Source organism: Rhizocola hellebori (assembly GCF_016862955.1).
In the GTDB taxonomy this organism is placed as follows: Bacteria; Actinomycetota; Actinomycetes; order Mycobacteriales; family Micromonosporaceae; genus Rhizocola; species Rhizocola hellebori.
Genome location: NZ_BONY01000005.1, coordinates 57,448 through 113,353, shown reverse-complemented (window position 1 = coordinate 113,353; position 55,906 = coordinate 57,448). Strand labels below are relative to the sequence as shown.

Below are 55,906 nucleotides of genomic sequence, written 5' to 3'. Positions count from 1 at the left end.
GAACCCGACCTGCTGCTGCCGTCGATGATCAATGACGGCGGGCAGACCCTTGCCGCGGTGAGGCAGTTCGTCGCCGGGCAGCTGCGGGCCGAGCAGCGAGCCGGCAACATGGCCAAGGATCTGGATCCCAATCTGGTGGCAGAGCTGATGGTTCGGGTGTCCGCGTCCTTCCTGACCATCCCCAGCCAGATCATCGACCTCGACGACGACGAGCAGCTGGCTGCGGTGGCACGCCAGTTTCTGGTGCCGATGCTGAGGTCGGCCCCTTAGCCCGTATTCACAGGGCGTGTCCAGACTTTTTTCGCGCTGGAACAGCTCCTCTTCCTAATAAGTTAACCGGGAGTTACATTCGACGCACATGCGTCCGATCGGTGGAGGAGGCCGTTTTCGTGGAGGGCAGTATGGATCTGGCTCAGCGTTGTGCGGATAAGGCCGCAGGCATGACGATTCCCGAGCTTCTGCACCGCAACGCCGTGAGCTACCCCGATCTCCCGGCCTTGAGCACCTTCGGCGGCGAGACCTCGCTGACGTGGCGGGAGATGCGCGACGGCGTCGCCGTCCTGGCCCGTGGCCTGGCCGAGCTCGGGGTCGGCTGGGGCGATCGGGTCATCATGATGATGCCGGGCCGGGTCGAGCACTGGCTCGTCGACCTGGCCGCCGTGCACCTGGGGGCGATCCCGTGCACGGCCTATGCGACATTGAGCCCCACCCAGTTGCGCTATCTGGCCGAACACAGCGGGGCGAAACTGCTTGTCCTCAACGGCGAAGCCGAATGGCAGAAGTGGCAGAGCGCGCTTGAGGGCCTGCCGCACCCGCCGCACATCGTCATCGTCGACGAGGAGGCCGAGATCCCGGGAACCACGTCGCTGGGCGCGGTCATGGCCCGTGGCGGCATCGCCCACGCCAACGATCCGTCCGCCTTCGAGACACAGTGGCGGCAGGTGCGCGCCGACCACCCGGTCACGCTGCTCTACACCTCGGGCACCACCGGCGACCCCAAAGGGGTGCTGCTGAGCCATCACAACGTCATTTACCAGTGTGTGGTACTGGAAGCGACGGTGAACATGCCGGCCCACCCGCGCACTCTGGCCTATCTACCGCTGGCGCACATCGCCGAGAGGGTGCTCGGCATCTACAACCTCATCTACCGCACCGGGCACGCCACCATCCTCGCCGACCCGGCTCAGCTGGTGGCAGCGCTGCGCGCGGTGAAGCCGAATTCGTTCTTCGGCGTGCCCCGGGTGTGGGAGAAGATGGCCGCCGGGGTGCAGGCCCAGCTCGGCAACGTCGAGCCGGCCGTGCGCGAGGCTTTCGCCACCGCCTCGGCGCTGGCGCGCGACAGCTACCTCGCCCGATCGGAAGGCAAGACCCTTACCGAGGAACAAGCCGCGGCTCTGGCCACATTGGACGCCGCTGTGCTGCGCCCGATGCGCGCCATGCTCGGGCTCGACGAGATGGTGTGGGCCGGCAGCGGCGCCGCGCCGATTCCCGTGGAGGTGCTGCTGTTCCTGGCCGGCATGGGCGTCGACGTGCTGGAGGTGTGGGGCATGACCGAAACCACCGGCACCGCCACCATCAACACGCCGTCGGCGTTTCGGCCCGGCTCGGTGGGGCGTATCAACGCCGGCATGGCACTGCGCCTGCTCGACGATGGCGAGATTCAGGTCCGCGGGCCGTTGGTGTGCATGGGCTATCTGCGCGCCGACGGCGGCATCGAGCCCATCGTCGACGCGGAGGGCTGGCTGTCCACCGGCGATGTGGGCGCGCTCGACGACGAGGGCTACCTCACCATCACCGACCGCAAGAAGGAACTCATCATCAACTCCAGCGGGAAGAACATCTCCCCCGCCCAGATCGAGAACCTGCTGCGTGCCTACCCGCTGATCGGGCAGGCAGTCGCGATCGGCGACCGGCGGCCTTACCTGACGGCGCTGATCGTGCTCGACGAGGAGGTCGCCCCGCTGTGGGCCGCCTCGCAGGGCCTCGCCGAGCGAAGCCTGCCCGGCCTGGCCGCACATCCCGCGCTGCACGCGGCCATCACCTCGGCGGTGGCCGAGGTGAACGAGAAGCTGTCACGCCCCGAGCAGATCAAGCGGTTCCGCATCATGCCTGCGGCGTGGACGCCGGAAACCGGTGAGCTGACACCGACGCTCAAGCTACGCCGGCGTGCCATCTCCCAGCAGCACGAGACACTGATCGACGAGATGTACGCCGACTGAGCATCCACATAGGGGTGTTGGCCGGGCTGGAATTCCAGCCCGGCCAACGCTTTGCTGTTTGGACTACTTGACGTAGCAGGGTTTGGTGGGCGTGAACGCCTTCGCTGTCGGCCCGGTGAACATCTCCTTGACCAGCGTGATGCCGGTGGCGGCGGACTTGTCCGGCTTGCTGATGCCGGTGTTCTTCGGCGCGGTGGCGGGCCCGCCCGCGTAGTTGCCGGACTCGGGCGGCAACATGTCCTCGAAGTCGACCCGGGTCAGCGACTTGGCCGCCGCGGCGAACCCGGCGCGGGTCAGGTCACCGTTGGCCACCGCCTTCTCCAGCGCCGCCTTCAGCGGATAGGAGGAGGCCCAGCCGGTGGTGAGCCCGTCGTTGATGGAAGCCGGTTTGCCCAGCGTCTCGCGCATCGCCTGGTGGCCGGGGCTGTTGGCGTTCCACGGTGCCAGGCCGCCCGACTGCAGGTACAGCGCGGCCAGCGCGGGCGCGGCGGGGCTCGCGTTGAGCTGCGCCACCCAGGTCGGGCCCAGGCCGATGAACCTGCCCTTGAAGCCTTGCGCGGCAGCGCCTCCGACGATGGCCGCGTTCTCGGTAGGCCCGACGGCGAGGATGACGACATCGGGCTTGCCCGCGACGATGGCCGCCACGGCCGCGGCCTGCTTGTCCTGGCCCTGCCCGGTGACCACATCGGTGAAGGTCAAGCCCGCCTTCTCGGCGGCAAACTTTACGCCGAAGGCGGAGTCGTCGCCGTAGTCGCCCGGCCAGTGCACGGCCATCGCGCTCTTCGCAGACCAGGTTTCCTTAGCGTAGTCCACGTCGTTCATGGACTCGACGCAGTAGTTGGCCGCAGTCTCCAGCATCACGTCCTCGAAGAGGAAGCCGGAGGAGAACGCGCCCGGCACCGCGATGACGTTGTTGGACTTCATGTCCGGCAGGATGGCCGCGGTGGTGGGTGAGCCGAAGGTGAGGCCCAGCGCCAGCACCTTGGATTTGATTTCCTGGTAGGCCTGATTGTGGGTCTGCGGGTCGTACTTGCTGTCCTTGACGTAGCTGGTGGCATCGACCTCATATTTCCCGGCGATGCCGCCGTTGGCGTTGACCCGCTTCCAGAACCCTTTGACGCCCTCGGCGGCCGTGACGCCAAGGGCGGCGACCGGGCCGGTGAGGTCGGAGAGCACGCCGAGATAGATGCAGCCCTTCTTCGGGTCGACCGCAGCGGGACAGGCCTGCGACGTCACCCCGACATCGGACTTGATGGTGGTATCGGACGGGGCCGGACTCTGTGTCCGGCATCCCGCCAGAGCAGCGACGGCGACAAGTAACGCGGCCACTCTTCTCATGGGATGGTCCTTTCTGGTCGGGTAGCGGCATCAGTAAGAGAAGGGCCAGGCTTTCCAATAGCTGCGCAGCCGGACCCAGAGCCCGTAGAGCCCACGCGGCTCGAAGACGAGGAACACGACGATCAATGCGCCGTAGGCCACGGTTTCGAGCTGGAAGATGTTGGGGGTACGGGTCGCGTCATCGGTCACCGCGGGCACGAGCGACGGCAAGGCCTTCGTCAGCGGGCTGAGCAAGGTGAAGAAGAACGCGCCCAGGACTGCGCCCGATATGGTGCCGGCGCCGCCGACAAGCACCATGGCGATGGCGACCACGGACAGCGCCAGGTTGAAGTTGTCCGGCGTCAGATATCCGGTGATGCAGAACAGCAGGCCCCCGGCGCACCCGGCGTAGAACGACGACAGCGCGAAGGCGATCGTCTTGTAGCGGGCCAGGTTGATGCCCATGATGCCGGCAGCAATGTCGCGGTCGCGGATAGCGTTGAATGCTCGCCCTACCCGCGAGCGGGCCACATTGCGGGCGGCCAGGGCGAAGAGCACCAGCAGCGTCAGCATCAGCCAATACAGCTGCTGGTCGCGGGTGAACAGCGCGGTGGACCGGTCGAGCCGCACGCCGAACAGTTCGGGCACCGCGGCGGGCCGGCCGATACCTGAGCCGCCGGTCAGTTCCCGCCACTCGCCGAAGACGTACCCGCCGACGAAAACCAGTCCGAGTGTCACGATGGCGAGGTAGAGCCCGCGCAGCCTTACCGCCAGCGGGGCCACCAGCGCGCCGACGGCCGCCGCCACCAGCCCGGCCGCCGGAAGCCAGACCAGGATGCTGGTGATGCCCAGGCCTATGGTGCGGCCGTGGGGGTCGCCGCTGATCGCGGCGGCGGTATAGGCGCCGATGGCAAGGAAGAACGCGTGCCCTAGCGACACCTGGCCCGCGTACCCAGTGGCCAGGTTCAAGCCGATGATGCCGATGGCCGTGGCCGCCCCGGTGGCCAGCAGCTGGAGGTAGTCGTCGGTCAGCAGCAGCGCAAGCAGCGCCGCGACGGCCAGTAACGCCAGCATGGCAACCTTTTTGGCCCTCGTGTTCAGCAGCGCCATGTCGGAGCTGTAGCGGTGATGCATGAGCGGCCGGTTCATACTCGCTCCACCTCACGGGTGCCGAAGAGGCCGTAGGGCCGCACCAGCAGGACGATCATCATGACCGCGAACGGGGTCAGCGTGGCGACGTTGCCGCCGAGCCAGTTCGGGAACGTGTGCTGATAGGTGGCAAGGGTTTCCTGCACCACGCCGACGACAAGCCCGGCCACCACCGCGCCGGGCAGCGAGTCCAGGCCGCCCAGAATGATCACGGGCAGCGCCACCAGCGCGGTGAGCCACAGGTTGGCGTCCACGCTGCCACCGACGGCCGCCATCGCGCCGCCCAGCGCGGCAAGCGCCCCGGCGATGGCCCAGGAGAAGGCGAAAACCGCCCCCACCGAAATGCCGTGGGCCAGAGCGGTTTCCTGGTCGACAGCCACTGCCCGCATCGCCAAACCCATGCGGCTGAAACGAAAGAACACGTAGAGGATCGTCCCGGCCAACGCGGTGGCCGCCACGATGACCAGCGACCGCTGCTGCACCTCGACCCCGAACACGGTGGTCTCCGAGAGTCCCCAGGGATCGCCCAGCTGCAGCAGGCCCACGCCGATGACGCTGTTGGCGAAGACCCGGATCACCGCGTCCACGCCGAGGGTGATGATGGCGACGGTGAAGACGGGCCGGCCGACCATGGGCCGCACCGCCACCCGCTCCACCGCCAGCGCCAGCGTCGCGGTCAGCGCCATGCCCGCGGCGAGCGCGCCGTAGAAGCCGACCTCGGGTGCCAGCCGCGACACGATGACCGCACCGGCGAGCATCAGGGCCGGCTGGGCGAAGCTGATGACCCGCGAGGCCCGGTAGATGATGACGAAACCCAGTGACAGCAAGGCGTAGATGCCGCCCGCGCCCAGGCCCCGGCTGAGGATCTGGATGGCTTCGGTCACCGGGCACCGCCATACATCTGATTGACCAGATCGGCGAACCGGGTCGCGACGGCGGCCCGCTTCACCTTCTGGGTGGCGGTGAGCTCGCCGTCGTTCTCGTCGAGTTCCTTGGGCAGCAGGCGGAACTTCTTGATTTGAGCCACGGTGGCCTGATGGGTGTTGGCCTGCCGGATGATGTCCTGCACCAGTTCCACCACTTCCGGTTTCTCGGTCAGATCGCGGTAGGTGGTGAAGGCGAGCCCTCGGCGCTGCGCCCAATCGGCCACGGTGTCCGCCTCGATGCCGATGAGGGCCACCAGGTATGGCTTCCGGTCGCCCAGCACGACGGCCTCTTTGAGGTAAGGCGACGCCTTGAGCCCGTTCTCGATTTCGCTTGGGGCGACGTTCTTGCCGCCCGCGGTGATGAGGATGTCCTTGACCCGGTCGGTGATGCGCAGGTAACCGTCGACGCTGAACTCGCCGACATCGCCGGTGCGCAACCATCCGTCGGCGGTGAACGCGCGTGCCGTCGCCTCCGGATCGCGGAAATATCCGGCAAACACGGCCGCGTGCCGGGTCTGGATCTCACCCGTGTCGGCGTCGACGCGGACCTCGGCGCCGTCCAGCCGCACCCCAACCGTGCCGAGGCGCACCTTCCTGGGCCGGTTGGCGGTGGCGATGGCGGTGTTCTCGGTCATGCCGTACACCTCGTGCATCGCGATCCCGATACCCATGAAGAAGCGCAACACCTCCGGCGCGATGGGGGCCGCCCCGGACAGCGCGTGGCGGACCCACCGCATGCCGATGCGCTCGCGTAGGGCGCGGTAGTAGCACACCCAGCCGATCGCGTAGGCAAGGCGGGTGCGGGCGGTGTGGCGGCCACCGGTGGCGGCCAGCCGATGCCCGATGCGGTCGGCCAGGCCCAGCCACAGCCGCCCGTTGAGACGCTTGAACATCGTGGCGTTCTGCACCCCGATGGTCACCGTGGCGAGCACCTTCTCCCAGATGCGCGGCACTCCGAACAGGATGGTGGGCTGGACCTCGCGCAGGTTGGGCTGCACGGTCGAGATCGACTCGGCGAAGTTCACCTGCACCCCCGCACCCGCGTTGTACCAGGTGGTCAGCAGCCGCTCGGCAACGTGACACAGCGGCAGGTAGGACAAAATCAGATCCTTGCCGCCCGGCGTGATGCCGTAGCTGCCGCCGCCGAGCGACGCCTCGATGGCAAAGTCCACATTGGAGTTGGTGAGCATCGCCCCCTTGGGCGGGCCGGTGGTGCCCGACGTGTACACCAGCGTGGCGATGTCCTCCTGCGCCGCGGCGGCGATCCGCTCGTCGACCGCACCGGGATGCGCGGCGCGGTGCTCAGCGCCGCGTTGCAATAGTTCCTGCCAGGACATCAATTTTTTGTGGTGGTACCGGGACCGGATGCCCCGTGGTTCCAAATAGACGATCCATTCCAGCTCGGGGCACGACTCCAGCACGGCAAGCGCCTTGTCGACCTGTTCCTGGTCCTCGGCCACCAGCAGCCTCGAACCCGAATGCGACAACAGATATCCGACCTCGGAAGCCGGGTTGGTCGGATAGAGGCCGACAGTCGTGGCCCTGATAGAGACCGTGGCGATGTCGGTGTAGAGCCACTCAGGCCGGTTCTCGGCGTGCACGGCCACCCGATCGCCCGGCTCGATTCCCAGTGACAGCAGCGCGTGCGCGACGGTGAGCGAACTGTCCCAATAGGACTGCCACTCGATCTCACGCCACAGCCCGAGATGCTTCTCGCGCATGGCGACGCGGTGCGGTGTGGCCCGCGCCCTGTCCCTCACCCGGGTGGCGACTGTTCTCATACCGCGGCCGCCTCTCCCAGGTAGGCCCGCACAACCTCGGGATGGCCCTGCACGTGCGCGGGCGGGCCGGTGGTGATGGGGACGCCGAAGTTGAGCACCATGACCCGGTCGGCCAGGTCCATCACCAGACCCATGTCGTGCTCGACCAGGATGATCGCCAGGCCGAGCTCCTCGCGGATGTCGAGGATGTAGCGGGCCATGTCGGCCGTCTCCTCCAGGTTCATGCCCGCAACCGGCTCGTCGAGGAGCAGCAGTTTGGGCTGCATGGCCAGGGCCCGTCCCAGCTCGATGCGTTTCTGCACGCCATAGGGCAGCAGCCCGACCGGGATCCGCCGGTAGGGCGCCAGGTCGAGGAAGTCCACGATCTCCTCCACCGACGCACGGGCGGCCACCTCTTCACGCCTGGCCCGCCCCAGCCAGGCGACCGCGGCCAGCGTGCCGTAGCGCAGATGCGTGTGCCGGCCGAGCATCAGGTTGTCCAGCAGGGTCAGATTGCCGAACAGCTCCACGTTCTGGAAGGTGCGGGCCAGGCCCGCCGCCGCGATGCGGTGCGGCGGCCGTCCGGTGATGTCGAGGCCGCCGAAGGTGACCCGGCCTCGCTGCGGCCGGTAGGCTCCGGACAGAACGTTGAAGATGGAGGTTTTGCCGGCCCCGTTGGGCCCGATGATGGCAAACAGCTCCCCGGGCGCCACCGTGAACGACACCCCGGCGATCGCGTTCACCCCGGCGAAGGACAGGTGCACGTCGTCGAAGTCGACCAGACTCATGAGAGCCACCGCTTTCGGCGCTTGTAGTGTTTGACGTCGCGGAAGGATTGGCCCGCCCGGTGCCCGAGGTAGAACTCGCGCACATCGGCGTCGGCCATCAGCTCGGCGGCCGGTTTGTCCAGCACGATCCGGCCGGTCTCGATGACGTACCCGTGCGAGGCGATCGACAGCGCCATCGTCGCGTTTTGCTCCACCAGCAGAATGGCGGTGCCCTGCCGGTTGATTTCGACGACCAGATCGCGGATCTGGTCCACCAGCTTGGGTGCCAGGCCAAGGCTGGGCTCGTCGAGCAGCAGGTAGCGCGGCTGCGCCATCAGGGCGCGGGCCATCGCCAGCATTTGCTGCTCGCCACCGGACAGGTAGCCGGCCGTGTCGCGGCGGCGCTTGGCCAGCACCGGAAACAGCGTGTAGGCCCGCTCGAGCCCGGCTGCTTTGTGCCGCGGCCTGGGGTGGGCGCCGACGCGCAGGTTGTCCTCGACGCTGAGCTCGCCGAGGATGCGCCGGCCCTCCAGAACCTGCGACACGCCACGGCGCACGATGACCACCGGTGACCGGTGGTGGATGTCGGTGCCGTCGAGGCTGACCGTGCCCTTGGCGACCCGGCCGTCGTGGTGGCGGAGCAGGCCGGTGATGGTGCGAAGCAGGGTTGACTTGCCGGCCCCGTTGGCGCCCAGCAGCGCCACGATCTGTCCGGGCTCGACGCTGAGGCTGACCCCCCTCAGCACGAGCATGACCTCGTCGTATACGACTTCGAGATTGCGTACCGCCAGCATTCACACCACACCTGAAGATCGGGGAGGAGACCGGGCGCTTCGTGGGACTACCGTAAATGACGGTTAACTTATTGGGAAGATCCCGTTGGTAACTAATCCGCAACACGCTCAATGCCTGCGACCAAACGCGAACAGCCGTTCACCGCGCGGGCGCATGGCCCACGCGGTGAACGGCTGTGCTGCTATTTAGTGCTACAGGCCGTAGGTCTTGCCGATGATGTCGCGCTGGATCTCGTTGGTGCCGCCGTAGATGGTGGACACGATGGTGCGCCGCACGTGCCCCTCCATGTCGAACTCCTTGGCGTAGCCGTAACCGCCCATCATCTGCATTCCCTCCAGGGCCATGCGCTTGGCGGTCTCGGTCACCTTCAGCTTCACCATCGAGGCCTCGCGCGGCAGCATCTTCTCCGGATTTGCGTCCACTTTGGAGGCCACGTCGTAGACCAGCAGCCGGCAACACTCGATCTCGGTGGCCAGATCGGCCAGCCGATGCCGCAGCGCTTGGAATGTGCCGACCGGCTGGCCGAACTGCTTTCGCTGGGTGACATAGGACAGCGTGTCGTCGAAGGCGCGCTGGGCCGTGCCGAGCATCAGCCCGCCCATGATGATGCGCTCCGTGTTGAGACCGGCCATCAGCTGACGCCAGCCGTTGCCCACCTCGCCCACCACGGCCGAGGCGGGCAGGAAGCAGTCGGTGTAGAACAGGTCGTTGACCTCACGCCCGCCCATGGTGTCGATGCCCCGGATCTCCAGGCCCTCGGTGTTGGTGGGCACCATGAACATGGTCAGGCCGTGGTGCCCGTTGCCGGTTTCAGCCACCGACCCGGTGCGCGCCACCAGCAGGATGTGGTCGGCGATATGGGCGTTGGAGCACCACGTCTTCTGGCCGTTGATGACATAGCCGCCATCGACGCGGGCGGCCTTGCACGACAGGTTGGCCACGTCGGACCCGGCTTCCGGCTCGGACATCGCGATCGCCTCGACCGAGCCCCGGATCACCCCGCCGAGGATGGTCTCCTTCTGCTCTGCCGTCCCGAACTTGGCGTAGGCCGCCGCGGCGATCACAGTGGTGGCGAAACCCCCGATCGGTGCCATGCCCCGGGCGGTCGCCTCCAGGAAGAGCGAGAGGTCCACCATGCCCCCACCCGCTCCCCCGAACTCCGGCTCCACATTGATGCCAAGCCAACCGGCGTCGGCCATCTTCCGATAAAGCGCACGGTTGTGCGATTCAGCCCCGAAGTTGGTCAAAACATCGCGCTGCTGGCGCGTTCCACACTCGCGCTGGCAGAAAGTGTCCACAGCGGAGACGAATGCCCGCTGTTCTTCAGTCAAGTCCACGGTTCACGCCCTTCACGGGGACAGGTAGTGGCCGTACGATATCAAATGTCAATTACTTCGACGAGGGCCTGGAGGAACACATGCCCCCGACCGCAGCACCCGCGGCAACCCTCACCTCCCGAAGCCCGGTCACCGGCGAGGTCCTAGCGGAATACCCGACAGCCGGCGCGGCCGAGGTGGCGCAGGCGGTCTCCGCCGGGCGGCAGGCCGCCGCCTGGTGGGCTCAGCTGTCCCCCAAACAGCGCCGTGACGCGCTACTGCGGTGGAAGCGGGAGCTGGTGACCGGCGCCGAGGCACTGGCCGCGGTGATCAACGCCGAGACCGGTAAGCCCCTCGGCGGGGCGATGCTGGAGATCATGCTCGCCGTGGAGCACCTCGACTGGGCCGCCCGCAACGCGCACAAGACACTGCGCCGCCGCAAGGTGGCCTCGGGCCTTCTCGCCGCCAACCAGCTGGGCCTGCTGGAATATGTGCCCCTCGGGGTGGTCGGCGTCATCGGGCCGTGGAACTATCCCGTTTATACGCCGCTGGGCTCGATCTCCTACGCCCTGGCGGCGGGCAACGCCGTCGTGTTCAAGCCCAGCGAGTACACCCCGGGTGTCGGGCGCTGGCTGGCCGAGGCGTGGGCGCGGGCCTGCCCGCAGCCGGTGCTGCAAACCGTGGTGGGCGACGGCGCGACCGGGGCCGCGCTGGCATCCTCCGATGTGGACAAAGTAGCCTTCACCGGCTCCGCCGCCACCGCGCGCAAGGTCATGGCCGCCTGCGCGGAACGGCTGACCCCGGTGGTGATCGAGGGTGGCGGCAAGGACGCGCTGATCGTGGCGGCCGACGCCGACATCGACGCCGCGGCCACCGCCGCGGTCTTCGGCGGCCTGGGCAACGCGGGTCAGACCTGCGCCGGCGTGGAACGCGTCTACGTCGAAGCGCCCGTCTACGACCGCTTCTTGGAAGCGGTCAAGGCCAAGCTGCCCGCGGTGCGGCCGGGCGACGGCCCCGATGCCGCCTATGGCCCGATGACCATGCCCAGTCAGGTGGACGTGGTGAGGCGGCACGTGACCGACGCCCTCGAACGCGGCGCTTTCGCGGTGGCCGGCGGGCCGGAATCCATCCGGGCGCCTTACATCGACCCCATCGTGCTGGCTGAGGTGGATGAGGAAAGCGTGGCGATGACAGAGGAGACGTTCGGCCCCACACTGACCGTCAACAAGGTGCGCGACCTCGACGAGGCGCTGCAGCGCGCCAACCACTCCCGGTACGGCCTGGCCGGCTCCATCTTCACCAAGGACAAGCAGCGCGGCCTGGCGCTGGCACAGCGCCTGCGCACGGGCGCTGCCTCAATCAATTCCGTCCTCGGCTTCGCGGCCATTCCCGCGCTGCCCTTCGGCGGCCTGGGCGACTCGGGTTTCGGGCGCATTCATGGCGCTGATGGCCTGCGCGAGTTCAGCCGGGCCAAAGCCGTTACCTGGCAGCGCTATCGGGCCCCGATCGACCTGATGCGCTTCGACCCGTCACCGCGAGCTGTTCGCACCGCGCTGTGGCTGTTCCGGATGCGCCACGGACGCGGTCACTGAGCCGGCCGCTTGTCCCACATGCCGATGTCGTCAAGATGCTTGAGCAGCCGCTCGGCCCCATCGGTGAAGTGACGTGACATGGCTGCCCGCGCCGCTTGCGCGTCGCGGGCGGCCAGCGCGTCCAGCAGCGCCTGATGGTCGGAGAGCATGTTGGCCCGCCACGCCGGATCCGAGGCGTAGAAACGGTGCGGCGTATAGCGGGTCGCGGTGTAGAGAAACCGCGCCAGCTTGCGCGACTCGGTCACCAGGTTGATCACCCGATGGAAGGCGAACTCCAGCCGCTCCAGCTCCTGCAAGCGCGCCTCCCCGGCCGCCTCACGCAGGGCGGCCTGCAGGTCGTTGAGCTGAAGGAGCTGATTTTCTGTGGTACGCCGCGACGCCCGCGCGGCCAGCTCCCCGGCGAGGTTGGCCTGTAAGGAGAACACGTCCTCGATGTCCTGCCGCGACAGTGGGGCCACCACGTAACCGCGGCGGGGCTGCAGCTCCACCATGTCCTCGCTGCGCAGGATCAGCAGCGCCTCGCGGACCGGAGTGATGCTCACGCCAAGCTTGGCCGCCAGTTCCTCCAGCCGTAACCGCTCGCCCGGCCGCACCGTGCCCGCCATGATCAGATCGCGGATGTGGGTGGCGACTTCCTCCGACAGCTGCGGGCGGGAGTTGAGCGGCAGAGACATGCGGGCACGATATCAAATGTAGAACTTTCGGCGGGCCTTCCTCAGTGTGTGCTCTGCCTCAACGCCGCCTGTAGCCCGTCGAGCAGATCGGCGAGGCTCACCCCGCCTCGCGCCTCACTGCGCAACCGCCGGTAGGCGGCGCAGGCAGCCAATTCCATTTGCTGGTCGGGCTGCCCGCCGGTCAGGCTGAACATCGACGGCAGGTCCACTCTGCCACGAACCGCACCGAGCAGAGCATAGAAGTTGCGCTCAAGGCGGCTGTCGCCCGCCCGCGCTCGGCCGCTCGCCAGCTCCCGCAGACACCATTGATGTCCGGCCTCGGTGAGCCGATGCCGGTAGGAGCCGGCCTTGACCGAAACGATGAGGCCAAGCGCGTTGAGCCGGTCACGTTCCGGGGCGGCAAGCCGCAGCCGGAACGCCTCCTTCTTGGAGTTCGACAGGATCGGCCCGTGCAGCAGCAGCGTCAGGAGAACGACTCGCTCCCTGGAGCTGAGGTCCTCACTCATAACCATCCTCAGAACAGCGACGGCGCTGGGGGCCATAACTTATCGATCGTTTGCTAAGGTTAGCCCTCGAGCCGCCACCGGGTCAACGCGAAAGCTCTGCGGCGCAAGGCGATTGATTGCCCGGCAGGCATGGAGTCACCAACCGGAGGACCCACATGGGTAACCGCACCGCCTTGATAACGGGCTCGTCGCGCGGCATCGGCCTGCAGATCGCCCGGCACCTTGCCGCCGAAGGCTTCGCCCTCACCATGTCCGCGCGCAACGAACCCGGGCTTGCCGACGCGGCGCTCACTCTTCGCGCCGATGGCGCACAGGTGCTTGCCGTGCCCGCCAACCTCGCCGTCGAGGATGACGTGCGCCGTCTAGCCGCCGCTCACGGTGACCACTACGGCGGCATGGATCTGCTTGTGCTCAACGGAGGTGTCGCGGCCCAGCACCCGGTCGCCGACACCCCCATGAAGACCTACGACCTGCTGCTCAACGTCAACCTGCGTGCGCAGTTCGTGCTCGTCCAGGCCGCCCTCCCCCTGCTGCGCCACACCGCCGCCGAGCGGCCGCGGCACGGGGCGAAAATCGTGGCGCTCTCGTCCATCACCGGGAAGGTCAGCGAGCCGGGCCTGGCCGCTTACGCCGCAAGCAAAGCGGGCCTCATCTCGCTGTGCGAGACCATCACCTTGGAGGAGTCCGGCGCCGGTGTCACCGCGACCGCGATCTGCCCCGGCTACGTCGACACCGACATGACCGCCCTCAAAAAGCAGACGCTGGCGGCAGAGGCGATGCTGTCGACCCGCGATGTGGCCGAGCTCGTCATGGCCGTCTCCCGCCTGTCCGCGCACGCGGTGGTACCCAGCATGGTGCTGACCCGTGCTGGAAACCCACTTTGGCGCGCATAGCCGCTGCGTTACGTGGCATCCCATTGACCGGTGAACACGGGGTCGGTCTTGGCCGAGTAGGCCGCGATCGCGGTGTGGACATCGGCGGTGGCGAAGTTGACGGTCTGCGCCCGCGCCTCGCTCGCCAGCGCCTCGCGCAGCGTCCGGTCGGCGCTCTCGTTGAGCAGCGCCTTGCTTTGGGCGACAGCGATCGGCGGCGCGGCCGCCAGCCGCCTGCCCAAGTCTGAGGTGAAGGCGTCGATTTCCGCCTCGTCCACCACCCAAGTAACCAGGCCCAGCCGGCTCGCCTCCTGCGCTCCGATCATCTCCGCAAGCATGACGAGGCGCTTGGCCTGTTGCAGGCCAGCGAGTTTGGGCAGCAGCCACGAGCCGCCGAAGTCCACCGACAGCCCGCGGCGGGTGAAGATCTGTGAGAACTGCGCCTGCGGGGTGGCCACCACCAGGTCGCAGCCGAGGGCAAGGTTCCAGCCCGCGCCGACGGCCACGCCGGTGACCTTCGCGACGGTGGGGATGGACAGATCGTGCAACGCCAACGCGATCTCGTTAACCTCACGCATGGCCCGCAGCGGGTGCTGGGCAACACTTTCGGCGGACAGATCCATGCCGGTGCTGAACGCGCCACCGGCGCCGGTAAGGATCAGGACGCGCAGGCCGGGGTCGGCCGCGGCGGCGGTGATAGCGCGCCGCAACGCCGCCCACAGCTCGGCGTTCATGGCGTTCTTGCGGTGCGGCCGGTTGAGCGTCAGCGTCCTCACCCCGTGGTCCGTGCTTTCCAGCAGCACCGGCTCGTTCGCTGTCATCGCTGCTGCCCGCCCGCCACGGTCAGGCTTGCGGCACGCGCCGGCTCGTTCGCCGTCATCGCCTGCTGCCCGCCTGCCACGGTCCGGTTTGCGGCACGCGCCGGCTCGTTCGCTGACACGGTCAGGCTTTGTGGCAGGCGCCGGCTGATGATCGCCTCAGCCTCGGCGACGATGCGGGCGATCAGCTCGGCGACCGTGGGGATGTCACGGATCAGGCCTTGCGCCATGCCTGCCGACCAGATTCCCGCCTCCAGGTCGCCGGTCTCGAAGACCTTGCGGCCCCGGCTTCCGGCCACCAGCGCTCGCACGTCGTCGAAGGTTCCGTTCCTGTCCAGCACGGTCACCACTTCGGTGCTGACCGAGTTGCGCGCCACCCGGGCGGTGTTGCGCAGCGATCTGAAGATGAGCTCGGTCTCCAGCTCGGTGGCCTCGACCAGACGCCGTTTGACACTGTCGTGGATCGGCGCTTCGACGGTGGCCAGGAAACGGGTGCCCATGTTGATGCCGTCCGCGCCCAGCGCCAGCGCGGCCACCAGACCGCGGCCGTCGGCGAAGCCGCCAGAGGCGATCATCGGGATGGTTACCCGGTCGGCCGCCGCCGGTATCAGAACCAGGCCGGGTATGTCGTCTTCGCCGGGGTGCCCCGCGCACTCGAACCCGTCGATGGAAATGGCGTCGACACCGAGCTTCTCCGCCTTCACCGCATGGCGGACGCTGGTGCATTTGTGCACCACCTTCACCCCGGCGGCGCGGAACGCGGGCAGATGGTCGGCGGGGCTGAACCCCGCTGTCTCCACGATTTTGACGCCCGACTCGATGATCGCCTGCCGGTACTCGGCATAAGGCGGCGGGTTGATGGTGGGCAGGATGGTCAGGTTCACCCCGAACGGCCGGTCGGTCAGCTCCTGGCACCGTGCGATCTCCTTGCCCAGGGCCTCCGGGGTGGGCTGGGTCAGCGCGGTGAGGAACCCGAGCGCGCCGGCGTTGGCCACCGCCGCGACGAGTTCGGCCCGCCCCACCCATTGCATTCCACCCTGGACGATCGGGTAGTCGACCCCGAACAGCTCGCAAAACCGTGTACGCACCATGTCCTCGGCTCTCCCCTACTTAGTAGATCGGTCGTTGAGGGCACGCAAGCCCGCAGCGGCAAGCTCCGGCACCGCCGAGCCGACTGTCTCGAAGCCCTCGCCGACTGTTTCGCCCGAGCGATGGCGGGCGTGGATTCCCTCGGCGATCACGGCGATTTTGAAGTACCCCAAGGCGAGGTAGAAGTCCAGATTGGACAGATCCCGCCCTGACGCGCTGGCGTAGGACTGCGACATCGCATCGCGGCCGGGCATCCGGTCGCTGGTGCAGGCGGCCGCGCCCGGCAGCACAGGGGCGAAGGCGGGGTCGCGGTAGACGAGCGCCAGTCCCACGTCCGCCAGCGGATCGCCGAGCGTGGACATCTCCCAGTCGACGATCGCGCGCACTTCCGCGAGCCGGTCGGCGCAGAGGATGGCGTTGTCGAGGCGGAAATCCCCGTGCACGATGACCGAGCCCGACTCGGGCGGCGTGGCGTCGGCCAGAGCGTCACGCAGCCGCTCGATGTCGGGCAGATCCCTGGTGGCGATGCGCGACCACTGGTCGGCCCAGCGGCGCACCTGCCTGCCCAGGTAGCCCTCGGGCCGGCCGAACCCGGCGAGCCCGACGTCGGAGGGAGACACCCTATGCAGCTTGGCGAGCGTCACCATCAGCGCGTGGGCGCAGGCGTCAAGCTGGGTCTGGGGTACAGGTTCCAGATCGGCCAAGCCGCGCAGCACCACACCGTCCACATACGACATCACGGAGAACGGCGCACCGATCACGGCGGTGTCCTCGCACAGCGCCACGGCATGCGCCACCGGCACACCCGAGTCTCGCAAGGCATCAATGACCCGGAATTCGCGGGTCATGTCGTGCGCCGACGGCGTCAGCCCGCCCAGCGGCGGCCGGCGCAACACCCATCGGCGCACGCCGTCGGTCAGCAGGTAGGTCAGGTTTGAGCGCCCGCCGTGGATCAGCTGCGCCGCCAACGGCCCGGCGACCTCGGGGACCTCACGGCCGAAGTACTCCTGCAGCCCGGGCAGATTCAAGCCGTCGACCACCATGTGTCCGCCTCTCGCCGATCAGCTGTTCGCGGTGGCCGCGTCCAGCAGCCACGCGAACCGCTCCAACGCCGCGGCGCGGCGGGTCGGGACGTGCTCGGAGGGAACCTCGCGGGGCTGGTAGCCCTTGAGAATCCGGCGGGCGACTGTCACCTTGTGCACCTCGTCGGGCCCGTCCAGAATGCGCGCGGCGCGGGCGTCGCGGTACATGTACTCCAGCGGCAGATCGGTGGTGTAACCCAGCGAGCCGTGCACCTGGATCGCGCGATCGATCACGTTGTACAGCACGCTTGCGCCGTAATATTTGATCATCGAGATGTCGGTGAGCGCGGCGGCGGTGCCGCCCCGGTCCATCTTCCACGCCGCTTGCAGAGTCATCAGGCGCGCCGCCGTCATCTCGGCCGCCGACATCGCGATCCAGTCCTGCACCAGCTGTTTGTCGGCCAGCACCGAACCGTGGGCATAGCGCGACACGGCGCGCTCGCACATCATGTCGAATGCCCGCTTGCTCTGGCCGAGCCAGCGCATCGCGTGGTGGATGCGGCCCGGTCCGAGGCGTTTCTGCGCCAGCACGAAGCCATCGCCCTCCTCGCCGAGGCGGTGGTCCACCGGTACCCGGACATCGTGATAGATGATTTCCGCGTGACCGCCGTGATGCCCGGACGCCTGCGGATCGGCCATATTGGGCACATCCCGCACGATGTCGACACCGGGGGTGTCCGCCGGCACCACGAACATCGTCGCGCGCCGCCTGGGTGGCGCGTCAGGATCGGTCACGGCCATGACAATGAGGAAATCCGCCACAGAACCGTTGGTGGTAAACCACTTGTGCCCGTTGATCACGTAGTCGCCACCGGCCCGGACAGCGGTCGTGGTCAGCAGCGTAGGGTCGGCCCCCGCTCCCGGCTCGGTCATCGAGAACCCGCTGCGCAGGCGCCCGTCGAGTAGTGGCTCCAGCCACCGCTTCCGCTGGTGCGCATCGGCCGCCAGCGCCAGCAGCTCGGCGTTGCCCGAATCGGGGGCCTGGTTGCCGAAAACCGGCGGGGCCAGACTGCACTGCCCGATAATCTCGTGCATCAGACCGAGCTTGACCTGCCCGAACCCGCTGCCACCCAGCTCGGGCGGAAGGTGCGCCGCCCACAGCCCGCGCGCCTTCACCTCTTCCTTCAGCGGCGCGATCGCCCGGTCGAACGCGGTGGGATCGAGGTCAAGCGTCTCCAGCGGCATGATCTCGTCGCGCACGAAGCCGCGCATCCATTCGAGTTTCTCCTCGAACTCCGGCTCGGTCGAGAAGTCCCACGTCATTTCCGCGCCTCTCGTAGCTAAACGATCGATCGTTCAGATGTTACGAGCGCGGGGAGCTCGCGTCAACGGCGGCCGGGTGCCTCGATGAGCGATCAATCGTTAAGCTGAGCCGATGGCCATCGCATCGGACCGCCCGCCAAGGAGAATCGCCGCGCGCGCGAGCGACACTCCCCCGCCCGCTCGCGGCGCGGGCCAGGAAGCCGTCACCAACGCGGCGCGGGAGATCTTCGCCGAACGCGGCTACCACGGGACCTCGATACGCGACATCGCCAAGCACGCCGGGCTGAGCCTTTCCGCGCTGTACTACTGGTACTCCAGCAAGCAGGAGCTGCTCGCCGCGCTCATCGAAGAAGCCGACGTCGACTACCACGCGCGCTGTGAGCGGGCACTGGCCGCGGTCGGCGACAAGCCGGTCGACCGGCTGCGCGCTCTGGTTCGCGCGACTGTCGAATATCGCGTCGAGCGCCGCCTGGAAAGCAGCATCGTCGCGCGCGAATCGCGCAACCTGGAGCCCGAGAGCATCAAGCGCATGGCGTCACATGCCCGCGAGGCGACCAAGATGTGGGCCGATGTCATCGACGATGGCGTGCAGCGCAAGGCATTTCGCTGCGCTCACCCGGACGACGCCCGGCGCACCGTCATCGCGGCGTGCAACGCGATCGCCCAGTGGTACAACCCGGACGGCGAGATCACCGTGGCCGACCTCGTCGACCGGTACACCGATATCGCCTTTCGTGTCGTCGACGTCCGCACCACCAAGCGCTAGCTGATGCCCGCCATCAAGTCCGCGAATGCCGCGGCTGCGGGCGGTGAGGTGAAAAGGCGATCGAGCCTGGCTTTGGCCAGCTGACGCCGGAACGGCCCGGCCAGGGAATCATCTCCCGCGTCGTGGACCATTTCTGTCATCCAGCGGGAGAACTCCTGATAGTTCCAGGTCCGATGTAGACACGTCGCTGAATAGGAGGCCAGTCTGCCGCTGTCGCCTTGCTGAGCGGCCACCAGCGCCTCGGCGAGCGCCGCTGCCTCGACCACCGCCAGGTTCATTCCCTTGGCGCCCATAGGGGTGATGATGTGGGCCGCGTCCCCGACCAGGAACAGCCGACCGTACGAAATCGGCTCGACCACGAAGCTGCGCATCTCGACGTGGTCCCTGGAGGTGATCGCTCCCGCGGGGAGCCCGTCGTCACCCAGCCGCAGCCGCAGCTGGGTCCAGATCCACTCATCGTCTTCGAGCCTGTCCTTCGCGTCGGGGCGATGCTGGAGGTAGAACCGGCTTGCCTTGGGCCCCCGGGCGAATTGGGCGGCGAACCCGTGGCTGCTGATGGCCAGCAGCGCATGCTTGGGCGCAGGCGAGTCGGCGAGCACGGTGAACCAGCCGATGTCGTGCTCAAAGGTGTAAGTGGTGAGCGCCTCTTGCGGGATACTGGTGCGGCTCACGCCATGGAAGCCATCGCAACCGGCCACGAAGTCGCACTCAATTTCGCCTGGCACCCCGTGCTCGTCCAGGTAGGTCACGCGAGGACGACTCTGGTCGATGCCGTGCAACTCCACCCCGCTGACGCCGAAGCGAATGTCGGCGCCGCTGTCCACGAGCATCGCGATCAGGCGTCGCACCAGAAGCTGTTGCGGCACAACGTAACTGTGCTGGCCACCGGCCAGCTGCGCGACGTTGAGAAATCGCGCAGACCCCTCATAGCGGATCTCCAGCAGGTCATCGAGTGGCACGCCACCAAGAATCGCCTCCTCCAGACCCGCCTTCACGTAAACCTGGCCCGCAGAATAGTCAAGCACCCCAGCGCGCTGCCGTTCCTCCACATAGGACCGGCTGCGAACCTCCAGCACGACAAAACTCACCCCGGCCCGCTGCAACAACGCCGCCAGCGTGAGCCCAGAAGCGCCCGCACCAACGATCGCCACCGTCATTTCCGGCCCTCCCATCGCTGCGCATCACTGTAATCCGGCCCCGCGCGCGATCAGAATTCACTGATCGGCCAATGATTTAAGTGATCTGAGCCAAGTCGCGGGCCAGATGCGACCGGCGTAGCCCGCGTGTGCCAAAGCGGCGCATATCTGCAAGCGTGTCGTGCATGAGCTGAATGTGGAAATAGTTGACATGCTCCAGCACGGCCAAAGCTGCCAGTCCGGCCCCCAGCCACGACCCGCGGCCAGGCTCGGCCACCACGGCGTAGCCGGTGAAGGCGAGCGCGGCGGCAAGCAGCGGCACGTTCGCGATCCGCAGCATGCGAAAGACCTCGGCTCCTGCCAGGCTTCTGCGGCGAGCGCGCAGCTGAGCCAGCTTGAGCAGCCAGTACACCCCGCCTTGCACCAGCAGCAAAGCGAACGCGGCGAACCCCACCAGGTTGGCCGCGGTCGCCGGCAAACCCACCACACCGAACCACACCAAGGCCCACAGCGGGATGTTGACCAGCTCCAGGATGGCCAGATTGCGGATTCGCCTAAATATTCTCATCAGTAAATAGCATCGCATCCGGATCGGCTTGTCGGCTGCCCTCAGCCGATGGATGATGCCGCATCGGGATTGACGCTGAGGAGCACAGGTGGACGACGCCCGCTACATGGGCGTCACCGGGGGTTGACATTGTCGCACGCTTTGACTCATCGTATTGAGACAAGACTTGCGACAATCGGAGGCCATGACATGCGCCAGGCAGATTCCACGCAGGCCAGACTGTGGCTGGCCCAGCACGGCTTGACCGACGCCGAGCCGACGCCGCTGCTCGCGGCGCGGCTGGCGGTGCGGCGTCGGGCCAAGCTTGCCGACAGCATCCTGCTGGCCGCATTCCTGATGGGCGCGGCGCTCACCCGCGCCTTGACATTGGGGCGGGCCAACGACGTCACCTCCTCCTGGTGGCCGCTGCTGGTGCTGACGGGCTTGGTGGCCGGGCTGCTGGTGGCGCAGTGGCGGCTCGGCTGGTGGGTGCGGCGCGCCGACCGGCAGGCGGGCGCGCAACTGTCGCGGCGGGTGGCGCATCCGGTCGAGCTCGGCTGGCCGGCGGTGCTGGGCCGGCCGCACGCCGCGTTCGCGGTGGCCACCTTCACCGGCGCATTGCTGCTCGCGTTGAGCGTGCTGCCGATCTCGGACTCCCAGTTGCGCAGCGGAGCGATCATCGTGCTGATCAGCCTGGCCGGCGCCGGCATCGGAGTCGTCATGCAGCTGCGCCAGGTGCTGGTGAGCCCGGCCGTGGCGGAGGACGAAACATCGCTAACGGCCGATGTCATCATGCGGGTTGAGGACGCCCGCGCCCTCGTCACCCCCAGCCTGGTGTGGACGCTGCCTGCCATCTTCTTGTACGGCGAAGAGCTCGGCTGGTGGAACGCGGTTTCGATCGCCCTCGTGGTGGCGGGTGTCATCGCCTTAGCGCTGATCCAGTTCCGGACCAAGGCTGTCGCGACGGCGGCACGACAGGCCATGGCCACCCGATGATCGTCATCGACGCGGGCTCGCCGACCCCGCCGTACGAACAGCTCCGGGCTCAGCTAGCCAAGCAGATCCAGGACCGCTCGCTGGCCGTCGGCACGAGACTGCCGACGATCCGCCGGCTCGCGGCCGACCTTGGCCTCGCCGTGAACACGGTCGGCCGGGCCTACCGGGAGCTGGAGGAGGCCGGGCTGATCGAGACCCGCGGGCGGGCCGGATCGTTCGTCTCAGCCGCCGGCGAGCAGGCCCTCGAGCAAGCCCACCGCGCCGCCAGCGACTACGCGGCGGTCATCGCCAGCGTCGGCATCGATCCCACCGAGGCGATCCGGATCGTCGAGGCGGCACTCGGCCGCGCCCCGATGCCATAACGGAATCTCGGCGGAGTGTGTCGGATCTGGGCGACCGCGTTCGTAGCACGGTCAGACGCGGCCCAAAGCGGCCACGCGGTAAGAGATGAGGACACGACCATGGCAAAGGTCATCGCAATCATGTCGATGTCGCTCGACGGCTACGTCGCCGACCAAAGCGACGGTGTCGCGGAAGTCTTCGACTGGTACATGGCGGGCGACGTCGACGTTCCCACCGCTGCGCCGGAGTGGACGTTTCACGTCTCCGCCCCCAGCGCGGCGCATCTGCGCGGTCTCATGGGCGAGGTCGGCGCGTGGCTCACCGGCCGCCGTACCTTCGAGAAGGCCGGCGGCTGGGAAGGCCGGCACCCGTGGGGAGTTCCGGCATTCGTCCTCACCCACGAGGTGCCGCAGGGATGGCCCCGGCCCGACTCGACCGTCCACTTTGTCACCGACGGGCTCGAAAGCGCTGTGGCCCAAGCTTCCGCGGCTGCCGGAGATCGCGCGGTGGGCGTTCACGGCGGCGACACCATCCGCCAGCTACTCGACGCCGGGCTCCTGGACGAGATACACGTCGATCTCGTCCCGCTCCTGCTCGGATCCGGCATCCCGCTGTTCGGCCTGGCCCGCAACGCGCCCGTGGTCCTCGGCAACCCGACGGTGGTCGCCGGGATGGGCGTCACGCATCTGCGCTACCCGGTAGGCCAAGCTTAGATCCCTATGCGGGTGGCGGGGCGGTGCTGCGGCGGCGGATCAGGGTCGGCGACGTGGACAGCAGCACCGAGCGGGTGCGCTTGGACTCGATGCGTTCCAGCACGAGCCGGGCGGCGTTGGTGCCCATGGCGTGGCCGTCCTGATCGACGCTGGTGAGCGAGATGGGGCCCAGCGCGGCGAAGGACGTGTTGTCGTAGCCGACGATCGAAACGTCCTGCGGCACGCGAAGCCCGGCCTCGTACACCGCATTGAACACACCGATAGCCGCCACGTCCGCGCCCGCGAAGATGGCCGTGGGCCGCACCGCGCGGGCGAGCAGCTCGCGGGCCGCCAGGTAGCCGCCCTCTTCGGAGTAGGTGCTCGCCACGATGTCGATTTCGCTGCCGAGATCGTTGCGCTTCATGGCCTGGCGGTAGCCTTCGGCCCGTACCGACTGCGGCAGGGTGGTGGGGTGGTTGCGGCCGGTAATCTTGTGCTCGATGTGCGCGATGCGCCGATGGCCAAGCTCGACAAGGTGATCCACGACGAGCGCGGCGCCCATGAGATCATCGTCGACCACCGCGTCGTAGTCTGGGGACCGGTCGTGCCGCCCGATCACCACCATCGGCACGGATTTGGCGGTTTCCTCCAGATCCCGCCGATTGCCCAGCGGCGCCACCAGAATCAGCGCATCCATCCGCCGATCGATCATCGCGTTCATGATGTGCGCCTGCGAGGCCGACTCGCTGCCGCCGGGGCCGATCAGCACCTGGTAGTCGGTGCCATCGAGCTGTTTGGACAGACCTTCCAGAATCTCGTGGAAGAACGGATTGCGGATATCGGGCAGCATCATCCCGATCGTGTAGGTCTGCCCCCGCATGCCGCGCGCGGCGGTGTGCGGCCGGTATCCGAGCTCCGCCATCGCCGCGCGCACCCGCTCGTCCATGGCCGGGCTCACGCCGTACGCCTTACGCAGCACCTTCGACACCGCAGCGGTGGAGACGTTGGCCTTCTCCGCGACATCGGCGATGGTGACTCGGCGTGGTGCTGTCACTGAGCAGCTCCTCTGGTGGACCGACCTTAGTAGAACGAAATACGTTCGCTCAGTGTACGTAGCCAGAGGTGGGCCAGCATGCCCTTGACACCTACTTCTTGCGACGTCCAATATTGGAGAACGCTCTACAAAATCAATCATCACCAAGGGTCAACGACCGAATGCATCGCCGTTTCTGGCGGTGAAATGTTCTACGAATTCAGCCGTCCCTACCCGTAGCATGTCGTTCTCGTCCCTGGAGGTACCGACCATGTTCATGGTTTCGCGACGCCGCATCGCCGCGCTTGCGGCCGTTGCGGTTGGCGCGTGGGTTGTGAGCGCGTGCAGTCCCGGAGATCTCGGCAGCAGCGACAAGGACAGTCAGGCCACCACGCTGACCTTTCTCGTCGACAACTCCGACCCCACCGTCAAGACTGCGCAGGGCCTGGTGAACGCGTTCACCGCGAAGAACCCCACCATCAAGATCACAGTAGAGACCCGGCCGCAGGGCAGCGATGGCGACAACGTCGTCAAGACCCGCCTCGCCACCGGCGACATGTCCGACATCTTCTGGTACAACTCAGGTTCGCTGTTCCAGGCGCTCAAGCCGGAGCAGAACCTGGCCACGATCACTGACCTGTCCAGCGCCGGTGACATCGACGCGGCGTTCAAGACGACGGTTTCTGCCAACGGGCAGCTTTATGGGGTACCGGCCGGGGGCGCGACCGGTGGCGGAATCCTTTATAACAAAGCCATTTACAGCCAGCTCAGTCTGCAGGTACCCAAGACCTGGGCCGACTTCATGGCCAACAACGCCAAGATAAAGGCGGCCGGGATAGCCCCGGTGATTCAGAGCTACCAGGACAGCTGGACCTCGCAGCTGTTCGTGCTCGCCGACTTCCACAACGTGTCGGCCGCTCAGCCGGGCTGGGCCGGCAGGTACACGGCCAACCAGGCCAAGTACGCCACCACCCCGGCCGCGATGCGCGGCTTCCAGCACCTGCAAGAGGTGCACGACGCCGATTACCTCAACAAGGACTTCGCGTCGCTGAAGTTCGAGCAGGGGCTCAAAGCACTCGCCGATGGCAAGGGCGCGCATTACCCGATGCTCACCTTCGCGGTGGGCACGATCGCCCAGCAAAGCCCGGACAAAATCAAGGACATTGGCTTCTTCGCTCAGCCGGGCGATGACGCCTCCAAATACGGCCTGACCGTCTGGGAGCCGGCCGGCATCTACGTCGCGAAGAAGACGAACGGCGCGAAACTCGACGCGGCAAAGAAGTTCCTGGCCTTCGTGGCCAGCAAGGAGGGCTGCGACGCGCAGGCGAAGGCGTTCACGCCGAGCGGGCCGTTCCTGGTGAAGGGCTGCACGCTGCCCGCTGACGTGCCCGGGGCGATCAAGGATATGCAGCCCTACTTCGATGGCGGCAACAACAGCCCGGCGCTGGAGTTCCTCTCCCCCATCAAAGGCCCGTCGCTGGAGCAGATCACCGTCGAGGTGGGTTCCGGAATCCGCAAAGCGGACTCCGCGGCCGAGCTCTACGACCAGGACGTCAAGAAGCAGGCCCAGCAGCTCGGTTTGCCTGGCTGGTAAGGCCGAGCCCTGATTCCCGCGGCCCCACCACCCGCCGGTGGGGCCGCTGGCCCAGCCGAGGAGCCCGTGTGACGACCACAACCCGTTCGCGCAGCCCATATCCTTATTGGTTCTATGTGCCCGCCGCTGTCATCTATGCGGTGCTGTTCCTGCTGCCGACGTTCGCCTCGTTCTACTTCAGCCTCACCCGCTGGAGCCTGTTCGATTACAAGTACATCGGCCTGGAGAATTTCCTCTCTTTCTTCCAGGAACCGGCGCTGGTCAAGGGTTTCGTCAACACGCTCATATACGCGGCGGTCACCTCCGGGCTGAAAGTGTTGCTGGGCCTGCCTTTGGCGATGCTGCTCACTTCGCGCATCATCGCGCGGGGCTACCTGCGCTCGGTGGTGTTCTTCCCGGTCCTGGTCAGCACGATCGGGGTGGGAATCACCTTCACCGCGTTGATGAACCCCGAACACGGGCTCATCAACGAGACACTGAGCGCGATCGGTATCGAGGGCCCCGGCTGGCTCGTGGATCCGAGGTACGCGCTGATCTCCGTGGCGCTGGTCGATGTGTGGAAGGGCGTGGGACTGGCGACGCTCATCTACATCGCCGGCATCGTCTCGATCCCGCAGGAGTACTTCGAGGCGGCCAGGTGCGACGGCGCCGACGGGTGGGGCAGTTTCCGGCACATCGTGTTGCCGCTTGCCCGTCCCGCCACGGCGACGGTCATCATTCTGTCCCTGATCGGCGGGCTGCGATCCTTCGACCTGATCTGGGCCATGACCCGCGGCGGGCCCGGATTCACCTCCGACGTCATCGCCTCGGTCATCTACAAGCAGTACCAGGCAGGCTTCTACGGTCTTTCCACGGCCGGCAATGTGGTGCTCTTCCTCGCGGTCACCGCGATTGTGGTCCCGTTGTTCTGGTTCCTCAACCGCAAGGAGGTCGAACAGTGACCCGCCGCACGGGTATCAAGGGTTTCCTGCTTGGCACCCTGACGATTGTGGTCTCGGCCGTCGTGTTCCTGGTGCCGTTCGCTTTCATCGTGCTCACCGCCATGAAAGACAGAAGCGAGTCCGCGGACCTGAGCTTCTCGTGGCCGACCCAATTCCAGTTCATGCAGAACCTGCAAGAGGTGATCGCGGCACGCGACTACATGCTGATCATCGCGTTCATCAACAGCACCATCCTCACCGTGTGCAGTGTCGGCCTCATGGTCGTCCTGTCGGCGATGGTGGCATTCGTGTTGCAGCGCCGTCGCAGCCGGTGGACCGGGCTGGTCAACTTCCTTGTCCTGTCCGGCCTTATCATTCCGCCGGCGGTGGTGCCCACCATCTGGGTGTTGCAAGGCCTCGGGCTGTTCAAGACCATGCCGGGCCTGATCCTCATCGAGATCGCGTTCGGCATGTCCTTCAGCATCCTGCTGTTCCGGGCATTCATCGCGACCGTCCCCCGCGACCTGGACGAGGCGGCCATCATCGACGGCGCCGGACCGCTGCGGCTGTTCTTCCAAGTCATTCTTCCGTTGCTGCGCTCGGTGGCGGTCACGGTGATTGTGGTGCAGTCCGTGGTGGTGTTCAACGACTTCACCAACCCGCTCTACTTTCTGCCGGGCGACCAGAACGCGACCGTGCAGCTGACCCTTTTCAACTTTCAGAGTCAGTACGCGACGCAGTACAACCTGCTGTTCATGAACATGCTGCTGATCACCATCCCACCCCTGTTGATGTTCATGTTCTTCAACCGGCAGATCGTGGCGGGCCTCACCTCCGGTGCCATCAAGGGCTGACGCCGGGCTGCCAAGGACCCCAACCAACACAGCGAAATGAGGAGCCGATGAGCGGCATCGACGCCCCCGTCAAGGTGGTGCGCCTGAAGGCAGAGCATCACCGCGAGCCGCTTGGCATAGGCCAGATCCGTCCCCGCCTTTCCTGGCAGGTCGAGACCGAGCACCCTGACTGGACCCAGACGGCTTACCAGATCGCGGTCGTTTCCGACGACGAGCCGGACCGCACGGTGCTCAGTATGCAGATCCCAGCGCAGGAACAGACTCTGGTCCCATGGCCGCTGCCGCCCCTCGCGTCACGCAGCCGCTGCGCGGTGAAGGTGCGCGTCTGGCACGAGCAGAGCGACGATCCGTCTCCGTGGAGCCCGCCACTGATCATCGAGACCGGCCTGGTGCGGCCCGAGGACTGGACCGCGCGAATGATCACGCCCGATCTGGGCCAGCCCGCCGACCGGGACTGGCCGGCGCTGCTGCTGCGCCGCGCTTTCACCCTGCCCGCCGCACCCGTCCGCGCACGTCTTTACGTTGCGGCCCAAGGTGTCTACGAGATGGAGCTGAACGGCGAGCGGGTCGGCGACCACGTGCTCGCGCCCGGATGGACCAGCTATCACCACCGCCTGCGCTATCAAACTTTCGATGTCACGCACCTCCTGCGGGACGGGGGCAACGCCATCGGCGGCTGGCTTGCCGAAGGCTGGTACCGCGGACGGCTCGGGTTCCTCGGCGGCAAGCGCGCCATCTATGGCGCACACGTAGGGCTGTTCGCCCAGTTGGAGGTGGTGTGCGCGGACGGCTCGACGGTCGTGGTGGCGACCGACGAGAGCTGGCGCGCCGGCGCCAGCCCCATCGTGGCGACCGGCCTCTACGACGGCGAGCATTACGACGCCCGGCTCGAGCGGGCAGGTTGGTCGGCACCCGGCTTCGACGACCGGGACTGGGCGGGTGTCACCGCCCAGCCCTTCGACGCACGCCTGCTGGTAGCGCCGGATGGACCGCCCGTGCGCCGCACCGAGTCCATCGCGCCGGTCGCGATCACCACCTTGCCGTCGGGCAAGACCATCGTCGACTTTGGACAGAATCTCACCGGCCGGGTACGCATCAGGGTTCGCGGCGAAGCGGGCCGCACGATAGTCATCCGGCACGCCGAGATCCTCCAGGACAGTGAGCTGTGCACGGCACCGCTTCGCCATGCGGCCGCGACCGACGGCTACACGCTGCGCGGGGACGCGGCGATCGAGGAGTGGGAGCCAAGGTTCACCCTGCACGGCTTCCGTTACGCCGAGGTCGTCGGGTGGCCCGGAGAACTTCACAGCGACGACATCGACGCGGTGATCTGCCACACCGACATGGCGCGCACAGGCTGGTTCGCGTGCTCCGATCCGCTGCTGGAACGGTTCCACGAGAATGTGGTGTGGAGCATGCGCGGCAACTTCGTGGATGTCCCCACCGACTGCCCGCAACGCGACGAGCGGCTCGGCTGGACGGGCGACATCGCGGTGTTCGCGCCGACGGCGTCGTTCCTTTTCGACTGCGCTGGAATGCTCACCTCGTGGCTGGCCGACCTCGCCGCCGAGCAGGGCGCGCTGGGCACCGTACCGGCCTATGTGCCCTGGATCGACCTGGTGTTCCCGGTCGCGCCGACGGCCGTGTGGGGCGACGCCGCGGTCAGTGTGCCGACCGTGCTGCACGAACGCTTCGCCGACGTTGGCGTGCTGCGTCAGCAGTACGCGAGCATGAAGGCCTGGGTGGAACAGGTGGCCGCGCTCGCCGGTGACCGTCGATTATGGACTTCCGGGTTCCAGTTCGGCGACTGGCTCGACCCCGCCGCCCCGCCGGACAAGCCCGCCGCCGCGCGCACCGACGCCTACCTGGTGGCGACCGCCTACCACGCGCGCAGTGCCGCACAGCTGGCCGCGATCGCCGCGCTGCTGGGCGAGGACGAGGACCATCTGCGCTATACGGCGCTGGCCGCCGAGGTCGCCGATGCCTTCAACAACGAGTTCGTCACGCCCAACGGCCGCGTGGTCAGCGACGCGCAGACCGCCTATGCCGTTGCGCTGCACGCCAATCTGCTGGAGAAGTCGGAGCAGCGCGAGCGGGCCGGCCGCCGCCTCGTGGAGCTGGTCGAGGCCGGCGGCCACCATGTGGCCACCGGGTTCGTGGGCACTCCACTGATCTGCGACGCGCTGACCGCCGTCGGCGCGGACGACACCGCCGGCCGCCTGCTCATGCAACGCCAGTGCCCGTCCTGGCTCTACCCGGTGACCATGGGCGCCACCACCATCTGGGAAAGGTGGGACAGCATGCTTCCCGATGGCACCGTCAACCCGGGCGAGATGACTTCCTTCAACCACTACGCGCTCGGCGCGGTCGCCGATTGGCTGCACCGCCGCGTCGCGGGTCTCGCCCCGGCTGCGCCCGGCTATCGGCGGGTTGCCGTCCGGCCCCGCCCCGGCGGCGGTCTCACCCACGCTTCGGCGGCTTACGAAAGCCCGTTTGGCCGGATCGAGGTCGCTTGGCGGCGAGCCGAGGATCGGCTGCACGTCGACGTCACCATCCCGCCGGGCGTCACCGCCTTCGTCGAACTTCCGGACCCGTCCTTCTCCCCCGTCGACATCGGCTCCGGCAGGCACACCTTCACTTGCGCGTGGCCCAACCCCAGCGACTCATAGAGTTTGGGGCGGCTTCAGCGGGCCGCGATGGCGACCGTGTCCGGATGGATCGGGGCCGGCAGGTTCGACGCCCCCGAAAGGAAAGCGTCCACCGCCGCGGCTGCGGCTCTGCCTTCGGCGATGGCCCACACGATCAATGACTGTCCGCGGCCGGCGTCACCGGCGACGAACACCCCTTCCGCCGTGGACTTCCAATGGGCGTCACGGACCGCACGCCCGCGCGAATCGACCTCGACGCCGAGCGAGTCCAGGAATTCGCCTTTCGCCGCCCCGCCGGTGGACACGAAGCCCATCGCCAGGAGCACCAGGTCGGCTGGGATCTCTCGCTCTGTTCCCTCGATTTTGGTGAATCTACTGTCGACCTCGTGCAGCGCGAGCGCGCGCACATTGCCGCTCTCGTCGCCCACGAACCGCTCAGTGTTGACCGCGAACAACCGCTCGCCGCCCTCCTCATGGGCGCTGGAGGTGCGGTAGATCAACGGCCAGGTCGGCCACGGGGTGGAGACGGGACGCAGGTCGTCCGGCCGTGGCATGATTTCCAGCTGCACCACGCTTGCAGCGCCTTGGCGGTGGGCGGTGCCGAGGCAGTCGGCCCCGGTGTCACCACCGCCGATGATCACCACGTGCTTGCCCGCCGCGTCGATCGGCGACGAGTCCGTATCGCTGAGCTGAACCCGGTTGGCCGGCACCAGATACTCCATCGCCGAGTAGATGCCCGTCAGCTCGCGGCCGGGCACCGGAAGGTCACGCGGAACCGTTGCCCCGGTGGCGATGACGACCGCGTGGAAGCCGGAACGCAATTGCTCGACGGAAAGATCTGTGCCGACGCGGACGCCGGTGACGAACCGGGTGCCTTCGGCCTCCATCTGCGCCAACCGCCGATCGAGGTGCCGCTTCTCCATCTTGAACTCCGGGATGCCATAGCGCAGCAGCCCGCCGATGCGGTCAGCGGACTCGTAGACGGTCACGTCATGACCGGCCCGGGTGAGCTGCTGGGCGGCGGCCAGCCCGGCGGGGCCGGAGCCGACCACCGCGACCTTCATCCCGGTGAGCCACTCCGGAATCTGCGGGGCGACCCAGCCCTGCTCCCAAGCCCGGTCGATAATCTCCACCTCGACCTGCTTGATGGTGACCGCGTCGGAGTTGATGCCGAGCACACACGCCGCCTCGCACGGCGCGGGGCACAACCGCCCGGTGAACTCCGGGAAATTGTTGGTCGCGTGCAGCCGGTCGATGGCGGCGCGCCAATTGTCAGTGCGCACCAGGTCGTTCCACTCCGGAATCAGGTTCCCGAGCGGGCAACCGTTATGGCAGAACGGGATCCCGCAGTCCATGCAGCGGCTGGCCTGGGTCTGGATCTTCTCTGGCGCAAACGGCTGATAGACCTCGCGCCAGTCGGAGATCCTTACCTGTACCGGGCGGCGCTTGGGCTGCTCGCGATCGCTCTTCATGAATCCAGTGGGATCAGCCACGAGCCGCCTCCATGATCGCCTCATCCACATCGCGACCGGACAGTTCGGCAAGCCGGCCTGCCTGTAGCACCCGCCGGTAGTCACGCGGCATGATCGTCGAGAATGCCGCCGCGTGTCCCGGCCAGTCGGCGAGAATGGCCTGGGCCACCACCGAATCGGTCTCGGCGTAGTGACGTTCCACGATGGCCCGCAGCTCGACAGCGTCCTCTTCGGACAGTGGCTCGATGTCGACCATCTCGGTGTTGACCAGCGAACGGTCCAGATTCAGAACGTGGGCCACCCCGCCGGACATACCGGCGGCGAAGTTCCGCCCGGTCGGGCCGAGCACGGCCACGCGTCCACCGGTCATGTATTCACACCCATGGTCGCCGACGCCCTCGACCACAGCGATCGCACCGGAGTTGCGGACACAGAACCTCTCACCCACCCGGCCGCGCAGGAACAGCTCACCCGACGTCGCTCCATAAAGGATGGTGTTGCCGGCGATGACGTTCTCCTCGGCGGCGAACCCCGCGCGCTCATGCGGACGGATGATGATTCGCCCGCCTGACAACCCCTTGCCGACGTAATCGTTGGCGTCACCGGCCAACCGCAGCGTGATCCCCGGCGGGAGGAACGCGCCGAAGGACTGGCCCGCGGTGCCGGTAAGCACGATCTCGATGGTGTCGTCGGGCAGGCCCTTGCCGCCGAACGCGCGGGTCACCCGCGAGCCGAGCATGGTGCCCACGGTCCGGTTGACGTTGCGCACCGGCAGCTCTATCCGCACCGGCTGCCCATCGGTGAGCGCGCCCTCGGCCAGCTGGATCAGCGTGTTGTCCAGCGCCCTGTCCAGGCCGTGGTCCTGACCGACGACCTGGTGCCGCGGCGTGCCTTCGGAAAGCTCGGGCATCGCGAGGATGGGCGACAGGTCAAGGCCGCTGGCCTTCCAATGGTCGATGGCCGGGCGGGTGTCCAGCAGCTCCGCGCGTCCGATCGCCTCGTCGAGACTTCTGAAGCCGAGGTCGGCGAGATATTGCCGCACCTCCTGCGCGATGTACTGGAAGAAGGTGACCACAAACTCCGGCTTGCCGCTGAACTTCTTGCGCAGCACCGGGTTTTGCGTGGCCACGCCGACCGGGCAGGTGTCCAGGTGACACACGCGCATCATGATGCAGCCCGACACCACCAGCGGCGCGGTCGCGAAACCGAACTCCTCCGCGCCCAGCAGCGCGGCGATGACGACGTCACGACCGGTCTTCAGCTGACCGTCGACCTGCACCACTATCCGGTCGCGCAATCCGTTGAGCAGCAAGGTCTGCTGCGTCTCGGCCAGGCCCAGCTCCCACGGCGCTCCGGCGTGCTTGAGCGAGGTCAACGGCGACGCGCCTGTCCCGCCGTCGTGCCCGGAGATGAGGACCACGTCGGCATGCGCCTTGCTGACCCCCGCCGCGACCGTTCCCACCCCCACCTCGGCGACGAGCTTGACATGCACCCGGGCCAGGTCGTTGGCGTTCTTCAGGTCGTGAATCAGCTGCGCCAGGTCTTCGATGGAGTAGATGTCGTGGTGCGGCGGCGGAGAGATGAGGCCGACGCCCGGGGTCGAGTGCCGCGTACGCGCCACCCACGGGTACACCTTGTGCGCAGGCAGTTGGCCACCCTCGCCGGGCTTGGCGCCTTGGGCCATCTTGATCTGGAGGTCATCGGCGTTGACCAGATATTCACTGGTGACGCCGAACCGTCCACTGGCGACCTGTTTGACGGCGCTGCGCCGAGCGGGGTCGTAGAGCCGGTCGACGTCCTCGCCACCCTCGCCGGTGTTGGACCTGGCCCCGATCGAGTTCATCGCGATCGCGAGCGTCTCGTGCGCCTCAGCGGAGATGGAACCGTAGGACATCGCGCCGGTGGAGAACCGGGTGACGATGCTTTCGACGGACTCGACCTCATCGATCGGCACGGGCGGCAGGGCGCCGACCTTCAGCGCGAACAGGCCACGCAAGGTCGCCGCCTTGCGGGACAAGGAGTCCACCGCGGCGGTGTACTTTCCGAACACCTCGAACTGCTTGGTGCGGGTCGAGTGCTGCAGCAGGAACACGGTCTCCGGGTTGAAAAGATGCAACTCGCCTTCGCGTCGCCACTGATACTCGCCGCCCGTCTCCAGCCGGCGGTGTGCGGTGCTGGTGGCATTCGCTTGCCAAGCACGCGAATGGCGAGCGGCGACCTCCGCATGGATCTCCTCGAGCCCGATCCCGCCGAGCTTGCTCGACGTCCCGGTGAAGTATCGCTCGACGAGCTTTTCGGACAGGCCGACCGCTTCGAAGACTTGCGCGCCAATGTAGGAGGCGACTGTGGAGATGCCCATCTTGGACATCACCTTCAGCACACCCTTGCCCATCGCCTTGACGTAATTGCGCACAGCCTTGTATGGGTCGATGCCAGTAATCTCACCACTGGCAATCATGTCCTCAATGGACTCAAAAGCCAGATACGGATTCACCGCGCCCGCGCCATAGCCCAGCAACAGCGCCATATGGTGCACCTCGCGGGCGTCACCGGTCTCGGTGATCAGCCCCACCATGGTGCGGGTCTGTTCACGGATGAGGTGGTGATGCACGCAGGCGGTCAGCAGCAGCGACGGGATCGGCGCCAGATCTGCGGTGGCATCGCGATCGGAGAGCACGATCAGCCGTGCGCCGTCCTCGATGGCCTCGGAGATGTGCCGGCAGATCTCAATCAGCCGGGCTTTAAGACCTTCTCCACCATCGTGTACGCGGTAGAGCCCCGAGACGGTGATCGCCTTGAACCCCGGCATGTCGCCGTCATCATCGATGTGGATCAGCTTGGCGAGTTCGTCGTTGTCCAGCACAGGGAACGGCAGGACGATCTGACGGCAGGACGCCGCCGACGGCGCGAGCAGATTCTGCTCCGGCCCGATCGTGCCGCCGACCGAGGTGACGATCTCTTCCCGGATCGCGTCCAGCGGCGGATTGGTCACCTGCGCGAACAACTGGCTGAAGTAGTCGAAGAGCAGCCGGGGACGTTCCGACAGCACCGCGATGGGGGTGTCCGTGCCCATGGAACCGATCGGCTCGGCGCCGTCGCGGGCGGCCGGGGTGACCAGAACCCGTAGCTCTTCCTCGGTATAGCCGAACGTGAGCTGGCGGCGCAGCACCGCCTCGTGGCCGTAGGTGATGTGCTCCCGGTCGGGCAGCTCGGAGAGCCGCATCAGACCAGCGTGCAACCAGTCGGTGTAAGGGTGCTCGGCGGCCAGCTCAGACTTGATCTCCTCGTCGTCGATGATGCGTCCGGCCGCCGTGTCCACGAGGAACATCCGTCCGGGCTGCAACCGTCCTTTCGCGACAATCGTGGCCTGATCGAAGTCGAGGACACCGGCCTCGCTGGCGAACACCACGAGGTCCTCGTTGGTGCGCCACCATCGGGCCGGACGCAGGCCGTTGCGGTCGAGGACGACGCCGATCTGGGTGCCGTCGGTGAACGCGATGCAGGCCGGACCGTCCCACGGCTCCATGACCGACGCATGGAACTCGTAGAAGGCGCGCCGCGCCGGGTCCATGGTGGAGTTGTTCTCCCACGCCTCCGGGATCATCATGAGCACCGCGTGCGCCAGCGAGCGCCCGCCCAGGTGCAGCAGCTCGAGGACCTCGTCGAAACTCGCGGAGTCGCTCGCGCCGGGGGTGCAGATCGGGAACAGGCGCCTGAGGTCACCCGGAATCAGGTCGCTTTCCAGCAGCGCTTCCCGCGCACGCATCCAGTTCCGGTTGCCGTTGAGGGTGTTGATCTCGCCGTTGTGGGCGATGTAGCGGTACGGATGCGCGAGCGGCCAGCTCGGAAAGGTGTTGGTGGAGAACCGGCTGTGCACCAACGCGATCGCGCTCACCAACCGCGGGTCGGACAGATCGGGGAAGAACGCCGGGAGCTGATTGGTGGTCAGCATCCCCTTGTACACCAACGTGCGAGCGGACAACGAGGAGAAGTAAACCTCGACCCCGCGCTCGCGGGTCTCCCGCTCGACCCGCCGCCGCACCACGAACGCCAGCCGTTCCAGGGCAAGGCCGGACTCGCCCGAGATGAACAGCTGGGCGAAATGGGGTTGCACGGAGCGGGCGGACGGGCCGAGGTCGGCGGCTCGTGCGTCGATGGGCAGGTCGCGCCAGCCCACGAGCTTGACGTCCTCCTCGGAGACGATCCTTTCGATCACCTCGATGGCACGGGCCCGTTGCTGCGGGTCCGCGGGAAGGAAGGCATTGCCCACGGCATACGTCGGCTCCCCGGAAGCGGTGGGCTCCGGCAGGGGGAAGTCGGTGACCGCACTGAGGAATTCGTGGGGCACCTGCACCAGAATCCCCGCGCCGTCACCGGAGTTGACTTCGCAGCCGGCGGCGCCGCGATGTTCCAGGTTGCGCAGCGCGGTCAAGCCAGCCTCGATGATCGCGTGTGAGCGTCGGCCTCGCGCGTCCACGACGAAGGCGACGCCACAGGCGTCGTGTTCATTGGCTGGATCGTAAAGACCCTGAGCGAATGGTGCAGCAGAGAATGTCACGTGTCGGCTCCTGACAAACGTCATGCGCCAGCGTGGCTGTGATCATGAGTTTCCAGGGACGGCATCGGCCCGGCAGATTCAAAAGAGCGTACACAATGACCCGCAAATTAGTAAGACAACAACTATGTCTACGTTGGGCAAACGGCCTGTTTAGTTGGTCACAGAGCCGCTGCCGCTTGCGCGCCAAGTCCGACCTGGGCGCGACAGTCCTCGATGGCTCCGATGAGGAGATCGCGCAGGACCGGATCCGGGTCAAGCCCATCTGCCTGCGCAATCCCCCTGATCGCATCGCTGACGATGCTCGGCGCGATACGGCGCCGGAACTCGTCCCGGTTCACCCGCAGGTCGTCCATGAAACGCCGCGCCTGTCGCGCAACCGCGGGAACCCCGGCCAGCTCCTCGACCTGGTGCCCCTCGACGGCGGGTTGTCCGTTGAGATCGGCTTGCAGGCGATGGGCCGTCAAGACGGCGATGGCCATGCCACGCTGCCGTTCCGCCGACACCACCGGCAGGGCGGCCGTCGCGCAACGCAGCGCGACCCGGACATCAATGTGCAGGTCATCGCCGGTCAGCCCGATCACCGAGGGGATCAGCACGGCCAGGCGCTGCCGCGCCACCTCCGAAGTGTGGTCGTTGACGTGGCGGGCGACGGCGGCCAGCAGCGGGTGGGTACAGGCGGGACGATCGCTCCACCGTTCGCCGGCCAGCATCGACGCCAATTCCATGAAGCACGCGCCGCTGCGCGCGGTCCCGTGCCTCCCGCGTGACAGCAACGGCAGCAGCGTTGGCGGCTGCAAATCTTGGATGGACATCTCGCGCCTTCCCGAGCCTGAGCGGCCTTGGTACAGCCGGGCAACACACTGCATAACGAGGCAAAAGCGAAATCGATCTGGTTGGATAGTTCGGCGATACCACTGGCCGCGCCGTTGGTGCCCTATGCTCACTGCGGGCCATGATCGTCGGCCGCGCACTCGACCCCTCTGGAGCAGACATGACTGGGCGCAGGCTCAGCACCGCCTTCGCCCTCGGCTCGCTTCTGGCCGGGCTCGCGGCCGGCTGCAGCAACTCGGCGGAGCAAGTTCCCCCGAATCAGGCCGGCGGGTCGAAAGGCCCGCAGGGCGATGTTGCCGTCTGTGGCGAATCTCTTGCCGGGTACCAATTGGTGATGGACGATTTCGCGCTGGCTCTCGCCAAGCCGCCTGGCGACCCGACCGAGCTTCCTCTCACCGCCTACCGACTGCTGGGGGTTTACGAACCGATTCTTTCCAAGAACCTGCCGCTCGCCCGGGACGAAGCCCTCAAGAAAGCCTTGACTGCGGAGCTCGCCGCGGTCACTGCCATTCGAGAGAAGGTCAACACCCTCAGATCCCGGTCCCGGCTGTCGGACATCACGCCTTCGCCGGAATGGGACGGGCTCGGCAAAGAGCTGTCGGCGGTGTGTGCCCGAATAGCGCCCACAACCGGTTGAGTGTCCGCTGTGTTGACTGTCCTAAGTAGATTGTCATCGTCGCCGAGGCTTCGGGTAAAACGGGCAGGCAAGTTTGAGCTGTTTCTGGCGACCTGTGCCCGCTAGGGGTTTTGATTTGTTTCTCTGCGGTAACAATGGGCCGAACGTATGTGGTGATCGGCGACCTAGTGCATAAGCATGGCTGTTTGTGTCTGGCCGTCATCGCAACATAAGAAGAAACGCCTCAGGTGTGACCATCTTTGCCATTGGTCTCGCCATGATGGTTGTCATCGCGGGTGGCATCATCGTGGTCTACCAGCTCGCTGGCAAACCCAGTTGCACCGGGCAAGCAACGCTGCGGGTAGCGGCCACGCCTGAAATGGTGCCTGCTTTGCGATTGGCGGGTGATTCGATAAGCGGGCGTGGTGAAGCGGTGAATGGCGCGTGCGCTGTCATCGAAGTGTCCGCCGCGGATCCGGCTGATATCGCTGCCGTGCTGGCGGCCAAGGAGTCGGCGACGCTTACCGGCGTTGGCCTTCCGGCCGGCAACATTGCCATCCCCGATGTCTGGGTGCCCGATTCGTCGACCTGGCTGGCCCGTCTGGCCGGGGTTTCGCCCAATCTCAGCTTCCCTGAAGCGCCATCGCTGGCACGAAGCCCGGTTGTCGTCGCGATGCCGGAACCGGTCGCGGCCAAGGTTGGCTGGCCCACGGCCAAGCTCACCTGGCAAGCATTGCTGACCAAAATGACTACTGATACCACCATGAAAATTGGGACAGTCGAGCCTTCGCGTGACGCGGCGGGCCTAGCCGGACTTCTTGCCCTCGGCGCGGCGATGACGGCGAGCCCCGACGGTCAGGCGGCGGCCACCGGCGCCTTGCGTTCGCTGGCGGCCGGAAGGTCGACCCTGCGGCAGGACCTGCTTGCCCGGTTCCCGCGATCGGCGGATCCGGCCGCGGTCGCCTCCGGCCTGAGCGCGGCAGCGCTTACCGAACAAGCGGTGGTGGCCTACAACGCGGCGAAGCCGCCCATCAAACTCGCGGCGCTCTACCTTGAGCCCGCGCCGCTGGCGATGGACTACCCCTACGCCGTAATGCCAGGAATCGACGCCGGTCGCGCGGGCATCGCTTCGCGGCTGCTGCAGGCGGCCAGGACCGAATCGTTCCAGCGGCAGCTCGGCGCCGACGGCATGCGTGGGCCCGATGGCCGTCCGGCCCAAGGTTTCGCGCTGCCCGCCTCCGCACCCGAGCCCGCGGTGACCCCGGCCCCGACCGCGACCGAGCGGGCCGCCGCGGCGGCTGCGGTGCAGAAGACTCTGGCTACCTGGCACGCGGTGACGTTGCCCGCTCGGATGCTCGCCATCATCGACGTTTCAGGTTCGATGCTCGAACGCGTTCCCACCGCCGGTAACCTGACCCGCGGCCAGGTGACGGCGGAAGCGGCTAGGCGAGGGCTCGGCCTGTTCGACGACTCGTGGGCAGTCGGGCTTTGGGTCTTCTCCACCAACATGGTGGGGCCGGTGGACCACCAGGAGCTGCTCCCGATCCAGCCGCTGTCCGTGCAGCGAACCCAGATGCTCGCCACGCTCGGCGCGATCCAGCCCAAGCCCAAGGGCGACACCGGTTTGTACGACACGATCCTCGCCGCGTACCAAGCGGTGCAAAAGGATTGGGATCCGGGCCGGGTGAACTCCATCGTGCTGATGACCGACGGCGACAACGACGACGACAACGGGGTCAGCCTGACCCAGTTGCAGGACAAGCTCAAAACGCTGGCCGACCCCAAGCGGCCGATCCAGCTCATCATCCTGGGCATTGGCGCATCGGTGAACGCCGAACCCCTCACCAGCATCACCAAGATCACAGGTGGTGGGGTGTTCGTCGCCAAGGACCCGGCCAACATCGGCGAGATCTTCCTGAAGGCGATCTCCTTGAGGTCCGGCCAGGCTTCATAACCCTTGGGCTTCGCGCCCGTCATGTCAGACGCCGTGTCAGGAGCGCGTCAGGGGCGTGGCGGGCGAGGCGCCGATGGTAGGCGCATGACTAGTTCAGCGATCGCGGCTTCGGGACTGCGGAAGGCGTACAAAGACAAGGTTGTTCTCGACGGCATCGATCTCGACGTCGCCACGGGCACCATCTTTTCCCTGCTCGGCCCGAACGGCGCGGGCAAGACGACAACGATCAACGTGCTGACGACGTTGATGAAGGCCGATAGCGGCACGGTGCGCGTGGCCGGGCACGATGTCGCGACGCAGACCAAGGCGGTGCGCGCGGCCATCGGTGTCACCGGCCAGTTCGCGGCCGTCGACGAACTGCTGACGGGCCAGGAGAACCTGCAGTTGATGGCGGACCTCAAGGGCATGCGCTCAGCCGAGAGCAAGCGGGTCGTCGCCGAGCTGCTGGATCGATTCGACCTGACCGAGTCGGCGCAGAAGATGACCACGACCTATTCCGGGGGTATGCGCCGCAAGCTGGATCTGGCGATGACCCTGGTGGGCAAGCCAAGGATCATTTTCCTCGACGAGCCGACGACGGGCCTGGACCCGCGCAGCCGCCGCACGATGTGGGACATCATCCGCCAGCTGGTGGCCGAGGGCGTCACCATCTTCCTGACCACCCAGTACCTGGAAGAAGCCGATCGGCTAGCGGACCGGATCGCGGTGCTCGATCAGGGCAAGCTGGTCGCCCAGGGAACTCCCGCCGAGCTCAAGCGCCAGATCCCCGGCAGTCATGTACGCCTGCGGTTCGCGGGCGACGCCGAACTCGGCGCCGCGATGCGAGTCCTGACCGACTTCACCCGGGACGGCGAGGACGACCTGGTCCTGCGGGTTCCCAGCGACGGCGGGGCGAAATCGGTTCGAACCCTGTTGGCGCAACTCGACGCCCATTCCATCGAGATCGAGGAGTTCTCGGTGCACACCCCGGACCTCGATGACGTCTTCCTCGCCCTGACCGGCCGTTCTAGCACGAAGGTGGATGCGAAATGAGCAACGCGACGACCATGCTGGGCCGCAACTTCAAACACACCCTGCGCAACCCGGTCGCGGTATTCAACGCGATCCTGTTCCCGATCGTGCTCCTGCTGATGTTCGTGTACGTGATCGGCGGCGCGTTCGACAAAGTGGAGATCGGCGGCAAGTACATCGACTACATAACGCCGGGCATGATCGTATTAACGATCTGCTATGGGCTCAGCGCCACCGCGCTGTCGGTGAACACCGACATGACCAAGGGAATCATCAATCGCTTCAAGGTAATGGACATCTCCCGCAGCGCCGTGCTGAGCGGTCACGTCGTCGCCACCATGCTGCGCAGCCTGATCGCCATCGCCGCCGTCATCGGGGTGGCGTTCGCGATGGGGTTCCGCCCAGCCGCCGATTTCGGAGATTGGCTTGGCGCCATCGGTTTCATCGTGCTGATCTCCTTCGCGACCAGCTGGATCACCGTCGCCCTGGGACTGGCGGCGAAGTCCCCGGAGTCGGCGGGGCTGGTCACCGTACCGCTGATCATGCTGCCCTTCCTCAGCAGCGCGATCTCGCCCGCCGACACGATGGGGGCGGGCGTGCGCCAGTTCGCCGAATATCAGCCCTTCACCCCGATCATCGAAACGCTGCGCGGGCTGCTGACCGGCGAACCGGCTGTGAACAGCACGATCGTCGCCGTCGCCTGGTGCCTCGGGATCGCTCTGATCGGATATGTGTGGTCGCTGTCCACCTTCAAGAAGCGAGCGTGACCTCGGCCAGCTGAGACCAGCTCGTCTGCTTGCCCTCCTGCGTCACCTCGGCGAACCGCACTTCGCCGAGGTGACGCCGTGCTTCCCGCTCGATTCTGTCCGCCTCGGGATTGGCATGATCCGGCAGCCCGCGCACCGCGACGCTGGCCGCCAGCAGCCGCGCAGCCTGCTCGTATTGGCCGGAGCGCAGGGCTAGGTCGGCGATCCCGACGAGCACCTGGGCGGTCAGGGGTGGATGGGCCGCCTCGGATGCCGCCTGCCAGGCCGTCACGCGGTGGGCACGGGCCTCACCGAGATCGTCGGCGAGGTAGCCGAGCACGTCGTGTATTCCCGCGCGGATGTTGGCCTGCTCCGCGTCGTCACCCAGCAGCGCGGTCGCCACCGCGAGCTGGCGGCGGGCCTCGTCCGTGTCACCACCCCAGCGAGCAAGCTCCGCCTTGGCTAGCGCCAGCTCAACCAGCGCATGCGGCCAGGTCACCGCTTGGGCGCAGCGCTCGGCTTCGGCGAGGGCGGCCGCGCTGGAGGCCCGATCGCCTTGCCGCCAATACAGCTGGGCCTGTTGGGTCCGCAGCTGGATGACATCCTCGATCGCACCGACCTCGGTGACGACAGCGATCGCCTGCTCGTAGCGCTCACACGCACCGGCGAACTCGCCGCGCGTCCCGAGCTGTTCGGCCAGCATCGACAGGGCCAGCGAAATCCCGAATCGCTCGCCCAGCTTCTGGAACTCGGCGAGCGCCCGCTCCAGGCTGGCCTCCGTGTCCTGGCCGCCCTGGCCGAGCACGGCCCGCATCTTGCCCACCTGAAGCCGGGCCAGGGCTCTTACCCAAGGGTCCTCGCTGTCCAGCAACGCCTCGAACGCGGGCACCACAGCTTCCGGCTCCTGCAGCATGCGTTCCAGCGGCACCACCAAGTCGAGCAGCGGATTGCGGTGCTGGATCTGCTGGCTGAACCTGTACGCCTTGTGGATCCATTCCACGCCTTGGCGCTCGCCACCCCGCCCGGAGGTCACGAAGAGCACCACCAGCGCGTACGTCATGGCCCGGACCTCATCGGTCACCTCGCCGGGGATGGTGGTGGCCGCGATCATCAGCTCGCTGCCTTCGGCCCGCCGCCCGCCGAGCCACCAGTACCAACCGGCTGCCGCCGCGAGCCGCATCGCCGCCTGTGCGTCACCGGCCGTGATCGCCCCCCGCATCGCGGCGCTGATGTTGTCGTGTTCGGCCTCGAGCCTGGCGAGCCAGGCGATTTGCTCGATGCGGCGCAGGTGCGGCTCCGCGGCCTCGGTGAGCTCGATGAAGTAGGCCAGATGCGCCCGCCGAGCCAGTTCCAGCTCACCCGCCTCGGCGAGCCTTTCCGCGGCGTACTCCTTGATGGTGCCGAGCATCCGATAGCGCGGAGCGCCATCGCCCTCGGTGACCAGCAGCGACTTCTCGGCCAGCGAGGTGAGCAGCTCCAGCACCTGATCCTGCTCGACGCCGTCGCCGGCGCAGACGCCCTCGGCCGCCTCCAGGCTCGCCCCGCCCGCGAACACCGATAGGCGGCGCAGCACCATCCGCTCGGCGTCGGTGAGCAACTCCCAGCTCCAGTCGACCACCGCGCGCAACGTCTTATGGCGCGGCATCGCCGTGCGGCTGCCGCCGGTCAGCAGCCGGAACCGGTGATCGAGCCGGTTGGCGAGCTGGTCGATGGTCATGGTGCGCAATCTGGCCGCGGCCAGCTCGATGGCCAGCGGCATCCCGTCCAGCGCCCGGCACACCCGCACCATCGTCGACAGCGTGTGCTCGTCGGATCCGAGGTCCTTGCGCACCGCGCCCGCCCGGTCCTGCAGCAAGCGGACCGCGGGCGACGAGGCCAGCGGCTCGACCAGCCACAGCGCCTCTCCGGTGATGCCAAGCGGCTCCCGGCTCGTCGCCAGAATCCGCAGCCGCCGGCACTCCCCCAGCACCCGATCGGCGAACTTCGCTGCCGCTTCGATGAGGTGCTCGCAGTTGTCCAGGATGACCAGCGCTTCCCGCTCGCGGATGGCGGCGATCAGCCCGTCCACCGGGTCCGCGCTCGGCGCCGTGCCGAGCAGGGTGTCCCGCAGCCCGAGCGCGGCGAGCGTCGCCTGCGCGACGTCACCGTCGGCGCCGATGGCGGCCAGCTCCACCAGCCAGACTCCGTCCGGCATGTCGCCCATCAGGTCCCGGGCGGTTTCCGTGGCCAGTCTGGTCTTTCCGGAACCGCCCGGCCCGACCAGCGTGGTGAGCCGATGCCCCGAGATGAGCTCGCGGACGGCAGCGGCGTCGGCCTCGCGGCCGACGAAACTGGTGAGCTCAGCACGCACGTTGCTCTTGCGGTTTTCTTCCCGCCGCCCGACCTCGCCTCGCAGCAGCGCGACATGCAAAGCCGCCAGCTCCGGCGAAGGGTCCACGCCCAGCGCGTTGGCGAGCGCCTCCCTGGCGCCCTCGAAGACAAGCAGGGCCTCGGCGTTACGGCCGGCCGCGACCAGGGCCCGCATCAGCGCGGCGACCAGGCGTTCCCGCAGCGGGTGCGCGGTCACCGCATCGGTCAGTTCGGCCACCACCTCTGCCCCTTGACCGAGAGCGACCTCGGTCTCGAAGCGGTCCTCCATCGCTGTCAGGCGCAGCGCCTCGAGCCGGGTCGCCGCCGCGTCGAACGCTTCGCTGTCGGTCAGCCCGACATCCTGCATGGCCGCACCGCGCCACAGGGCGAGGGCCTCGCGCAACAGCCGAACCCGAACGGGACGGCTCTCCGCCTGGCGGGCCTGGGCAAGGAGGTCCTCGAACCGCAGGGCATCGACAGCTTCTGGGCCAACCGTCAATCGGTAGCCGCCGGTCTGCCCGTCGACCACCCCTCCCGGCAGTGCCTTGCGCAGCCGGGAAGCCAGGCGTTGCAGGGCGTTCGCCGCATCGGCGGGCGGGTTCTCACCCCAGATCCAGTCGATGAGCGTCGCCTTCGAAACGACCCGGCCCGGCTCGAGGGCCAGGGCGATCAGGAGTGCGCGCAACCGGGCGCCCGGCACGTCGGCCAAGCTGCCGTCGTCCACGCGAACCTCGACCGGTCCAAGCATCCTGAGCTGCACTCGCCAATTCTTTCACGGCGTCCAGAGCGCTCCGGACGTCACCCTGTTCTATCCACATTGGATAGAACAGGGTGACCTGAACATCTTTGTTCAGCCGGCTCGGATCACCGGGAGACGACCTCGAGCGATGGGTCGTGCGACAGCATCTGCAGGTGCAACCGTTGCACCGCCGAGGTGGGCTCGACCGCAAGTTCGTCGATCAGCTGGCGGCGCAGCGTCTGGAACACCTCCAGCGCCTCGGCTTGCCGATTTGCCCTATACAGCGCCAGCATGAGCTGCCCGTATAGCCGCTCACGGAGCGGATGCTCGGCGATCAGGGCGGGTACCTCAATGATCACCTCGGGGTACCGCTCCATCATCAGATCTACTTCGATGCGATCCTCGATGGCCTGCAATCGCCGCTCCCGCAGGCGTGGCACGTCGACCTCCTGAAGCCCGACGCCGGCCGCGTCGGATAGAGGATCACCGCGCCACAGCGCCAGTGCCCTGCCGAGCGAGTCAGCGGCCCGCTCGGGTTTTCCGTCCAGCAGCGCGGCCCGTCCCTCTGCGGCGAGTTGGTCGAAGCTGGCCAGATCGAGCTGTCCCGCTCCAACCTGGAGCAGGTAGCCAGGCTGCTTGGTCACCAGGACATCGTTGGGCTGGCAGGGATGAGCTGCGGCGAACGCCTTGCGCAGCCGCAGAACGAGTGACTGAACGGTGTTCCTCGCGCGCGCCGGCGGGGCATCCCCCCAGAGTTGCCTGATCAGCCGGTCTATCGAGACCACCCGGTTGGCCTCGAGCAGAAGCGAGGCCAGGACGGCCCGCTGCCGCGAAGCTTTGATCGAAACTTTCCCCCTTCTCCCCAGGACTTCCACGGGCCCTAGAACCCGATATTCAAATTCCCCCATGGCCACACAACCCTTTGTTGATCGAGATGTGTCGATCATTTCGGTCAAATGCCAGCATTCCCTGACCGCCACACAGGGTCAATGCAGTTTCGGGAAGCTGACATACAACGAGATTGGCATCATCGGCCATCCAGGAGCGGCCAAAAGCGACGCCAGCGCCGCGCCAGCCCAGCGCCATCCGCTCGCACGAGCCTGTGTGCAAGGCAATTTTCCGCAGTATCACGGGAGGAAATAATGCGGATCAGAGCAGCACTGACAGCGGCTGGACTCGCTGCGGCGGCCACCATGGCGGTGGTACTTCCCACCGGCAGCCCGGCGTTCGCGGCCCTGTCGTGTCCGGACAACAACTGGAGCATCAAGGACGGGCGCGAAGGCAACTTCTTCGCCGGGACGAACATCAACATCCGGACCGGCCCCAGCACCACCTGTCCGGCGGCGGTGCCGGGACAGTTCGGCCAGCCCAGCCACTGGGTGCAGGTGGACTGCTGGCAGAACGCAGGGGTCGGACAAGGGAGCTGGACGCATCTGTTCGACTTCACCAACGGCGTCGAAGGATGGTCCAAGGACACGCTCCTAGTCGGACAGGGAGCCCACGTCCGGTGCTGAGGACCTCGGCCAAAACCATAGCTCGATAGCCGACAAGCGGTCTCCGGTGGCGTTTCTGCGCCGCCGGAGACCGCTGCATGGCCTGGTTCTTTTATTCGACAGTCACGTTGGACGGCTCGACGCCGAAACCCTTGAGCGCGGCGTAGGTCAGCTTGTCCATCCGCGCCCCCTCGAAGTTCACGGTGGCCAGGGCTTTGTAGTACTTCTTGCTCCAACCCCCACGGAAGGAACAGTCGCGCAGGATCGCGCCCCGCATGGAGATGCCTTCGAGCCCAGACCGGTCGAATTTCACACTGGTGAAGACCGCCTTGTCGAAGTTGAGGCCACGCAGATCCGAGTAGGTGAAGTCCACGCCGGTGAAGGTGCAGCGCTCAAACACGGTGCGCTTGAGATCAGTCTTGCGGAACAGGACGTCGGTCAGGGCGGTGTCACTGAACCGGACATCGGTGAGCCCGGACATGCTGAAGTCGGTGCGCACCAAGCGGGTCCGGCGAAAGCTGGCCCCCGACAGCTCTGCCGTGGTCAGAACGGCATCGGTCAGATCGGCGCCGTCGAAATTCGTCTGGCCCAGATCGCTGCTTTTGAACTTGCTTCCGGACAGGTCTGCGTTGGCGAAGTTGGAGCCGCGCAACGCGCTCGTGCCGAACCTTCCTTGCCGCGCGGTGACTCCCGCGAAGTCGGTTCCCTGCAGGGCGCTCGAGTCGAATCGCGTTACGACCTGCCGCTCAAGAACGCGGGAGAGGTTGGACACCTCCTGCACCGTTTCCTCGATGTCGCCGATGCTCTCGACGGTCAGGTCGAAGGCCGTCGCCTCGTCCTTGCCCTCGGCACGCAGCTCACGGAACCGTTCCTGCAAGTCCGCAAGCAGGTCCGCCTTCAGCTCGCCGACACTCTTCGTGCCCTCGTAGGGGGCGAAGACGCCGTCAACGTACTCGTTAAGTTTGTCGCTCATAGTTTGTTGTCCCCTTACAGCAAGGTGTCCAGCACGCGCTTCGCGTACTCCCAGTTGGTTTTGTTGCGCGCGTAGGTCGCTCTGCCTTTTTCCGTTATCCGGAAGTACTTGCGCCGCCCACCCTGGGACTCGTCGCCCCAGTACCACGTGATGTCGCCATCGGTCTCCAGGCGTCGCACGCTGGAGTACATCGTGGCTTCCTTCAGCTCGTACTCGCCTTGTGATCGCTCGGCGATCAACTTGACTATCTCGTAGCCGTAGCGGTCCGCCTCCGCCAGCAGCCGCAAGATCATCGTGTCGGTATTCCCACGTAACAGATCCGACGTGACCTTGCTCGTGCCCATATCCCCACCTCCGAGCTGTACCGTATCTCGCAGTACTGTGGCTGTCAAGGTAGTACGGGACTCGCGGTAGCAGCACTGCGTTGCGTCACGCAACTAACTCGAGGTAGGTTCGTTGCATGACGCTACTGAGTGCGGAAGCGATCAACGTGACGAGAGGCCCCCACCGAATCCACGCCGAGCTTGTGCCCGGGCCAGGGGCCCCGGTCGTGCTTATGCACGGCTTCCCGGACAACCTTCACCTCTACGACCACCTCCTGCCCCATCTCGTGGGGCGCGCACCCGTGGTGCGCTTCGACTTTCTGGGCTGGGGCCGTTCCGACAAGCCAGCCGGATATCCTTACACCGCAACGAATCAGATCGGCGATGTCGCCGCCGTAATCGATGCCGTCTCAGCCCTATGGGGTACCCAGAAAGTCATTCTGGTGGCCCACGACGCCTCCGGGCCGCCGGCCATCGAGTGGGCGCTGGCTAATCCCGGCCGGGTGCAGCGGCTGGTTCTGCTCAACACCTACTACAACCGCACCGCGGGGCTCAAACGCCCGCCCGCGATCGCCCTCTACTCCACGCCGCTGCTGCGCAACGCGGCCCGCGCCGCGGCACGGCGGTGGCCTGGCCTCGACCGGCGCATGTTCACGTGGCAGGTCGGCAAGTTCATTCAGGATCCCGCCATCCGCGGGCCATTCGTCGCCGAACTTTACGAACAGTTCGACGCGGCCCGCCCAGCGTTCTGGCGACTCAACGAAGACCTCATCGGCACGGTCATCCGGGGCACCCGGCGGGTCGGTCTGCTGCGCAACTTCACGCCACCGGTGCGGATTGTCTTCGGCGCCAAGGATCGGTACCTCACCCCACGGGTGGCCCGCCGCTTCGCCGAGCTGTTCCCGAACAGCGACCTGCACCTGCTGCCCGACGCCGGACACTACGTCCAGGTCGACGAACCGCGACGGGTGGCTGACCTCCTACTCGCCTCCGGATACGGTAACTGACATGCTCGGACGCTCCTACGATGATCAGGTTTGCTCGATCGCCCGCAGCCTCGAGGTGCTGGGCGAAAGATGGACCCTGCTCGTCGTGCGGGACGCATTGCTTGGGCTGCGCCGATTTGACGACTTTCAGCGCAGCCTGGGCGTGGCCCGCAACATCCTCACCGATCGCCTCAGCCGCCTGGTGACGGCCGAGGTGCTGCAGCGGGTCCCCTATCAGGAACGCCCGGTGCGCTACGAATACCAGCTCACCCCGATGGGCTACGAACTGGCCGTGCCCATCATCGGCCTGATGCATTGGGGCGACAAGCATTACGCCAACCAGGCCGGCCCGCCACGGCTCACCCGTCACAGCACCTGCGGCGGAACACTCCACGCGGCCCTGGTCTGCGAGACCTGCCACGAGCCGATCAGCCCCGCGGAGCTGGCCGTCCTCCCCGGCCCAGGCCTGCCAACGCCAGAGCTTCCGTCCTAAACAGCTCCCACCGTCGATGCGGGATGCGCGAGATTTGTTATCAGATCCCAGAAGCCGATCCGCCGAATTCCTTCGGCCGAATCCAGCTGGTTCACCACTTCGATCATGAGACCTTTCCAGAGGACCGCAGACGGGCGGCAGTCGAAGATGACTTGCATTGTGGACGGATCCGGGGCATCCACGAACGGCGCGCGAACGAACTCGCGATCCATGTCAACATGCGTTGCCTTGTGTTCGGTCCACACGCGAAGCCGATCCTGTGCCGTCTGCACACCGTCGCTGCGCTGCACCGAATATCGGATGGCTACGGAAAAACTGCCATCCGCGCGCTTCGCCGGAAACAAGGACGAACCCACTCTCACACTCCGCGTTGAATAGCGTGACGACTTGGCCGGGTCGAATCCATGGAGAGGCCCGATCCGGTGCCGAAGCGGGCTCGAAGCTGCCGAGGCCTAGCGGGCATTGAGCACGCCTCTCAGACCTCGGCAGCCGCCGGTTCTAGTAGTTCAGCTCATCGAGCTCGTTGCCGGCCGCGTCGAAGGTCTTGACAGGGCCTGGCGGCCAGACGGAAATCCCGCCGGGCCATACAACGATTTCCATCTCCTGCTTTTCCATGGACTGCGCTTCCGCGTACATGTTCTCGTCGGGACCGAGGTCATAGGTCACGCCCATCGGCTCGAACATCATGGTGCACGCATTGCGCTCGTCGGTCTGTAGCTTGATCCGAAAGCGCTGATCCACTTTGGATCCGTGTTGTTCACCTGCTTCGAAGAATTCCTCGAGCAAATTGAACAGCACCGCCACTGCCTGCTCGTCCTGCTCAGGGGTGAAATACCGGATGTCCGGCAGTGCATTGTCTGGATACACCTCGCACAGGACGAGCTGTGGCCAGTACAACTCCGGTCGCCCTTTCCCACGCGGAACAAGCCAGCTGTGAAACTCTTTGAGAACACGATGACCGCAGCCCACCTCATACCCGTCCAAGAACGCGCAGGTCGCCTCGTAGGTCCGTCGCATCACATAAACGCCATGAAGCTTCTTGAACTTTGGGAAGAACTCAGGCAGGCGATCATTCATTGTCAGAATCCAAGCCGGCGATGGTGGACTTCCCGGAGCCCGGAACCCCCGACATCTGCAGCAGGAACAGTTCCGAGCCCATGCGCTCCAGTGTGCCGCCCCGCCGCGTGTCCGATCGCGGCGGGGCGGCTGCCAGCTCAGCACCTGAGATAGGTGTCGCTGACAATCTCGGCGGAGTCGCCGCCACCGGGGTTCCAGACCTCGACGTAGGCGAATGCCTGGTAGATAGAACCGTTGTTGCACGGTGCGCCGAAGCTGACGACGTTGAGGTTGTCGCCGCCGAACAGCTGCCCGGAGTTGAACGAAGGCAGATAAGGGTTGCCGTTCCAGAAGATGATGACTTCGGCGTAGATCATGTAGATGGCCCGGGCGCAGAACACGTTGACGTGCGTGTAGACCTGCAGGCCCGGTCCCAGGAAGGGCTCGGTGAGCTCGGCGAAGCAGGGGACGTCCTCGTTCACCGACGCATCGCCGGTCTGCTTGGTGGGGACCGAGAGTTTCACTGTGCCAAGCTTTTTCGGACCATCGGCCGCGTGCGCGACGACCGCGGGTTCGGCCGCGGCCATGGCCGGGCCGGCTGGAAGCACCAGGCCGAGCGCGGTGAGGGTGAGGATGACGATCGCACCGATCCGGAAGCGGGGAATTAGCATGTGACCTCCAAATGCCGAATGCATCCATCGATGGTCTGCCGCAAGCACCCGGTGGCATAGATGAATCGCGATGCCCTAAGCGACTCAGTCGCCGATGTCGCCCTCAGATCGCCGGTGCAAGCCCGAATCGGGCGAACAGGTCGTCGTCGAGGAACCGGGTGATGGCGTGAATCCGGTCTGCGCCAAGGGTCAGCACGATGAGCCCGGCCGGGTAGGCGATCGACTCGCCGGCCTGCGGCAGGTAGCAGCCGAAAGCGGGCTGGGTGTTGGCGCGCACGGGTAGCAGCCGGAACCGGCGGCCGGACCGCCAGGCCGCGCTGGCGCGCAGGAAGCCGGCGATGGCGTCCGCGCCCCGGTACTGGTGGGGGGCCGGCGGCATGGTCAGCCAGGTGTCATCGGTGAGCATGGCGACGATCCCGGCGATGTCGTCGGTGGTGAACGCTTCGGCGAAACGCCGGGTGAGGTCGCGCTCCTGCACCGAATCGGGGACAACTAACGCCACCTCATCGCCACGCCTCTGGTCAAGCGTCGCGCGAGCCCGTTGCAGGGTGCCCTTGACCGCGGTCTCGGTCGTGGCGAGCATTTGCGCGACTTCGGCCGCGGAGAAGCCGAGCACGTCGCGCAGGAGCAGGGTGGCGGTCTGGCGCGGCGGCAGCAGCTGCAACGCGGCGACGAAAGCGAGCCGAACCGCTTCCTGGCTCTGGTAGCGCGTCTCCGGCCCCGGCCCGGCGTCGGGAATCGCGTTGAGCAGGTCGTCCGGGTAGGGCTGGAGCCAGACCGCCTCCGCATGGCTGGTCGGCTCGGGCGGGGAGAACGGCGGCACCGGCGTCGGCGGGATGCGGCGTTTCTTGTCGCGCAACGCGTTGAGGCACCGGTTGGTGGCGATGCGGTAGAGCCAGGCCCGCACTGACGCGCGGCCCTCAAAGCCGGCCAGGTGACGCCAGGCCGCCAGCAGCGTCTCCTGCAGCATGTCCTCGGCATCGGCGAGCGAGCCGAGCATGCGGTAACAGTGCAGCTGCAGCTCGGCGCGGTAAGGGTCGGTGAGCTGCCGAAACGCCTCCTCGTCTCCGGTGCGGGCGCTGGCAAGTGCGTCGGCGGACATGATCACATCGTGCCACCGTTCCGTTCCCGCCGACGACGGTGTCTCAACACGTAGAGGCATTTGTGCGAGGAGAGGAACAACGATGACTGGCAGCACCAAAGCGGCCCTGCGGACAGCGCTGGCTTATCACGACGCGTGGACCGGCAAGGACCTGGACCGGGCCATGGGTTTCATCGCCGACGACATTGTCTGCGACGCGCCGGCGGGACGGATCGAGGGCGCGGCGGCCTACCGCGCATTCATGGGCCCGTTTGTGGAGATGCTCATCAGCACGGAGCTGATCGCGGCTTTCGGCGACGACGAGACCGCATTGATCATGTACGACACCGAGACCGTCCTGGTGAAGCACGCGCCCGGCGCGGAATGCGTCACCGTCCAAGATGGAAAGATCGTCTTCAGCCGGTTCCTTTTCGACCGGGCGCCGTTCGAGGCGGCACGCCGGGCGGCCGGCTGAGTCAGGCCCGCAGGTCGCGGTCGAGGGTGTAGCGGCGCTGGCAGAGCACCGCGACCACCATGAGCGCGGCGGGAACAAGGCCGAACCCGAGCCGGATCATGTCGTGCGCCTGTGCCGGCTGGGCCACCTGCTGCCCGGCCGCACTGGCCACGAACCCGCCGAGGGCCAGGCACGCGGCGTAGAGGTAGGGCCCGAGCGCACCGCCGGTGGCCTCGGCCGCGGTCCACATTCCCGTGTAGGAGCCGGCTCTGGTGGTGCCCTCGGCGCCGCCCGCGCGAATGACGTCGGGCATCATCGAGAACGGCAGCAGCTGCATCGCGGCGAAGCAGATGCCCAGAATCGCCACCGCACCAACGACAACGGCCACACCTGCGGCTTGGCCGATGGCCAGCACCAGCGATGCGGCGGCGAAGGTGAGCTGGGCGATGAGCAGGCCCGGCTGCTTGCCGATGCGGCGGGTCAGCATGACCCAGCCGGGTGTGGCGAGGAGCGCGGGCGCGACGAAGGCGGCCACCAGGACGGCGGTGAGCCCGGTGCGGCCCAGCTCGTACTCGGCGTAGTAGGGCACGGCGGCGAGCACGAGGTGGGTGGTGGTCGACATCAGCAGGTAGGCGGCAAGCAGCCAGCGGAACTGCCGGTCACCAAGGGCGGCAAGGATTTTGCGCAATCCCGGGGCGTGCGCCGCGCCGCTGACCGAGGTCGGCGCGACGGCGGTCAGCGTGCGCACCCCGCGCAGCCCGATCAGCATCACCACGAGCATCGCGGCGGCGAGGGTGGCGCCCATCAGGGTGTAGCCGCCTCGGGTCGGGGTCTCGCCACCCGCGATCACCGGAGCGATCACTCCACTTAGGAGGATGCCGAGGGTGAGCACCACCATCCGGAAGCCCATCAGGCGGGTGCGTTCGTGGTAGCCGATGGCCAGATCGGCCGGGGTGGCCAGGTAGGGCACCTGGTACACGGCGAAGAGCAGGTTGCCCGCGATGAAGAAGACCATGACCCACAGCGCGGCGGGTGGCCCGGTGAGCCCGGTGGGCAAGGCGAAGATGGCGGCGAAGGCCAGCGGCAGCGCGCAGCCGAGCATCATCAGCCCACGGCGGTGGCCGCGGCGGCGCAGCCCGTTGTCGGACAGATGGCCCACCCACGGGTGGATAATGACATCGATAATCTTCGGTAGCAGCAGCACCAGCCCGGCCAGCCAGGGGCTGACCGCGAGGGTGTCGGTGAGGAAATACAGCAGCAGGAGGCCGGGAACGGTGACCCAGATGCCCATGCCCAGCGAGCCGCCGGCGAAGGCGAGCAGCCCGGAGCGCGGCAGCCGATGTGCCTGGGCGAGGTCGGGTTGGGCCAGTGACGTCATCCGGTCCTCCTTAATCCAACATTTGCTGGATTGTAGGGCAGGATGGTCACCATGACTACAGCTCGACGTGGGCCCGGTCGCCCCCGCCGCGCGGACCAGCGCGACACCGCCGTGGCCATCCTGAGCGCGGCGACGGAATTGTTTGCCCGGCGCGGCTATGACGCCGTGGGCATGCGGGACGTCGCCACCGCCGCCGGCATCGACGTGGCGACAGTTCATCACCATGTGGGTACCAAGGCAGAGCTCTACCGAGCGTGTTTCGCCAAGGTGTTCGAGGCGGAGAGCGAAGCGCTGGCCGCCGCCGTGGCCGCCGCGCGCGCGAGCGTGGGCGAAGGCGAGCAGGAGACCTTCAAACACCTGCACGCGCTGCTCGATGCCTTCGTGGACTTCCTGGAGAAGGTGCCCGAGACCACCGGGCTCTGGCTGCGCCGATGGTCGGAGCCCGACCTGCATGCCGAGCTGGACGCCGCCTTCGCGACCCCGCTGTATCAGGCCGTCGAGTCGGTGCTTACCGCCGCCGATCGCCAGGGCTTGCTGTCCGAGCCCACCCCGCACATAGCCGTGCGCAGCCTGGTCTGGGCGGTGCACGCGCACGTGGTCAGCGGCAAGCGCACGAGCCGGGAAAGGGCCGCGTTCCGGGCTTTCGTTCACCGATGGGTGGACCGGATGTATCGGTGATCACTTGACGCCGCCACCTCGTGCGGGTCATTATCCAACGAGTGATGGATTAATGACCCCGGAGGTGACCGTGCCCCACCCCGCCCCGCGTGTCGCCGTGATCGGCGCCGGACCGGCCGGGCTCGCGACTCTCAAGGCGCTGGCGGACAACGGCATCCGCGCCAAGTGCTTCGAGGCCGGGGACCGCGTCGGCGGCCTCTGGATCTTCGGTGCCCCGCACTCGTCGGCCTATCGGACGCTGCACCTCAACACCAGCCGCGGCCGCACCGAATTCGCCGACTTCCCGATGCCGGCCGACTGGCCCGACTACCCCGATCACACTCGCGTCGCCGGTTATCTGCGCGACTACGCCGACACCTTCCGGCTCACCGGCCTGGTCTCGTTGCAGCACACCGTGCAGCGGGTCACCCGGCAGCCCGACGGCACCTGGGAGGTCGCCGCCACCGGCCCGCACGGCAGCATCACCGAGCGCTTCGACGCCGTGGTGGTGGCCAACGGCCACAACAGCACTCCCCGCCCGGCGAGCTACCCCGGCGAGATCACCGCCGAGCAGCTGCACAGCCACCACTACCGCGGCCCCGAACAGCTGGCCGGGCGGCGGGTGCTGGTGGTCGGCGGCGGCAACTCGGCCATGGACATCGCCGTCGACTCCTCTCACGTCGCCGAGCAGACCCTGCTGTCGCTGCGCCGTGGCGTGTGGATCGTGCCCAAACATCTGCTGGGAAAGCCTTCCGACACGCTCAACGGCGCCCTGGCCAAGCGGTTGCCGTGGCGGATGCGCCAGCGCATCAGCCAGACCATGCTGCGCCTGACCGTGGGCTCCCCCACCCGCTACGGGCTGCCCGAGCCCGGCGAGGGTTTCCTTCAGGACCACCCGACCCTCTCCGACGGGCTGCTGTCGCGGCTGAGCCACGGCGAGATCGACCCTCGCCCCGGCATCGAGCGCATCGACGGCGAGGTGGTGTCGTTTGTGGACGGAACCAAAGCCGCCGTCGATCTGATCGTGTGGTGCACCGGGTACCAGATAAATCTGCCCTTTCTCGAGCAAGCGCTGCTCGGCGCGGGAGCCGACCGGATGCCTTTGTACCGAAGGGTTTTCCACCTCGAAGCGACCGGCCTGATGTTCGTCGGGCTGATCCAGTCCACCGGCGCGGCCCTGCCGGTGGTGGAGGCGCAGGCCCGTCTGGTCGCCGCGCACCTGGCCGGAAGCTACGCGCTGCCCACCCTGGCGCAGCAGCGCACCGACTGCGAAGCGGTGCTGCGCGCTGCCCACGACCGTTGGGGCGACCGGCGACCGGCCATGCGCATCGACTTCGACGCCTACCTCACCCTCGCCGCCCGCGAGCTACGCGAGGGCGCCCGCCGCCGCGCCCGCGGCCAAGGCATCGCCTGGAGTGCCAAATGAGCGACCTGACCGGGCGTCGTGCGATAGTCACCGGCGCCGATGGCACCTTTGGCCGATTGCTGTGCCGGCGGCTCACCGCCGAGGGCGCCAGAGTGGTCGGCATCGATCTGCGCGGCGGCGAGCTGGATGGGGTCACCGTGCTGCCCTGCGATCTGACCGATGCCACGGCCGCCGCGCAGGCGGTAGCGCAGGCGGTGGACCTGCTGGGCGGGCTGGACCTGCTGATCAACAACGCGGGGGTGGGCGGCCCGGCCCCGGCCGAGCTGGCCCCGGGCGCCGCCGCACGGCAGCAGCTCGAGGTGAATCTGCTGGCGGCGTGGGCGACCACGGCAGCCGCTGTGCCCTCCCTGGAGGCCTCGCGCGGCCGGGTGATCTTTGTGGCCAGCCGGATGGCCGTGCTGCCGCTCCCGCTGGCCGCCGCCTACGGGGTGAGCAAACGGGCCCTGGTGGCCTACGCCGATGCGCTGCGGCTGGAGGTCGGCACCCACATCGGCGTCAGCGTGGTCTACCCGAGCATGGTGGCCTCGCCGATTCACGACGCCTCCGCCCAGGCGGGTCTATCCCTGCAGGGCGTTTCCCGCTACGAACCGGCCGCCGGAGTCGTCTCGGCGATCCTGCGCGCGGCCACCGCGCGCAAAGCTCCCCGCAACGTGGCCACCACACGGCGCGGCAGGCTGGAAATGGCGATCGCCCGGCACTTTCCCGCGCTCGCCGATCGGATGGTCCGGCGCACCATCGCCACCCGCATAGGCAAGGGCGACCTCGACGCCGCCCCGCTCGCGGCCGCCATGGTGCGCCGACACGGCGCAGGCTCGGATTCCGGCAAACTCTCACGTTTTTCTTAGGGTTTCGTCGCCTGGTGGCGGCCGATTCGATCACAGTGGAGTTGACCACCACTCACCTGAGGAAGAATTCGGAGCCGACATGACCAGGTCTGACCTTCCATCCGACGCGCCGGTTGAGAGC

The 55,906-nt window shown here is 67.1% G+C and carries 53 protein-coding genes (2 of these 53 running past the window's edge); 25 read left to right on the top strand and 28 right to left on the bottom strand.

The window, feature by feature from the left end; genetic code table 11:
• Together Rhe02_RS05395 and Rhe02_RS05390 are read left to right on the top strand one after the other, a co-directional pair.
• Window positions 1-270, top strand: the 3' portion of a protein-coding gene (locus Rhe02_RS05395; RefSeq protein ID WP_239123401.1) for a TetR/AcrR family transcriptional regulator. Its footprint begins 402 nt before the window's first position; 270 of the gene's 672 nt are visible here — the last part of the coding sequence; the start codon falls outside the window, past its left edge; the stop codon is at window positions 268-270.
• 170 nt (window positions 271-440) lie between these two features.
• Window positions 441-2,219 (top strand): AMP-dependent synthetase/ligase, encoded by a 1,779-nt coding sequence (locus Rhe02_RS05390; protein ID WP_239123399.1) that lies wholly within the window; start codon window positions 441-443, stop codon window positions 2,217-2,219.
• A gap of 63 nt (window positions 2,220-2,282) precedes the next feature.
• On the opposite strand, the gene Rhe02_RS05385 is transcribed toward Rhe02_RS05390, so the two are convergent.
• The 7 genes from Rhe02_RS05385 to Rhe02_RS05355 form a co-directional block, all read right to left on the bottom strand.
• Window positions 2,283-3,557, bottom strand: coding sequence for an ABC transporter substrate-binding protein (locus Rhe02_RS05385; RefSeq protein ID WP_203906946.1), 1,275 nt, complete (start codon window positions 3,555-3,557; stop codon window positions 2,283-2,285).
• 30 nt (window positions 3,558-3,587) lie between these two features.
• Window positions 3,588-4,685, bottom strand: coding sequence for a branched-chain amino acid ABC transporter permease (locus tag Rhe02_RS05380; protein WP_203906945.1), 1,098 nt, complete (start codon window positions 4,683-4,685; stop codon window positions 3,588-3,590).
• Window positions 4,682-5,569: a branched-chain amino acid ABC transporter permease gene (locus Rhe02_RS05375; RefSeq protein WP_203906944.1), complete on the bottom strand. Its 888-nt coding sequence runs from the start codon at window positions 5,567-5,569 to the stop codon at window positions 4,682-4,684. Before Rhe02_RS05375 ends, Rhe02_RS05380 begins: the two co-directional genes overlap by 4 nt.
• Entirely contained in the window at window positions 5,566-7,392 is a 1,827-nt protein-coding gene (locus tag Rhe02_RS05370; RefSeq protein ID WP_203906943.1) for an AMP-dependent synthetase/ligase, read from the bottom strand. The genes Rhe02_RS05375 and Rhe02_RS05370 overlap by 4 nt, the downstream gene beginning before the upstream one ends.
• Window positions 7,389-8,159, bottom strand: a complete 771-nt coding sequence (locus Rhe02_RS05365) for an ABC transporter ATP-binding protein (protein ID WP_203906942.1) — start codon at window positions 8,157-8,159, stop codon at window positions 7,389-7,391. Before Rhe02_RS05365 ends, Rhe02_RS05370 begins: the two co-directional genes overlap by 4 nt.
• A complete protein-coding gene (locus Rhe02_RS05360) occupies window positions 8,156-8,932 on the bottom strand; it encodes an ABC transporter ATP-binding protein (RefSeq protein ID WP_203906941.1) in 777 nt (258 codons plus the stop codon). Before Rhe02_RS05360 ends, Rhe02_RS05365 begins: the two co-directional genes overlap by 4 nt.
• Window positions 8,933-9,124: 192 nt before the next feature.
• The gene (locus Rhe02_RS05355) at window positions 9,125-10,270 is read right to left on the bottom strand and encodes an acyl-CoA dehydrogenase family protein (protein WP_203906940.1); all 1,146 of its coding nucleotides are present in this window, start codon (window positions 10,268-10,270) and stop codon (window positions 9,125-9,127) included.
• 80 nt (window positions 10,271-10,350) lie between these two features.
• Between Rhe02_RS05355 and Rhe02_RS05350 the strand changes: the two genes are divergently transcribed.
• Entirely contained in the window at window positions 10,351-11,841 is a 1,491-nt protein-coding gene (locus Rhe02_RS05350) for an aldehyde dehydrogenase family protein (protein WP_203906939.1), read from the top strand.
• Here the strand turns inward: Rhe02_RS05350 and Rhe02_RS05345 are convergent.
• Together Rhe02_RS05345 and Rhe02_RS05340 are read right to left on the bottom strand one after the other, a co-directional pair.
• On the bottom strand, window positions 11,835-12,515 hold the full coding sequence (locus tag Rhe02_RS05345) for a GntR family transcriptional regulator (protein ID WP_203906938.1): 681 nt from the start codon (window positions 12,513-12,515) through the stop codon (window positions 11,835-11,837). The genes Rhe02_RS05350 and Rhe02_RS05345 overlap by 7 nt on opposite strands.
• 41 nt (window positions 12,516-12,556) lie before the next feature.
• Window positions 12,557-13,021, bottom strand: a complete 465-nt coding sequence (locus tag Rhe02_RS05340) for a hypothetical protein (RefSeq protein WP_203906937.1) — start codon at window positions 13,019-13,021, stop codon at window positions 12,557-12,559.
• 155 nt (window positions 13,022-13,176) lie between these two features.
• On the opposite strand from Rhe02_RS05340, the gene Rhe02_RS05335 reads away from it, so the two are divergent.
• Window positions 13,177-13,914 carry an SDR family NAD(P)-dependent oxidoreductase gene (locus tag Rhe02_RS05335; protein WP_203906936.1) on the top strand — a complete coding sequence of 246 codons (738 nt, stop codon included), beginning with the start codon at window positions 13,177-13,179 and terminating at the stop codon, window positions 13,912-13,914.
• Window positions 13,915-13,922: 8 nt separating this feature from the next.
• Here Rhe02_RS05335 and Rhe02_RS05330 read toward each other — a convergent pair whose 3' ends face one another.
• Genes Rhe02_RS05330 through Rhe02_RS05315 form a run of 4 tightly spaced genes read right to left on the bottom strand, consistent with a single transcriptional unit; the run spans window position 13,923 to window position 18,145 of the window.
• Window positions 13,923-14,714, bottom strand: coding sequence for an enoyl-CoA hydratase/isomerase family protein (locus Rhe02_RS05330; RefSeq protein ID WP_203906935.1), 792 nt, complete (start codon window positions 14,712-14,714; stop codon window positions 13,923-13,925).
• Entirely contained in the window at window positions 14,711-15,802 is a 1,092-nt protein-coding gene (locus Rhe02_RS05325; RefSeq protein WP_203906934.1) for an NAD(P)H-dependent flavin oxidoreductase, read from the bottom strand. Before Rhe02_RS05325 ends, Rhe02_RS05330 begins: the two co-directional genes overlap by 4 nt.
• Before the next feature lie 15 nt (window positions 15,803-15,817).
• Window positions 15,818-16,843 carry a phosphotransferase family protein gene (locus Rhe02_RS05320; protein WP_203906933.1) on the bottom strand — a complete coding sequence of 342 codons (1,026 nt, stop codon included), beginning with the start codon at window positions 16,841-16,843 and terminating at the stop codon, window positions 15,818-15,820.
• A gap of 18 nt (window positions 16,844-16,861) precedes the next feature.
• Complete coding sequence (locus Rhe02_RS05315; protein WP_203906932.1) at window positions 16,862-18,145, bottom strand: acyl-CoA dehydrogenase family protein; 1,284 nt, start codon at window positions 18,143-18,145, stop codon at window positions 16,862-16,864.
• Between the two features lie 112 nt (window positions 18,146-18,257).
• On the opposite strand from Rhe02_RS05315, the gene Rhe02_RS05310 reads away from it, so the two are divergent.
• Window positions 18,258-18,911: a TetR/AcrR family transcriptional regulator gene (locus tag Rhe02_RS05310; protein ID WP_203906931.1), complete on the top strand. Its 654-nt coding sequence runs from the start codon at window positions 18,258-18,260 to the stop codon at window positions 18,909-18,911.
• Here Rhe02_RS05310 and Rhe02_RS05305 read toward each other — a convergent pair.
• Window positions 18,908-20,068: a 4-hydroxybenzoate 3-monooxygenase gene (locus Rhe02_RS05305; RefSeq protein ID WP_203906930.1), complete on the bottom strand. Its 1,161-nt coding sequence runs from the start codon at window positions 20,066-20,068 to the stop codon at window positions 18,908-18,910. The two genes, Rhe02_RS05310 and Rhe02_RS05305, sit on opposite strands and share 4 nt — an antisense overlap.
• Window positions 20,069-20,144: 76 nt before the next feature.
• Window positions 20,145-20,615 carry a hypothetical protein gene (locus Rhe02_RS05300; RefSeq protein ID WP_239123397.1) on the bottom strand — a complete coding sequence of 157 codons (471 nt, stop codon included), beginning with the start codon at window positions 20,613-20,615 and terminating at the stop codon, window positions 20,145-20,147.
• A 189-nt stretch (window positions 20,616-20,804) separates the two neighbouring features.
• Here Rhe02_RS05300 and Rhe02_RS05295 point away from each other — a divergent pair, with 189 nt between their 5' ends.
• The 3 genes from Rhe02_RS05295 to Rhe02_RS05285 all read left to right on the top strand — a co-directional run bounded on the left by Rhe02_RS05295 (window position 20,805) and on the right by Rhe02_RS05285 (window position 22,645).
• On the top strand, window positions 20,805-21,590 hold the full coding sequence (locus Rhe02_RS05295) for a hypothetical protein (protein ID WP_203906929.1): 786 nt from the start codon (window positions 20,805-20,807) through the stop codon (window positions 21,588-21,590).
• Complete coding sequence (locus tag Rhe02_RS05290) at window positions 21,587-21,952, top strand: GntR family transcriptional regulator (RefSeq protein ID WP_203906928.1); 366 nt, start codon at window positions 21,587-21,589, stop codon at window positions 21,950-21,952. Before Rhe02_RS05295 ends, Rhe02_RS05290 begins: the two co-directional genes overlap by 4 nt.
• A 99-nt stretch (window positions 21,953-22,051) precedes the next feature.
• Window positions 22,052-22,645 carry a dihydrofolate reductase family protein gene (locus Rhe02_RS05285; protein WP_239123395.1) on the top strand — a complete coding sequence of 198 codons (594 nt, stop codon included), beginning with the start codon at window positions 22,052-22,054 and terminating at the stop codon, window positions 22,643-22,645.
• A gap of 4 nt (window positions 22,646-22,649) precedes the next feature.
• On the opposite strand, the gene Rhe02_RS05280 is transcribed toward Rhe02_RS05285, so the two are convergent.
• A complete protein-coding gene (locus tag Rhe02_RS05280; protein ID WP_239123394.1) occupies window positions 22,650-23,678 on the bottom strand; it encodes a LacI family DNA-binding transcriptional regulator in 1,029 nt (342 codons plus the stop codon).
• A gap of 250 nt (window positions 23,679-23,928) precedes the next feature.
• Between Rhe02_RS05280 and Rhe02_RS05275 the strand changes: the two genes are divergently transcribed.
• The 4 genes from Rhe02_RS05275 (at window position 23,929) to Rhe02_RS05260 (ending at window position 29,694) form a co-directional block, all read left to right on the top strand.
• Entirely contained in the window at window positions 23,929-25,251 is a 1,323-nt protein-coding gene (locus Rhe02_RS05275) for an ABC transporter substrate-binding protein (RefSeq protein WP_239123393.1), read from the top strand.
• Between the two features lie 68 nt (window positions 25,252-25,319).
• Window positions 25,320-26,192, top strand: a complete 873-nt coding sequence (locus tag Rhe02_RS05270; RefSeq protein ID WP_203906926.1) for a carbohydrate ABC transporter permease — start codon at window positions 25,320-25,322, stop codon at window positions 26,190-26,192.
• Window positions 26,189-27,025: a carbohydrate ABC transporter permease gene (locus tag Rhe02_RS05265; RefSeq protein WP_239123383.1), complete on the top strand. Its 837-nt coding sequence runs from the start codon at window positions 26,189-26,191 to the stop codon at window positions 27,023-27,025. Before Rhe02_RS05270 ends, Rhe02_RS05265 begins: the two co-directional genes overlap by 4 nt.
• Window positions 27,026-27,072: 47 nt before the next feature.
• Complete coding sequence (locus Rhe02_RS05260) at window positions 27,073-29,694, top strand: family 78 glycoside hydrolase catalytic domain (protein ID WP_203906925.1); 2,622 nt, start codon at window positions 27,073-27,075, stop codon at window positions 29,692-29,694.
• A 14-nt stretch (window positions 29,695-29,708) separates the two neighbouring features.
• On the opposite strand, the gene Rhe02_RS05255 is transcribed toward Rhe02_RS05260, so the two are convergent.
• From Rhe02_RS05255 to Rhe02_RS05245, 3 genes are all read right to left on the bottom strand, one after another.
• Window positions 29,709-31,166: a glutamate synthase subunit beta gene (locus Rhe02_RS05255; RefSeq protein ID WP_203906924.1), complete on the bottom strand. Its 1,458-nt coding sequence runs from the start codon at window positions 31,164-31,166 to the stop codon at window positions 29,709-29,711.
• Complete coding sequence (gene gltB, locus Rhe02_RS05250; RefSeq protein ID WP_203906923.1) at window positions 31,159-35,727, bottom strand: glutamate synthase large subunit; 4,569 nt, start codon at window positions 35,725-35,727, stop codon at window positions 31,159-31,161. The genes Rhe02_RS05255 and gltB overlap by 8 nt, the downstream gene beginning before the upstream one ends.
• 134 nt (window positions 35,728-35,861) lie before the next feature.
• Window positions 35,862-36,515: a hypothetical protein gene (locus Rhe02_RS05245; protein WP_203906922.1), complete on the bottom strand. Its 654-nt coding sequence runs from the start codon at window positions 36,513-36,515 to the stop codon at window positions 35,862-35,864.
• Window positions 36,516-36,694: 179 nt separating this feature from the next.
• Between Rhe02_RS05245 and Rhe02_RS05240 the strand changes: the two genes are divergently transcribed.
• The 4 genes from Rhe02_RS05240 to Rhe02_RS05225 all read left to right on the top strand — a co-directional run bounded on the left by Rhe02_RS05240 (window position 36,695) and on the right by Rhe02_RS05225 (window position 40,882).
• Window positions 36,695-37,171, top strand: coding sequence for a hypothetical protein (locus Rhe02_RS05240; RefSeq protein ID WP_203906921.1), 477 nt, complete (start codon window positions 36,695-36,697; stop codon window positions 37,169-37,171).
• A gap of 256 nt (window positions 37,172-37,427) precedes the next feature.
• Window positions 37,428-39,104, top strand: a complete 1,677-nt coding sequence (locus Rhe02_RS05235) for a VWA domain-containing protein (protein WP_203906920.1) — start codon at window positions 37,428-37,430, stop codon at window positions 39,102-39,104.
• Window positions 39,105-39,188: 84 nt separating this feature from the next.
• Entirely contained in the window at window positions 39,189-40,136 is a 948-nt protein-coding gene (locus Rhe02_RS05230; protein WP_203907026.1) for an ATP-binding cassette domain-containing protein, read from the top strand.
• Window positions 40,133-40,882 (top strand): ABC transporter permease, encoded by a 750-nt coding sequence (locus tag Rhe02_RS05225; RefSeq protein WP_203906919.1) that lies wholly within the window; start codon window positions 40,133-40,135, stop codon window positions 40,880-40,882. Before Rhe02_RS05230 ends, Rhe02_RS05225 begins: the two co-directional genes overlap by 4 nt.
• On the opposite strand, the gene Rhe02_RS05220 is transcribed toward Rhe02_RS05225, so the two are convergent.
• Window positions 40,866-43,970 carry an AfsR/SARP family transcriptional regulator gene (locus tag Rhe02_RS05220; RefSeq protein ID WP_203906918.1) on the bottom strand — a complete coding sequence of 1,035 codons (3,105 nt, stop codon included), beginning with the start codon at window positions 43,968-43,970 and terminating at the stop codon, window positions 40,866-40,868. The two genes, Rhe02_RS05225 and Rhe02_RS05220, sit on opposite strands and share 17 nt — an antisense overlap.
• Window positions 43,971-44,074: 104 nt before the next feature.
• Window positions 44,075-44,857, bottom strand: a complete 783-nt coding sequence (locus Rhe02_RS05215; protein ID WP_203906917.1) for an AfsR/SARP family transcriptional regulator — start codon at window positions 44,855-44,857, stop codon at window positions 44,075-44,077.
• On the opposite strand from Rhe02_RS05215, the gene Rhe02_RS05210 reads away from it, so the two are divergent.
• On the top strand, window positions 44,856-45,092 hold the full coding sequence (locus Rhe02_RS05210; RefSeq protein WP_203906916.1) for a hypothetical protein: 237 nt from the start codon (window positions 44,856-44,858) through the stop codon (window positions 45,090-45,092). The two genes, Rhe02_RS05215 and Rhe02_RS05210, sit on opposite strands and share 2 nt — an antisense overlap.
• Window positions 45,092-45,463, top strand: coding sequence for an SH3 domain-containing protein (locus Rhe02_RS05205; protein ID WP_203906915.1), 372 nt, complete (start codon window positions 45,092-45,094; stop codon window positions 45,461-45,463). The genes Rhe02_RS05210 and Rhe02_RS05205 overlap by 1 nt, the downstream gene beginning before the upstream one ends.
• Window positions 45,464-45,554: 91 nt before the next feature.
• Here Rhe02_RS05205 and Rhe02_RS05200 read toward each other — a convergent pair whose 3' ends face one another.
• A complete protein-coding gene (locus Rhe02_RS05200; protein WP_203906914.1) occupies window positions 45,555-46,415 on the bottom strand; it encodes a pentapeptide repeat-containing protein in 861 nt (286 codons plus the stop codon).
• 14 nt (window positions 46,416-46,429) lie between these two features.
• Window positions 46,430-46,759 carry a PadR family transcriptional regulator gene (locus tag Rhe02_RS05195; protein WP_203906913.1) on the bottom strand — a complete coding sequence of 110 codons (330 nt, stop codon included), beginning with the start codon at window positions 46,757-46,759 and terminating at the stop codon, window positions 46,430-46,432.
• Between the two features lie 116 nt (window positions 46,760-46,875).
• Between Rhe02_RS05195 and Rhe02_RS05190 the strand changes: the two genes are divergently transcribed.
• Both Rhe02_RS05190 and Rhe02_RS05185 read left to right on the top strand, forming a co-directional pair.
• Complete coding sequence (locus Rhe02_RS05190; RefSeq protein ID WP_203906912.1) at window positions 46,876-47,745, top strand: alpha/beta fold hydrolase; 870 nt, start codon at window positions 46,876-46,878, stop codon at window positions 47,743-47,745.
• Window position 47,746: 1 nt separating this feature from the next.
• A complete protein-coding gene (locus Rhe02_RS05185) occupies window positions 47,747-48,217 on the top strand; it encodes a winged helix-turn-helix transcriptional regulator (protein ID WP_203906911.1) in 471 nt (156 codons plus the stop codon).
• On the opposite strand, the gene Rhe02_RS05180 is transcribed toward Rhe02_RS05185, so the two are convergent.
• The 4 genes from Rhe02_RS05180 to Rhe02_RS05165 form a co-directional block, all read right to left on the bottom strand.
• Entirely contained in the window at window positions 48,214-48,573 is a 360-nt protein-coding gene (locus tag Rhe02_RS05180) for a hypothetical protein (RefSeq protein WP_203906910.1), read from the bottom strand. The two genes, Rhe02_RS05185 and Rhe02_RS05180, sit on opposite strands and share 4 nt — an antisense overlap.
• A gap of 142 nt (window positions 48,574-48,715) precedes the next feature.
• The gene (locus Rhe02_RS05175) at window positions 48,716-49,294 is read right to left on the bottom strand and encodes a YkgJ family cysteine cluster protein (RefSeq protein WP_203906909.1); all 579 of its coding nucleotides are present in this window, start codon (window positions 49,292-49,294) and stop codon (window positions 48,716-48,718) included.
• A 137-nt stretch (window positions 49,295-49,431) separates the two neighbouring features.
• Entirely contained in the window at window positions 49,432-49,944 is a 513-nt protein-coding gene (locus Rhe02_RS05170; RefSeq protein ID WP_203906908.1) for a hypothetical protein, read from the bottom strand.
• A gap of 103 nt (window positions 49,945-50,047) precedes the next feature.
• The gene (locus Rhe02_RS05165; protein WP_203906907.1) at window positions 50,048-51,046 is read right to left on the bottom strand and encodes an RNA polymerase subunit sigma-70; all 999 of its coding nucleotides are present in this window, start codon (window positions 51,044-51,046) and stop codon (window positions 50,048-50,050) included.
• Window positions 51,047-51,128: 82 nt separating this feature from the next.
• On the opposite strand from Rhe02_RS05165, the gene Rhe02_RS05160 reads away from it, so the two are divergent.
• Complete coding sequence (locus tag Rhe02_RS05160) at window positions 51,129-51,500, top strand: nuclear transport factor 2 family protein (protein WP_203906906.1); 372 nt, start codon at window positions 51,129-51,131, stop codon at window positions 51,498-51,500.
• A 1-nt stretch (window position 51,501) separates the two neighbouring features.
• On the opposite strand, the gene Rhe02_RS05155 is transcribed toward Rhe02_RS05160, so the two are convergent.
• The gene (locus Rhe02_RS05155; RefSeq protein WP_203906905.1) at window positions 51,502-52,857 is read right to left on the bottom strand and encodes an MFS transporter; all 1,356 of its coding nucleotides are present in this window, start codon (window positions 52,855-52,857) and stop codon (window positions 51,502-51,504) included.
• A 51-nt stretch (window positions 52,858-52,908) separates the two neighbouring features.
• On the opposite strand from Rhe02_RS05155, the gene Rhe02_RS05150 reads away from it, so the two are divergent.
• The 4 genes from Rhe02_RS05150 to Rhe02_RS05135 all read left to right on the top strand — a co-directional run.
• Entirely contained in the window at window positions 52,909-53,535 is a 627-nt protein-coding gene (locus Rhe02_RS05150; protein WP_203906904.1) for a TetR/AcrR family transcriptional regulator, read from the top strand.
• A gap of 52 nt (window positions 53,536-53,587) precedes the next feature.
• Window positions 53,588-54,940 (top strand): flavin-containing monooxygenase, encoded by a 1,353-nt coding sequence (locus tag Rhe02_RS05145; RefSeq protein WP_203906903.1) that lies wholly within the window; start codon window positions 53,588-53,590, stop codon window positions 54,938-54,940.
• The gene (locus Rhe02_RS05140) at window positions 54,937-55,785 is read left to right on the top strand and encodes an SDR family NAD(P)-dependent oxidoreductase (RefSeq protein WP_203906902.1); all 849 of its coding nucleotides are present in this window, start codon (window positions 54,937-54,939) and stop codon (window positions 55,783-55,785) included. Before Rhe02_RS05145 ends, Rhe02_RS05140 begins: the two co-directional genes overlap by 4 nt.
• Before the next feature lie 79 nt (window positions 55,786-55,864).
• Window positions 55,865-55,906 carry the beginning of a hypothetical protein gene (locus Rhe02_RS05135; RefSeq protein WP_203906901.1) on the top strand. 384 nt of this gene lie beyond the right edge of the window, so the window shows 42 of its 426 coding nt (coding positions 1-42); the start codon lies at window positions 55,865-55,867; its stop codon lies beyond the right edge, outside the window.

Bases quoted from the DNA above. Each gene is read 5' to 3' on its own strand.
- Rhe02_RS05390 (WP_239123399.1), top strand. From the start codon at position 441: ATGACGATTCCCGAGCTTCTGCACCGCAACGCCGTGAGCTACCCCGAT.
- Rhe02_RS05385 (WP_203906946.1), bottom strand. From the start codon at position 3,557: ATGAGAAGAGTGGCCGCGTTACTTGTCGCCGTCGCTGCTCTGGCGGGA.
- Rhe02_RS05380 (WP_203906945.1), bottom strand. From the start codon at position 4,685: ATGAACCGGCCGCTCATGCATCACCGCTACAGCTCCGACATGGCGCTG.
- Rhe02_RS05370 (WP_203906943.1), bottom strand. From the start codon at position 7,392: ATGAGAACAGTCGCCACCCGGGTGAGGGACAGGGCGCGGGCCACACCG.
- Rhe02_RS05365 (WP_203906942.1), bottom strand. From the start codon at position 8,159: ATGAGTCTGGTCGACTTCGACGACGTGCACCTGTCCTTCGCCGGGGTG.
- Rhe02_RS05360 (WP_203906941.1), bottom strand. From the start codon at position 8,932: ATGCTGGCGGTACGCAATCTCGAAGTCGTATACGACGAGGTCATGCTC.
- Rhe02_RS05350 (WP_203906939.1), top strand. From the start codon at position 10,351: ATGCCCCCGACCGCAGCACCCGCGGCAACCCTCACCTCCCGAAGCCCG.
- Rhe02_RS05345 (WP_203906938.1), bottom strand. From the start codon at position 12,515: ATGTCTCTGCCGCTCAACTCCCGCCCGCAGCTGTCGGAGGAAGTCGCC.
- Rhe02_RS05340 (WP_203906937.1), bottom strand. From the start codon at position 13,021: ATGAGTGAGGACCTCAGCTCCAGGGAGCGAGTCGTTCTCCTGACGCTG.
- Rhe02_RS05335 (WP_203906936.1), top strand. From the start codon at position 13,177: ATGGGTAACCGCACCGCCTTGATAACGGGCTCGTCGCGCGGCATCGGC.
- Rhe02_RS05330 (WP_203906935.1), bottom strand. From the start codon at position 14,714: ATGACAGCGAACGAGCCGGTGCTGCTGGAAAGCACGGACCACGGGGTG.
- Rhe02_RS05325 (WP_203906934.1), bottom strand. From the start codon at position 15,802: ATGGTGCGTACACGGTTTTGCGAGCTGTTCGGGGTCGACTACCCGATC.
- Rhe02_RS05320 (WP_203906933.1), bottom strand. From the start codon at position 16,843: ATGGTGGTCGACGGCTTGAATCTGCCCGGGCTGCAGGAGTACTTCGGC.
- Rhe02_RS05315 (WP_203906932.1), bottom strand. From the start codon at position 18,145: ATGACGTGGGACTTCTCGACCGAGCCGGAGTTCGAGGAGAAACTCGAA.
- Rhe02_RS05310 (WP_203906931.1), top strand. From the start codon at position 18,258: ATGGCCATCGCATCGGACCGCCCGCCAAGGAGAATCGCCGCGCGCGCG.
- Rhe02_RS05305 (WP_203906930.1), bottom strand. From the start codon at position 20,068: ATGACGGTGGCGATCGTTGGTGCGGGCGCTTCTGGGCTCACGCTGGCG.
- Rhe02_RS05300 (WP_239123397.1), bottom strand. From the start codon at position 20,615: ATGAGAATATTTAGGCGAATCCGCAATCTGGCCATCCTGGAGCTGGTC.
- Rhe02_RS05295 (WP_203906929.1), top strand. From the start codon at position 20,805: ATGCGCCAGGCAGATTCCACGCAGGCCAGACTGTGGCTGGCCCAGCAC.
- Rhe02_RS05290 (WP_203906928.1), top strand. From the start codon at position 21,587: ATGATCGTCATCGACGCGGGCTCGCCGACCCCGCCGTACGAACAGCTC.
- Rhe02_RS05285 (WP_239123395.1), top strand. From the start codon at position 22,052: ATGGCAAAGGTCATCGCAATCATGTCGATGTCGCTCGACGGCTACGTC.
- Rhe02_RS05275 (WP_239123393.1), top strand. From the start codon at position 23,929: ATGTTCATGGTTTCGCGACGCCGCATCGCCGCGCTTGCGGCCGTTGCG.
- Rhe02_RS05260 (WP_203906925.1), top strand. From the start codon at position 27,073: ATGAGCGGCATCGACGCCCCCGTCAAGGTGGTGCGCCTGAAGGCAGAG.
- gltB (WP_203906923.1), bottom strand. From the start codon at position 35,727: ATGACGTTTGTCAGGAGCCGACACGTGACATTCTCTGCTGCACCATTC.
- Rhe02_RS05245 (WP_203906922.1), bottom strand. From the start codon at position 36,515: ATGTCCATCCAAGATTTGCAGCCGCCAACGCTGCTGCCGTTGCTGTCA.
- Rhe02_RS05240 (WP_203906921.1), top strand. From the start codon at position 36,695: ATGACTGGGCGCAGGCTCAGCACCGCCTTCGCCCTCGGCTCGCTTCTG.
- Rhe02_RS05235 (WP_203906920.1), top strand. From the start codon at position 37,428: ATGATGGTTGTCATCGCGGGTGGCATCATCGTGGTCTACCAGCTCGCT.
- Rhe02_RS05230 (WP_203907026.1), top strand. From the start codon at position 39,189: ATGACTAGTTCAGCGATCGCGGCTTCGGGACTGCGGAAGGCGTACAAA.
- Rhe02_RS05225 (WP_203906919.1), top strand. From the start codon at position 40,133: ATGAGCAACGCGACGACCATGCTGGGCCGCAACTTCAAACACACCCTG.
- Rhe02_RS05210 (WP_203906916.1), top strand. From the start codon at position 44,856: ATGGCCACACAACCCTTTGTTGATCGAGATGTGTCGATCATTTCGGTC.
- Rhe02_RS05215 (WP_203906917.1), bottom strand. From the start codon at position 44,857: ATGGGGGAATTTGAATATCGGGTTCTAGGGCCCGTGGAAGTCCTGGGG.
- Rhe02_RS05205 (WP_203906915.1), top strand. From the start codon at position 45,092: ATGCGGATCAGAGCAGCACTGACAGCGGCTGGACTCGCTGCGGCGGCC.
- Rhe02_RS05200 (WP_203906914.1), bottom strand. From the start codon at position 46,415: ATGAGCGACAAACTTAACGAGTACGTTGACGGCGTCTTCGCCCCCTAC.
- Rhe02_RS05195 (WP_203906913.1), bottom strand. From the start codon at position 46,759: ATGGGCACGAGCAAGGTCACGTCGGATCTGTTACGTGGGAATACCGAC.
- Rhe02_RS05190 (WP_203906912.1), top strand. From the start codon at position 46,876: ATGACGCTACTGAGTGCGGAAGCGATCAACGTGACGAGAGGCCCCCAC.
- Rhe02_RS05185 (WP_203906911.1), top strand. From the start codon at position 47,747: ATGCTCGGACGCTCCTACGATGATCAGGTTTGCTCGATCGCCCGCAGC.
- Rhe02_RS05175 (WP_203906909.1), bottom strand. From the start codon at position 49,294: ATGAATGATCGCCTGCCTGAGTTCTTCCCAAAGTTCAAGAAGCTTCAT.
- Rhe02_RS05170 (WP_203906908.1), bottom strand. From the start codon at position 49,944: ATGCTAATTCCCCGCTTCCGGATCGGTGCGATCGTCATCCTCACCCTC.
- Rhe02_RS05165 (WP_203906907.1), bottom strand. From the start codon at position 51,046: ATGTCCGCCGACGCACTTGCCAGCGCCCGCACCGGAGACGAGGAGGCG.
- Rhe02_RS05160 (WP_203906906.1), top strand. From the start codon at position 51,129: ATGACTGGCAGCACCAAAGCGGCCCTGCGGACAGCGCTGGCTTATCAC.
- Rhe02_RS05155 (WP_203906905.1), bottom strand. From the start codon at position 52,857: ATGACGTCACTGGCCCAACCCGACCTCGCCCAGGCACATCGGCTGCCG.
- Rhe02_RS05150 (WP_203906904.1), top strand. From the start codon at position 52,909: ATGACTACAGCTCGACGTGGGCCCGGTCGCCCCCGCCGCGCGGACCAG.
- Rhe02_RS05145 (WP_203906903.1), top strand. From the start codon at position 53,588: ATGACCCCGGAGGTGACCGTGCCCCACCCCGCCCCGCGTGTCGCCGTG.
- Rhe02_RS05140 (WP_203906902.1), top strand. From the start codon at position 54,937: ATGAGCGACCTGACCGGGCGTCGTGCGATAGTCACCGGCGCCGATGGC.